Source organism: Pedobacter steynii, from assembly GCF_001721645.1.
GTDB lineage: Bacteria > Bacteroidota > Bacteroidia > Sphingobacteriales > Sphingobacteriaceae > Pedobacter > Pedobacter steynii_A.
On record NZ_CP017141.1, the window covers coordinates 3,748,644 to 3,806,314 of the forward strand.

42 protein-coding genes (2 of these 42 cut by a window edge) are annotated in these 57,671 nt (G+C 43.4%); 31 read left to right on the forward strand and 11 right to left on the reverse strand.

Going from position 1 to position 57,671, the window contains the following annotated elements; translation table 11 throughout:
* The 3 genes in view from BFS30_RS15675 to BFS30_RS15685 are tightly spaced (at most 27 nt apart) and all read left to right on the forward strand, a layout consistent with a single transcriptional unit that may run on beyond the window.
* Positions 1-1,445, forward strand: the 3' portion of a protein-coding gene (locus tag BFS30_RS15675; protein WP_069380154.1) for an arylsulfatase. 172 nt of this gene lie to the left of the window's left edge; only the last 1,445 of its 1,617 coding nucleotides appear in the window; its start codon lies beyond the left edge, outside the window; its stop codon occupies positions 1,443-1,445.
* 27 nt (positions 1,446-1,472) lie between these two features.
* The gene (locus BFS30_RS15680; protein ID WP_069380155.1) at positions 1,473-2,213 is read left to right on the forward strand and encodes a thioredoxin domain-containing protein; all 741 of its coding nucleotides are present in this window, start codon (positions 1,473-1,475) and stop codon (positions 2,211-2,213) included.
* Positions 2,214-2,226: 13 nt separating this feature from the next.
* Positions 2,227-4,059, forward strand: a complete 1,833-nt coding sequence (locus BFS30_RS15685; RefSeq protein WP_069380156.1) for an arylsulfatase — start codon at positions 2,227-2,229, stop codon at positions 4,057-4,059.
* Positions 4,060-4,101: 42 nt separating this feature from the next.
* Here the strand turns inward: BFS30_RS15685 and BFS30_RS15690 are convergent, their stop codons facing one another.
* Positions 4,102-4,668: a sugar O-acetyltransferase gene (locus tag BFS30_RS15690; RefSeq protein WP_069380157.1), complete on the reverse strand. Its 567-nt coding sequence runs from the start codon at positions 4,666-4,668 to the stop codon at positions 4,102-4,104.
* 131 nt (positions 4,669-4,799) lie between these two features.
* Between BFS30_RS15690 and BFS30_RS15695 the strand changes: the two genes are divergently transcribed.
* Positions 4,800-5,408 carry an alpha-ketoglutarate-dependent dioxygenase AlkB family protein gene (locus BFS30_RS15695; RefSeq protein ID WP_069380158.1) on the forward strand — a complete coding sequence of 203 codons (609 nt, stop codon included), beginning with the start codon at positions 4,800-4,802 and terminating at the stop codon, positions 5,406-5,408.
* Between the two features lie 27 nt (positions 5,409-5,435).
* On the opposite strand, the gene BFS30_RS15700 is transcribed toward BFS30_RS15695, so the two are convergent.
* From BFS30_RS15700 to BFS30_RS15720, 5 genes are all read right to left on the reverse strand, one after another.
* Positions 5,436-6,524, reverse strand: coding sequence for a metallophosphoesterase (locus BFS30_RS15700; RefSeq protein WP_069380159.1), 1,089 nt, complete (start codon positions 6,522-6,524; stop codon positions 5,436-5,438).
* Between the two features lie 52 nt (positions 6,525-6,576).
* Complete coding sequence (locus tag BFS30_RS15705; protein WP_069380160.1) at positions 6,577-7,395, reverse strand: helix-turn-helix domain-containing protein; 819 nt, start codon at positions 7,393-7,395, stop codon at positions 6,577-6,579.
* 42 nt (positions 7,396-7,437) lie between these two features.
* The gene (locus BFS30_RS15710; RefSeq protein ID WP_069380161.1) at positions 7,438-8,340 is read right to left on the reverse strand and encodes an oxidoreductase; all 903 of its coding nucleotides are present in this window, start codon (positions 8,338-8,340) and stop codon (positions 7,438-7,440) included.
* A gap of 121 nt (positions 8,341-8,461) precedes the next feature.
* On the reverse strand, positions 8,462-8,953 hold the full coding sequence (locus BFS30_RS15715; RefSeq protein ID WP_069380162.1) for a DUF6985 domain-containing protein: 492 nt from the start codon (positions 8,951-8,953) through the stop codon (positions 8,462-8,464).
* A 69-nt stretch (positions 8,954-9,022) separates the two neighbouring features.
* Positions 9,023-9,484: a DUF1579 family protein gene (locus BFS30_RS15720; RefSeq protein ID WP_069380163.1), complete on the reverse strand. Its 462-nt coding sequence runs from the start codon at positions 9,482-9,484 to the stop codon at positions 9,023-9,025.
* Between the two features lie 155 nt (positions 9,485-9,639).
* Between BFS30_RS15720 and BFS30_RS15725 the strand changes: the two genes are divergently transcribed.
* From BFS30_RS15725 to BFS30_RS15820, 20 genes are all read left to right on the forward strand, one after another.
* Positions 9,640-10,176, forward strand: coding sequence for a class I SAM-dependent methyltransferase (locus BFS30_RS15725; RefSeq protein WP_069380164.1), 537 nt, complete (start codon positions 9,640-9,642; stop codon positions 10,174-10,176).
* A gap of 33 nt (positions 10,177-10,209) precedes the next feature.
* Positions 10,210-10,968 carry a hypothetical protein gene (locus BFS30_RS15730; protein WP_157262935.1) on the forward strand — a complete coding sequence of 253 codons (759 nt, stop codon included), beginning with the start codon at positions 10,210-10,212 and terminating at the stop codon, positions 10,966-10,968.
* A gap of 31 nt (positions 10,969-10,999) precedes the next feature.
* Positions 11,000-11,797 (forward strand): formylglycine-generating enzyme family protein, encoded by a 798-nt coding sequence (locus BFS30_RS15735; RefSeq protein ID WP_069382467.1) that lies wholly within the window; start codon positions 11,000-11,002, stop codon positions 11,795-11,797.
* Between the two features lie 161 nt (positions 11,798-11,958).
* Positions 11,959-14,421 carry a TonB-dependent receptor gene (locus tag BFS30_RS15740; RefSeq protein ID WP_069382468.1) on the forward strand — a complete coding sequence of 821 codons (2,463 nt, stop codon included), beginning with the start codon at positions 11,959-11,961 and terminating at the stop codon, positions 14,419-14,421.
* Between the two features lie 88 nt (positions 14,422-14,509).
* Positions 14,510-15,496, forward strand: coding sequence for a glycoside hydrolase family 43 protein (locus BFS30_RS15745; protein WP_069380166.1), 987 nt, complete (start codon positions 14,510-14,512; stop codon positions 15,494-15,496).
* 244 nt (positions 15,497-15,740) lie between these two features.
* Positions 15,741-16,637, forward strand: coding sequence for a polysaccharide lyase (locus tag BFS30_RS15750; RefSeq protein ID WP_069380167.1), 897 nt, complete (start codon positions 15,741-15,743; stop codon positions 16,635-16,637).
* 484 nt (positions 16,638-17,121) lie between these two features.
* Positions 17,122-24,135: a type I polyketide synthase gene (locus BFS30_RS15755; RefSeq protein ID WP_069380168.1), complete on the forward strand. Its 7,014-nt coding sequence runs from the start codon at positions 17,122-17,124 to the stop codon at positions 24,133-24,135.
* A gap of 2 nt (positions 24,136-24,137) precedes the next feature.
* A complete protein-coding gene (locus BFS30_RS15760; protein ID WP_069380169.1) occupies positions 24,138-28,433 on the forward strand; it encodes a type I polyketide synthase in 4,296 nt (1,431 codons plus the stop codon).
* Positions 28,421-28,720, forward strand: coding sequence for an acyl carrier protein (locus tag BFS30_RS15765; protein WP_069380170.1), 300 nt, complete (start codon positions 28,421-28,423; stop codon positions 28,718-28,720). The genes BFS30_RS15760 and BFS30_RS15765 overlap by 13 nt, the downstream gene beginning before the upstream one ends.
* Entirely contained in the window at positions 28,711-29,472 is a 762-nt protein-coding gene (locus BFS30_RS15770; protein ID WP_069380171.1) for an alpha/beta fold hydrolase, read from the forward strand. The genes BFS30_RS15765 and BFS30_RS15770 overlap by 10 nt, the downstream gene beginning before the upstream one ends.
* 12 nt (positions 29,473-29,484) lie before the next feature.
* A complete protein-coding gene (locus BFS30_RS15775) occupies positions 29,485-30,684 on the forward strand; it encodes a glycosyltransferase (protein ID WP_069380172.1) in 1,200 nt (399 codons plus the stop codon).
* An 18-nt stretch (positions 30,685-30,702) separates the two neighbouring features.
* Positions 30,703-31,908: a glycosyltransferase gene (locus BFS30_RS15780; protein ID WP_069380173.1), complete on the forward strand. Its 1,206-nt coding sequence runs from the start codon at positions 30,703-30,705 to the stop codon at positions 31,906-31,908.
* Positions 31,909-31,924: 16 nt separating this feature from the next.
* Complete coding sequence (locus BFS30_RS15785) at positions 31,925-33,178, forward strand: condensation domain-containing protein (RefSeq protein WP_069380174.1); 1,254 nt, start codon at positions 31,925-31,927, stop codon at positions 33,176-33,178.
* Positions 33,175-34,446: a condensation domain-containing protein gene (locus tag BFS30_RS15790; RefSeq protein WP_069380175.1), complete on the forward strand. Its 1,272-nt coding sequence runs from the start codon at positions 33,175-33,177 to the stop codon at positions 34,444-34,446. Before BFS30_RS15785 ends, BFS30_RS15790 begins: the two co-directional genes overlap by 4 nt.
* On the forward strand, positions 34,439-34,942 hold the full coding sequence (locus BFS30_RS15795) for a hypothetical protein (RefSeq protein ID WP_069380176.1): 504 nt from the start codon (positions 34,439-34,441) through the stop codon (positions 34,940-34,942). The genes BFS30_RS15790 and BFS30_RS15795 overlap by 8 nt, the downstream gene beginning before the upstream one ends.
* A 104-nt stretch (positions 34,943-35,046) precedes the next feature.
* A complete protein-coding gene (locus BFS30_RS15800; protein WP_069380177.1) occupies positions 35,047-35,616 on the forward strand; it encodes an RNA polymerase sigma factor in 570 nt (189 codons plus the stop codon).
* Between the two features lie 73 nt (positions 35,617-35,689).
* Entirely contained in the window at positions 35,690-36,832 is a 1,143-nt protein-coding gene (locus tag BFS30_RS15805; RefSeq protein ID WP_069380178.1) for a FecR family protein, read from the forward strand.
* 287 nt (positions 36,833-37,119) lie between these two features.
* Positions 37,120-40,443, forward strand: a complete 3,324-nt coding sequence (locus BFS30_RS15810) for a TonB-dependent receptor (protein ID WP_237028762.1) — start codon at positions 37,120-37,122, stop codon at positions 40,441-40,443.
* 13 nt (positions 40,444-40,456) lie between these two features.
* Complete coding sequence (locus tag BFS30_RS15815) at positions 40,457-41,845, forward strand: RagB/SusD family nutrient uptake outer membrane protein (protein WP_167353155.1); 1,389 nt, start codon at positions 40,457-40,459, stop codon at positions 41,843-41,845.
* Between the two features lie 12 nt (positions 41,846-41,857).
* A complete protein-coding gene (locus tag BFS30_RS15820) occupies positions 41,858-42,940 on the forward strand; it encodes a TlpA disulfide reductase family protein (protein WP_069380181.1) in 1,083 nt (360 codons plus the stop codon).
* 63 nt (positions 42,941-43,003) lie between these two features.
* On the opposite strand, the gene BFS30_RS15825 is transcribed toward BFS30_RS15820, so the two are convergent.
* Positions 43,004-43,873 carry an ATP-grasp domain-containing protein gene (locus tag BFS30_RS15825; RefSeq protein WP_237028588.1) on the reverse strand — a complete coding sequence of 290 codons (870 nt, stop codon included), beginning with the start codon at positions 43,871-43,873 and terminating at the stop codon, positions 43,004-43,006.
* Between the two features lie 29 nt (positions 43,874-43,902).
* Positions 43,903-44,163, reverse strand: coding sequence for an Ada metal-binding domain-containing protein (locus tag BFS30_RS15830; protein ID WP_069380183.1), 261 nt, complete (start codon positions 44,161-44,163; stop codon positions 43,903-43,905).
* Between the two features lie 230 nt (positions 44,164-44,393).
* Here BFS30_RS15830 and BFS30_RS15835 point away from each other — a divergent pair, with 230 nt between their 5' ends.
* From BFS30_RS15835 to BFS30_RS15860, 6 genes are all read left to right on the forward strand, one after another.
* A complete protein-coding gene (locus tag BFS30_RS15835) occupies positions 44,394-44,981 on the forward strand; it encodes an RNA polymerase sigma factor (RefSeq protein ID WP_069380184.1) in 588 nt (195 codons plus the stop codon).
* 126 nt (positions 44,982-45,107) lie between these two features.
* Positions 45,108-46,262 (forward strand): FecR family protein, encoded by a 1,155-nt coding sequence (locus BFS30_RS15840; protein ID WP_069382469.1) that lies wholly within the window; start codon positions 45,108-45,110, stop codon positions 46,260-46,262.
* A 297-nt stretch (positions 46,263-46,559) separates the two neighbouring features.
* Positions 46,560-49,838, forward strand: a complete 3,279-nt coding sequence (locus tag BFS30_RS15845) for a SusC/RagA family TonB-linked outer membrane protein (protein WP_237028589.1) — start codon at positions 46,560-46,562, stop codon at positions 49,836-49,838.
* Positions 49,839-49,857: 19 nt separating this feature from the next.
* A complete protein-coding gene (locus BFS30_RS15850; RefSeq protein ID WP_069382470.1) occupies positions 49,858-51,306 on the forward strand; it encodes a RagB/SusD family nutrient uptake outer membrane protein in 1,449 nt (482 codons plus the stop codon).
* A gap of 23 nt (positions 51,307-51,329) precedes the next feature.
* A complete protein-coding gene (locus BFS30_RS15855) occupies positions 51,330-53,696 on the forward strand; it encodes a PDZ domain-containing protein (RefSeq protein WP_069380186.1) in 2,367 nt (788 codons plus the stop codon).
* Between the two features lie 123 nt (positions 53,697-53,819).
* Entirely contained in the window at positions 53,820-54,395 is a 576-nt protein-coding gene (locus BFS30_RS15860; protein WP_069380187.1) for an NAD(P)H-dependent oxidoreductase, read from the forward strand.
* An 80-nt stretch (positions 54,396-54,475) separates the two neighbouring features.
* Here BFS30_RS15860 and BFS30_RS15865 read toward each other — a convergent pair whose 3' ends face one another.
* Together BFS30_RS15865 and BFS30_RS15870 are read right to left on the reverse strand one after the other, a co-directional pair.
* Positions 54,476-55,633, reverse strand: coding sequence for a hypothetical protein (locus BFS30_RS15865; RefSeq protein ID WP_069380188.1), 1,158 nt, complete (start codon positions 55,631-55,633; stop codon positions 54,476-54,478).
* Positions 55,634-55,642: 9 nt separating this feature from the next.
* Positions 55,643-56,536, reverse strand: coding sequence for a TssN family type VI secretion system protein (locus tag BFS30_RS15870; RefSeq protein ID WP_069380189.1), 894 nt, complete (start codon positions 56,534-56,536; stop codon positions 55,643-55,645).
* A gap of 119 nt (positions 56,537-56,655) precedes the next feature.
* On the opposite strand from BFS30_RS15870, the gene BFS30_RS15875 reads away from it, so the two are divergent.
* Positions 56,656-57,594, forward strand: a complete 939-nt coding sequence (locus tag BFS30_RS15875) for a type VI secretion system baseplate subunit TssG (RefSeq protein WP_069380190.1) — start codon at positions 56,656-56,658, stop codon at positions 57,592-57,594.
* Here BFS30_RS15875 and BFS30_RS15880 read toward each other — a convergent pair.
* Positions 57,591-57,671: the final stretch of a type VI secretion system baseplate subunit TssF gene (locus BFS30_RS15880; protein WP_069380191.1), read on the reverse strand. The gene runs 1,773 nt beyond the window's last position; the window shows 81 of its 1,854 coding nt (coding positions 1,774-1,854); its start codon lies off the right edge, out of view; it ends in the stop codon at positions 57,591-57,593. The two genes, BFS30_RS15875 and BFS30_RS15880, sit on opposite strands and share 4 nt — an antisense overlap.

Genomic DNA, 57,671 nt, shown 5'->3' on the forward strand with positions numbered 1-57,671 from the left:
CATTTGGTTCAGAGATCCATACTCCTTCTTTAAACAAGCTGGCCAAAGAAGGAGTGATCTTAAACCAGTTTTATAATGCAGGAAGGTGCTGCCCTTCCCGGGCTTCGCTGTTAACAGGCTTATATCCGCATCAGGCGGGAATAGGAGATATGGTTCAGGACAAAGGAACCGAAGCTTATCAGGGGTATCTGAGTAAACATAGCGCGACAATTGCAGAGTTGTTAAAACCACAGGGTTACCAGACCATCGTTTCCGGAAAATGGCATGTGGGTTTGGTTCCTTCAGCCTTTGCAGTGAACAGGGGATTTGACAAATCCTTTACCCTGCAAAACAATGGCAGCAGCTATTTTAATTCGCAGCCCCTGTACAACGATGGAAGAACGGTTAGTTTTCAATTGAACGGACAGGAGCTGAAACGCCAGGATACTTCCCTTTATTTAACACAGGCGATCACTAATTTTGCCCTGAAATCACTGGATGAAATCAAGGATCAGCCCAATCCGTTTTTTCTATATGTAGCCTATAATGCTCCTCACTGGCCGATTCAGGCCTTGCCGGAAGATATAGCGAAATATAAAGGCCGTTATTTATCAGGCTGGGATGTGTTGAGGAAGGAACGTTATGAAAAACTTCTGGCTTCGGGTATCCTGAAAAAGGAATGGACATTATCACCACGCTTTGAAAATGCGAAAGAATGGAAATCCCTGTCGGCGGATGAAAAGGAGCTATGGGATACACGCATGGCGATTTATGCCGCTATGGTTGACCGTATGGATGCGGGAATAGGACAGATCCTGAATAAGCTCAGGGAGATCAAAAGAGATAAAAATACCCTGATCATCTTTCTTTCCGATAATGGGGGCAGTGCCGATGAAGTGAAAAACTGGAACTACGTCATTCAGAAAAATGGAACTCCGGGTAGCGTAAATTCGATAGACAGCTATGAGGCTCCCTGGGGAAATGTAAGTAATACCCCCTTCCGCCTTTTTAAGAAAAATACACATGAAGGAGGCATTGCCTCTCCCTTTATCGCCTGGTATCCTGGTTTAATTCCTTCGGGATCTTTAAACGGACAACCCGCTCACCTCATCGATATTTTACCCAGTATTCTGGAACTGACCGGAACAAGATATCCTTCACGGTTTAAAGGCAATACTTTAACCCCATTGCCGGGACGCAGCCTTCTGAGGGGTTTAAAGGGTAAAAAGGAAAGCGCTGGCAGGCCCCTTTTCTGGGAGCATGAAGGAAGCCGGGCGATCCGGGAAGAGGATTGGAAACTCGTTGCCGAACTTAATTCGCCATGGGAATTGTATCACCTGAAATCAGACCGTACAGAAACGCATGATCTTGCAGGGAAATATCCGGAGAAGGTTAGGCAGCTGGAAAAAAAATACCTGGAATGGGCCGCAGCAGTTGGGGTTCAGGACTGGAATACCATCAAATGATCATTGACCAATTAAAAATGAAAAAAAATGAAACAGTTAAAACAGCTTTTATTCCTCCTTTTGATTCCTCTGGGAGGAATCGTTAACGCACAATCTCCTGCAGCCGTCAAAGAATCATCAGGTTCACTGGCCTCAGTGGCAACTAAGGCAAAAGCAAGGGACGCACAGATTCTGGATGCAAGAACCAGCGAAGAGTTTGCACAGAACCACCTGGCAGGTGCGATCAATATTGACCCTGCATCTTTAACACTTGAAAAAGACATCGCCCGCTTATCTAAAGATAAACCCACTTTTGTGTATTCCATCGCGAATGGCCGGAGTGTGGCATTGGCAAAAAAACTTTCTGAACAAGGTTTCAGAGAAGTTATTGTCCTTCCGGGAGGTATTGCCAACTGGATTGGATCAGGATATCCGATTGTAAATAATGCGAAGAAAGGCGTTTCTCTTTCGCCGGCTCAATTTGAGACTTTGACGGCATCCTCAGATTTTGTTCTGGTAGACTTCGGCTCCAAATATTGCGGAGCCTGTAAAAAACTGATTCCTGTTCTGGATACTTTGGAAAAGAAAAGCGGATTTGCAGCGAAAATTGTGCGGATCGAGGCTTATGACCAGACGGAGCTGCTGAAAGCGCTTAAAATCAATCAGCTTCCAACACTGGTGCTTTATCATGGTAAAAAACAAGTCTGGAAGAAAGCAGGGCAATCGACTGCTGCGGAGATTGAAGCTGTTGTTGCACAACATCAGACAGAATTGGCAAAAGGAAATTAAAGAACGCTTAAAGATGAACAAAAGATCAATTATAGCCTGGCTGCTTCTGGGCAGCGGGCTCAGTTACTCAGAAGGGTACTCACAAAACATCATACAACAGCAACAGGCATTTCAGGGAGTGATCGGTAAAACGCTGGCCGATTCCAAAGAATCCTGGACGAAGCCGGTTAAGGCTCCTGCCGGAGCACCCAATGTTATTTGGATTCTGCTGGATGACGTAGGATTCGGGGCCACGAGCACCTTAGGAGGAGTGATCCGTACGCCTACATTTGATAGCCTGGCCAATCAGGGCCTTACTTATACTAATTTTCACACTACCGCAATCTGTGCGCCTACCAGATCCGCATTGCTGACCGGAAGGAATAGTCATTCGGTACACATGGGCGGATTTGCGCATGTCAGCTTATCTGCCGGTTTCCCCGGTTACGATGGCCGCATTCCTTCAGATAAAGGAACCGTAGCAGAAATACTCCGGGAAAGCGGATACAATACTTTTGCCGTAGGGAAATATGGATTGACACCAGATGAAGATGCTACGGATGCCGGTCCATTTGACCGCTGGCCATCAGGGAAGGGCTTTGATCATTTCTTTGGTTTTCTGGGTTCGGCAACGGATCAGTATAAACCTGATCTGGTGGAAGACAATGCCCATGTTCAGCCTGATGGCAGACACCTGAACGAGCAGATTACGGATAAGGCCATCAGCTTTATTGAAAGACAACAAAAGGCAAATTCAGGAAAACCTTTCTTTTTATACTATGCGCCAGGGGCGACACATTCCCCGCATCAGGTGGCTACCGAATGGAGTGACCTTTATAAAGGGAAATTTGATAAAGGCTGGGATGTTTTCAGAGAAGAAGTATTCAAAAGACAAAAGCAACGTGGAATCATTCCTGCCAATGCCGTATTGCCGGAACGTAATTCAAACATCAAAGCCTGGAATAAACTTCCGGAGGATGAGCGGAAGCTATATAGCCGTTTTATGGAGATTTATGCCGGTTATCTGAGTTATACTGATCATGAAGTCGGCCGGGTAATCAATTACCTGAAATCAACAAAACAACTGGAAAATACCCTGGTCTTTGTGATTATAGGAGATAATGGGGCCAGTAAGGAGGGAACCTTTAGCGGGACAATAGACCTGCCAAGAGGGGCAGTAAATAAGCTGAGTCAGCAGGAAATTATACAGCATAACCTGCAGGCTTCAGGAGAAATCGGTACTCCAAAATCTATTCAGGGAAATTACCCGTTAGGATGGGCACAAGCCTTGAATACGCCTTTTAAACAATGGAAGCAGGATGCAAATTCGGAAGGAGGAACAAGAAACCCACTGATTGTTTATTATCCTAAAGGAATAAAAGATAAGGGAACGATCAGGACTCAATATAGTCATGTGATCGATTTACTACCGACTACATTGGAGTATACGGGAATTAAAGCACCGGAATACATCAGGGGGATTAAGCAGGATTCCATTCAGGGCACCTCTCTGGTTTATTCTTTTGATGATGCAAAAGCAGCTTCTCAACATCGCATTCAGCACTATTATATTTTCGGGGCAAGATCCATCTATAAAGATGGCTGGAAGGCGGCACTTTCCTATCATCCTGATTTGCTGGATTTATCAAATGATAAAGAAGGACTTCCAAAGAACTATGTTCAGAACGTATGGGAATTGTATAACCTGAATGAAGATTTCAATGAGCGGACCGACCTGGCGAAGAAGAATCCGGCAAAGCTGGAAGAGCTGAAAGCACTGTTTGAAGTTCAGGCAAAGAAATTTAACCTCTATCCGTACATCACCTGGGACGATGTATACAATACCAGGATCCACAAGAACTACTAAACCACCTAAACTAAGAAAGGTTGTCATCTGACAGCCTCTTCTTTATTTATTTTCGGGAATGATTTTTCTGATGACTTTTGCCGGATTGCCCACAGCAAGGGAATCGTCAGGAATATCTTTCGTAACTACAGAACCTGCTCCGATCACACACCTGCTTCCGATGGTTACCCCGGGACAAACAATTGTTCCGCCGCCTATCCAGCAGTCGTCACCGATGATAATCGGCTTAGAAAATTCTACACTTTTTCTTAGTTCCGGATCCAATGGGTGCGAAGCGGTATAGAGCTGTACGCCCGGGGCGAAAAACACACTGCTGCCAATCTTAACCGGCATGCCATCCAATACCACACAGTTGACATTAAAATATACATTCTCCCCGCAAAAGATATTGTATCCGTAATCACAAAAAAACGGGGGCTCTATATATAAGCTTTTAGGCGCATTAGGAATCAGCTTAGCTAAAATGGCTTTCCCTTTTTCATTCAGAATATATTCTTTGATATTCAGTTCATATAAGAGCTGCTTACAATACAGGCGCTCTTTTACAAGGGTTTCATCTCCGGCGAGGTAAGGTTCACCTGCAATCATTTTCTCTTTCTCTGTTCTCATGAGATTAAGATAGGAGATTTTTCCTAAATATCCATTCTGACCTTGCAGCTCGGTTGAATATAACTAAGCCAGGTTTTGGTTATGCTAATATTTTTAGTAAATTGCAGGGTTGAATTTTATTGCAGCATCAAATGGAACAGCTGAGCTTTTTTAAAGAAGAAGGACATACGCCCGGACTCCCAGTATCCTTATTGGATTATCGTCCTGAATTGTTTGGAGCAGCAGAGGGTGGAGCACTGATGGAGCGGTTGATCAAAGAATCGGCCTGGAAACAGCGGATAGTGAAAATGTACGATAAAGAGGTGGTTACGCCGAGGCTAACGGCCTGGTATGGGGATCCTGAAGCTTACAACTATACTGTGCAGGGGAAATCGGCCCCTTTACCATGGACTGATGATTTACTCCTGATCCGTGAGAAAGTGGAGCCCATTGCCGGTATTTCCTTTAATAGTGTGCTTTTGAATTATTACCGGGATGGCAATGACTCGGTGGCCTGGCATAGCGACAATGAAAAGGCGCTGGGTACGCATCCTGTAATTGCTTCGGTCACTTTTGGCCAGGTACGTAATTTTGATATCCGGAATAAGGCAGATCATGGCCTGAAATACTCCATCAGACTGGAACATGGCTCGTTGATGATCATGAAGGGCGATCTGCAGGTCAACTGGGACCACCGGATTGCAAAGTCTGTCAGGCCAATGAAAGAAAGGCTGAACCTGACTTTCAGGGTGGTGATCTAAAAGCGTATTGATTTAGAATTTATGGAATCAGGCCTCGAGCAGATGCTCCAGTTCCGCTTCTTCCAGGACAATTCGGATAGGGCCTGATTCCGGATTGAATTTCCATTTGATCAGCTTGATTTTTCCTCCTTCCAGTTCTATTCCCGTAATGTCCCCGTCGTTAAAACAACAGCAGCCGGTATTAAAATAGGTGTTTTTAGAATAGTTCAATCTGGGCGAAGTATCCCCACTGATTTTTCCAGCGGCCAGCTCTGCTTCTATCTTTTGGATTTGTGCCTGATCTCCCTTTTCCTTTGCAGCTTCCAGCCGTATATAAGTCCGTTCCAGGTGGGTCAGGGAATTGAATACCGGTTGGTGGGTATGCCCGGTAATCAGGGCAAGTCCGGATTGTTTTGCCGTCCATTCGTACATGATGGCATTGTGTGCAGATTTCAGCTGACTGTCGTAAGCCGGGGTATTGGGGTTGATGCGAAGATAGGCCTGGAGTGGGCCCCAAATATTGGAAACAAACCATTTGCTAAACCAGTTGCCATCGCTTTGCAAATCTCCCTGATGGCCATGGGTCATGAATACCGACAACAATTGGTCTTTCAGCGGGATCTGAAGGATGACCCCTTCATAAATCCTTATCTTTTGCCCGTAGACCTTTTCGAGTGTAAAAGCGGCAAGCGGATCATTGTCCCAATATAGGTCATGGTTACCGAAGATTTTAATGAAAGCGTTCCTTTCCAGGAAAAGCTTTTCATGCTCGAAGGTTTCTTTGTTGTTTTTAACCACCCCAATCAGGGTGTTTTTCCAAAGCTCTTCACTATCTCCTAAGCTGCAAAACAGGTAGTCCTGTTCATTATAATACCGGAGTGCGGCCAGGTAATTTTTCTCCGACAGGGCGAAATCATCGCTATAATTTCTATTGCCTTTGTGCTGATCCGAAAAGATGATCAGTTTGGAGGATGGATCAAATTCAATCAGCTGTCCTCGTTTACCGGGTTCTTTCCTGATTTTATTAAATAAAGTAGTCAGGGCTTCATGCACACGCTGCTCATCCGGTCTGGAGGAATATTTATTGGCCAGTCTGATGATTGGTCCGGTAAGCAGCTTTTGTAAAAGTTTGCGCATATATATAGGTGGAACAGGAAATAAGGACTATTGTTTTAAGAAGGATAAGACATCAGATCTGTAAGCTAAGTTTAGAAGGGGTGATGCCATAAGTCTTCTTAAATGCAAAAGAAAAATGGGAGAGGTCTTTAAAGCCAACATCCAGGTAAACATCGGATACTTTCACCCCCTTTTCTTTGATTAAAAAATAGGCATCCTTTAAGCGTTGTTGCTGAAGCCACCTGTTCGGCGAGGTATTAAAAATCCTTTCGAAATCTCTTTTGAAAGTAGCGAGGCTTCTTCCGGTCAGGTAAGCATACCGGTTCAGGTCTACATTGAACTTGTAATGCTCTGTCATATAGGCTTCCAGATCAATTTTACCAGGCTCATTGAAATCAAACAGCACATCCTGTAATGCCGGATTGGTTTCCATCAAAATCATAACGGCCTCTTTCACCTTCAAACTTGTCAGCGCTTTATTTAGCGGTCTGGTCTCATCCAGGTAGGGGGTCAGTGAATTCATGTAATTCCTGAACAAAGGGTTCGGTTTTAAGAGCAGTGCATTTTCCCCGCAATACAGTCCGCCCGACTGGAGCTGGTGTTCTGCACTGATGCTTCGCAACAGCTGTTGATCTAAAAAGATGCTAACTGCCCGAAAGGCACCACCCGGAGGAGGTTCTTTCGAAAATCTGGCCAAGCGGTTTCTTCTGAAAAAACGGAGATCACCTTCTTTAAAAAGATGTGTTTTTCCATCAATGAAGACCTCCATGGTCCCGGAAATATTATAGCCCAGGCTATGCTCTGCAATAAATTGCTCTCCTGATCTGCTTTTGTGTAAATAACAGGAAAACAGGATATCCGGACGTTTCTTTTTTTCTTCTTGTTGAGGCATTTGAATGAATCCTAATATAAATGTAAACAGAATCGCCTGATTCTAACTGGTTGCGGCCTGATAATTCTTTAGTTCGGAAATTACTTTCCCTTCAGGAGTGTCCAGGAAATTTACCGCCTCCTCATGATCGGTAGAAATGCTGATGCTTTCCCATTTTTCAAGCTCTGCCTTTTTCAGGGTATCCGAAGTTTTTACAATGGAGATGGCTTCGCTGCCAAGAACCAGGTGTATGGGCGGTTTCGGGTGATCTGTCAGGTTGATCATCACCTTTGCTGCTTTATCCGGATCTCCCATTGGGACATAACCGCCACTTTTTATAAAATCCGACATCCGGCCAACGGTACTTTCATATCCTTCGATTTCACGTGCAAAGCTCATGGATTCTCCAGCCCAATCTGTGCGAAAGCCGCCGGGTTCTACGCAGGTGACATAAATACCGAGAGGGGCAACCTCTTTAGCAAGGGCCTCTGAAAAACCTCCCAATCCAAATTTTGCAGCCTGATACATCGTGAGTCCGGGGCCACCAACCCGTCCGCCGACCGAGCTGATCTGAAGGATTCTTCCTGAACCCTGATTGCGCATGTAAGGCAGTACCGCACGCGTGATTTCTATGGGTGCATAGAGGTTTGTTTCTATCTGACAGCGCACCTGCTGATCGCTGAAAGCTTCTGCTGCACCTGTGATTCCGAATCCTGCATTGTTCACCAGGACATCAATTCTTCCGAAACGGGCGATGGCTGCAACGACAGACTGATAGACCTCATCATAGTCTGTCACATCCAGCTGTATAGGATAAATCTGACCTGGATATTTTTCGAGCAGGTCATTTAATTGTTCTGGTTTCCTGGCTGTGGCGGCTACACAATCGCCATTAGCCAGTACTGCTGCTGTGAGGCTTCGTCCAAGCCCTCTGGAACTACCTGTAATAAACCAAACTTTTGTCATTGCTTCTGAATTTAAGTAAAGCAAAGATATGGCTTAAGGGAGGGGAGCGCTTTGTTAAAAAGCTCAATGTGTTTTGTTGAAAAGCTCAGCCTCTTTTCTGCTCTTGCCTCTTTAGCCCTGATCAGGTTTCAGCTATTCCTGCCATTGCCGTAATGCTGTTGTTTTCTAGCCTTATTTCCAATCCATGTTCCGTATCGATACCATATCTGATGGGGATCTGGATGGTCTGGTTGGGAAGGACCCGGATGTAATTGATTTCTTTCAGATGCTGGAAATGTTTACCGGGGGTATTGATATTTAAGGGAGGCTGTCCGGATTTGGTCTCGTCCTCATAGTAATGCGCATATAATTTCTGATACCTGCGGAACGACTGCTCCTTAATCTCTATAATAATGTGGTCCAGCTGATCAATAAAGCTGGAAAAGGTGGCCTCGTAGGCGTCAAGTTCTTCCGCATCCGGTGGCGTATCTATTTCATCTCCCTCTTCATCAAATTCTTCTCCCAGAAATACGGTGACCTGCTGCTGTTCAAAATGAGGGATGCTAAAAGTATTTACTGATGAGAAGCCTGCCCAGTCTTCCTCTACTTCTCCCCAAAATTTATGTGCTTTCATTTCTTTATGCTAAAGTTCCTGATTTACCTGGATACAATATAGGATTTCCGCAGAAGAGCAGCTCTGGATTTAAGAAAAATGACCAACTTTGGTTAATTTTATCTCCATATAAGGCTGCCAGGTGGAATCCGCTATCAGGCGTTCCCAGCTTCCGCTGATGATGTTCCCCTGGGTATTAATTGTCCCGCTGAAACGTTCATTTGCTCCTTTAATTTCCAGTATTCCATGATTCAGGTTCATCCTGGACCGTTCAGTTTTGCCTTTATGATCATAGGTTTGAATGAAGAAAGACTTTTCTAAGGCATCATATCCAATGATCTCGGTAAATTGAAGCCGGTCTTCCCCAAGTCTGGCATCCACCCTGTGCATCAGAAAAAAACCTCCCGGGAGCCATTCGTAAATATCCGTGGCTACACATTCAAGCGAAGGCTGATCTGTATTTGCTATGGTATGGCCTGTAGTATTCCATTTGCCGGCAAGTACATTTAAACGTTGCTGCATGATACCTGGTTTGGTTATTGGTGTTTTCATTAGCGTAGGCGTTTTGCTTTGTGGGAATTTTCCCAATAAAAATAAAGATAATTGCTTTCAGATTTAGAGATAAGATGCGGATTCATCAAAATATAAAGGAATATTTCATAAAGCCGGATAAATCTGTAAATTGAAATTTCTTATACCTGTGATTCATGTTTGTATTTGTAAAAGAAGCGTATCGGAATATTGTGCAGACTGGATCTATCATAGAGAGCTCCCCTTATCTGGCCCGTAAAATGATGCAGTTTATTGATTTCGAAAAACCGCTGCAGCTTGTTGAGCTGGGAGCGGGGAAGGGAAGCATTACCGGACACCTGCTGGATAAAATGAATTTTCAGTCCAAATTGTCGGGCTTTGAAATGAACCCTGTACTTTTTGAAGAACTGAAGAAAGAAAGCGATCCGCGTTTTGTTCCGATTCAGGACGATGTGATGAATATTGCCCGGTATTTCAAAGAAGGGAGTGTGGATTATATTATTTCCGGACTTCCACTGGCCAATATGGGTGGATTAAAAAAAGGAAGGCTGCTGAATGATTGTTATCAATTGTTGAAACCTGGCGGATGTTATATTCAGTTTCAGTATTGTAAGACAGACCTTGCCCTGATCAAAAGAAATTTTGAAAATGTACATTGTGAGTTTACCTTACTGAATCTTCCTCCGGCTTTTATTTATTACGCTGAGAAATAAGAATTACCTTTATATCACCATTAACGTGATACGATGATTTTAAATTTTAAGAAAACGCGCTATAGCATTTTATTGACTTCCCTTGTAGTCTTGTTGTTCCCTTTTATGACTTCCGCTCAGGAGGAACTTCCCTGGAAAGAAGCCAGTCCCAGTAGTCAGGCTTATCATAAATACAGACAAAAGAACACCGTACCTCCATATGGTTTAGCCAGGGTGAAAACACTGATCGCGGCTATAAAGCCTGCGGAAGATGAAACCTGGAAGCTGAGTAATAAAACTTATATGGCGCTATCGCTAAGGGAGAAGTTTACTTATCACATGATTCATGCAGAAGTATCCAGTCAGAATTGCGATGTGAGTCCTCCGATTCTGGATGAGGATAAGAAAATATTTGGAAACCTTCCCGATGCTTTTGATGAAGCGGCCTGGAGTGAAAGACAGGACAACTTTCTGCTGAGTCACCGGGATTCAGTCATGGCATTGATCAGCGCTTCTGTTAAGCGGACAAATCGCGTTGGCCTGAACTATAAAGCTGCTATTGTTGCCGTTAACGGAAAGGAAATGATTCCTTTTTTAATTGAAACCTATAAACTGGAGCGGAAAGATTACGACCTGCTTACGGTGCTGATGTTATTGATGAAAAAGGGGGAATATAAACCGTTTATGACCTCTGCGTCTTTTGTTAAATTATATGGCTCGAAAAGTACTTATCTCAGTTTTATCGACTTTAATAAGGCCAATGAAGAGCTAATCATCAACAGGGCTATGGCATTTTACAATGGGCTCCGTTAAATTCCTACTTTTTTTGCTGCTGAATTGCGGAATGTTTTTCCTGCCGGCCGGATTAAAGGCCCAGAATTCCGGTTTTGTGAAAATCCCTGCTGGTGAATACTGGATTGGAGGACGTACCCATCAGCTTAATCCTTTAAGAAAAATCCGTGTTGCTGCTTTTTATATAGGGCAGACGGAAATTACCAATCTGGATTTTGAAGCGTTCGTGAAGGCTACTTCTTATCAGACAGATGCAGAACGACTGGGGAATGCGATGGTTTTTGAGCCCGGGCTGGAAGAGTTTAAATGGCTCAGGGATAGTACCGCTTTCTGGCGTTTCCCTAATGGAATCAGCCGGGGAGGAATTGAGGATAAAATGGACCATCCGGTAACCAGCATCAGTTATGCAGATGCTGAAGCTTATTGCAAATGGGCAAAAGTCAGGCTGCCGACTTTAGATGAGTGGGAGATTGCTTCCCGTGCCGGTGCTAAAAGCACTTATTTCTGGGGGGAAGATCAGGACAAAATCAATATTTATGCGAATATCTGGAATGGGAGGGACCACCTGAGTGCCGATACCTCAGATGGTTATCTCTATACTTCGCCGGTAGGAAGTTTTAAACCCAATGCTTTAGGTTTGTATGATCTGTACGGAAATGTGTTTGAGTTTTGCGAAGGCAGTTTAAAGAATGATTCCAAAACGCGGAAAGTCGTGCATGCCCGGGGAGGCTCCTGGTGGTGCAGCAGGAATTCCTGTAGCTTTTTCAACTCTGTAGATATCGGAAGGGTAAGTCCTCACGCTTCTTTTAGCAACCAGGGATTTAGAACCGTCGAAATGACGCTTGAGTAGGCTGATAAGCCCGTTTTTACAAAAACTTCAAAATATTTCCGGATTTAGTGTAACCTTTTACCAGGGGAGTCCGTCTTATATCCAGACAAATTAATCACCAAAAACCCATTCACATATGTTCAGGATATGCTTAAAAGCGTATGTGGAAAAACTATGCCCATATGAAAACGAAACTATATACTTCTTTCTTCTTTAGTTTAGCCATGGTGTTTTTACTTTTTATGAGGGTGAATGCACAAAGTACAACGCTGACAGGGGAGATAACCGGTAAAGTACTGGATGAAGACCAGAAAGCATTTCCTTATGCCACCATCAGTTTATTGAATGCCAAAGACTCTACGGCAATAAAAGGTACCCTCACAGGAGATAATGGAACCTATACATTTAAAGACCTGAATGCCGGCAAGTATTTAATAGCTATTTATGTGGTGGGCTATAAGAAAACCTTTAAAGGCCCCTATGCCATTGGCGCAGATAAACGGCTTTTTCAGGTGGAGCAGGTCCAATTGGCTACCGATGCCAAACAGCTGAAAGGAGTGGAAATTGTTAAACAAAAGCCCCTGATCGAGCGACAGATCGACAAAACGGTACTGAACATAGAAAATAGCGTGCTCGCTTCGGGAAATACAGCGCTGGAAATTTTACAGAAAGCACCTGGTGTAACAGTAGATAAAGATGGTAAAATCAGCCTGAGGGGAAAACAAGGGGTAAATGTGATGTTAGATGGAAAACCTACTTATTTGTCTGCGGAGCAATTGGCCAATTTACTCCGCTCTACCGAAGGAAGCGCGATTCAGTCTATCGAATTAATTACTAATCCTTCCTCAAAATATGATGCAGCAGGAAATTCCGGAATCATCAATATCAAATTAAAGAAAAATAAAAACTTCGGAACCAATGGCTCTCTGTCTGCCGGCGCCGGTTACGGGGCCAATTATAAATTAAACAGCGGTTTGAACATGAACCACAGGGCGAAAAAGTTTAATATTTTTGGGAACGGGGATTATGGCGTAAATAAGCGTTTTCAGGAAACGGATATTGTAAGGGTAAATGGTACGGCTGCAGATCAGACCTATTTTGATCAGACCAGCCATAGTGACGCGAAAAGGATAAACCGGAATTATAAAGCGGGTATCGATTATTTTATAAATGACAACCATACGCTTGGTTTCCTGCTGAATGGCTATCATGGCAATGGAAATGATGCGGCCAATGTTCTGACCCTGATTGGAGACCGGCCTGGAAAAACAGATTCCTCGGTAGTTGCTCCAAACACGAACGAAAGAAAATATACCGGGATTACCTATAACCTGAATTATAAAGGAACACTCGATACCCTTGGTCAGGAGATCAGTGCAGATGTGGATTATTCCCGCTACACGGCGAAGCAGAACAGTGTATTCAACAACATGTACAAGGATGCTACCGGACAGCCATTGAAACCAGCTTATATTTTCAGAAACGCTTCGCCTTCTGTTGTGAAAATCCAGGCGGCCAAGGTAGACTATACTTTACCGATTAATAAGGAAATGAAATTAGACCTTGGTTTGAAAACAAGTTTTGTGCAGACAGACAATAACTTCCTCTTCGAAAACTTCAACAATAACCAATGGGTTAATGATGCCGGAAAAAGCAACCAGTTCCTGTACGATGAAAATATCAATGCTGCTTATGCCAATATAAACAGGAAATTTAAAAGCACAACCGTACAGCTAGGACTGAGGTTGGAGCAAACGAATTCCAAAGGAAATTCGGTAACGGAACAAAAGGTAGTGAAAAGGGATTATCTGAATTTGTTTCCAACCCTTTTTATCAACCAGGAGTTGTCTAAAGATCATGAAGTAGGATTCTCCTACAGCCGCAGGATTGATCGTCCGGACTATGGTTCTTTAAACCCTTTTATTTATTATGTTGACCTGTACTCTTTCCGGCAGGGAAATCCATTCTTAAAGCCACAGTACACCAATTCATTTGAATTCTCTTATTCCTTTAAAAAGAGTTTGAACGTGACTTTCGGATACAGCCATACCAATGATGTAATGACTGAGGTGTTGCTAACGGATACCGCTAAAAAAACTATTTTTATATCTGTTCAAAACCTGGCCAAACAGGATTCCTATAATATGAACATGAGTTATCCGGTTCAGATTACCAAGTGGTGGAGCAGCAATAACAACCTGACCGTATATTATAACAAGTTTCAAACCCCTAATCTGCTTGGCCTTCCTTATAAAAGTGGACGGACTTCATTTAACCTGAATACGAGTCAGACCATTACTTTAAATTCGTCTACGAAATTTGAATGGTCGGGATATTACCAGTCGAAACAGGTTTATGGAACTTTGCTGATCGCCCCGCAGTATGGAATTGATCTGGGAGCAAGCAAGTCTTTTATGGACAATAAACTGAGCATTAAGTTTGCTGCCAATGATATCTTTAAATTACAAAAGAGCCAGATCACCAGTGCAATTCCTTCACAAAATTACGTGGTAAATGAAAGATGGGAAAGTCAGGTGTTCAGGTTAACCTGTACTTATCGGTTTGGAAGCAAAGATATTAAGGCCGCCCGTCAGCGTTCAGGCAGTTCAGAATCAGAAGGCAGACGTGTAAAATCAGGTAAGTAATGTAATTTATATGTTTCAGGGGCCTCAGTATAAAAGTTTGCTGTCTAAAAAGATTACTTTAGTAGGGTAACTTATAAATACCCTATTGATGAAACGAATCCTGACTGTTACTCTTCTTTGTTTTTCTGCGATTTCAGGTTATGGCCAATCCACTGCTCCATCTGCAAAAAGTTCAGGAAATCCTGTTTTTCCCGGATGGTATGCCGATCCTGAGGGGGCGGTGTTTGAGAATACCTTCTGGATTTATCCTACTTTTTCAGACAAATATGAAAAGCAGGTTTTTATGGATGCTTTTTCTTCTAAAGACCTGCTGACCTGGAAGAAACACCCCTCAATACTGGATACTGCCGGATTTAAATGGGCAAAGAAAGCAGTCTGGGCACCTTCCATTATTAAAAAAGAAAAGAAGTATTATCTTTTATTCGGCGCCAATGATATTCAAAGTGATCAGGAAACCGGGGGTATAGGTGTGGGTGTTGCGGACCGGCCTGAGGGACCTTTTAAAGATCATCTTGGTAAACCACTGGTCGATAAGTTTCACAACGGTGCCCAACCCATTGATCAGTTTGTCTTTAAGGATAAAGACGGACAATATTACCTGATTTATGGAGGATGGAAGCATTGCAACATCGCAAAGCTGAATGCTGATTTTTCAGGATTTGTACCTTTTCCCGATGGGCAAGTGTTTAGAGAAATTACACCAGAGAACTATGTCGAAGGTCCATATATGTTCATGAGAAATGGTAAGTACTATTTTATGTGGTCTGAAGGCGGATGGACAGGTCCTGATTATTCAGTTGCCTATGCCATTGCCGATTCCCCTTTGGGACCATTTAAAAGAATTGCTAAAGTGCTGCAGCAGGATCCGGAGGTGGCTACCGGTGCCGGGCATCATTCCGTGATCAAACATCCTCAGAGAAACGATTATTATATGGTGTACCACCGACGACCGCTTGGTGAAAAGGATGGAAATCATCGGGTCACCTGTATTGACCGGATGGAATTTGACGAAAATGGATACATTAAGCCAGTCAAAATCACCTTTGAAGGGGTAAAGGGGAATCCCATAAAATAAATTAAAAAAATATTTCTTGTCCGGTAAGCGTATTGCCCTGAATTTTAAATGACAGGGCCTGCTTTCCCGGGGAAGGGTTTGCGGCATTTTTCCTTAAAATAGCTTCGTGCTTAAAGCGTATTGCTTTGTTTTTAAGTGTCTGTTTTACAGATATTTGTATTTGTTTTTTTAGATATAACTGTGTTAAATTTACTTAACCAGTTTCTTATTTATCAACCAAATCATAAACCCTAAAAACGAAGCAATGAAAAACCAAACCAAACCAAGACGATTTACTGCAGGTATTTTACTTCTTGCCGCACTGGCTGTTACTGCCTGTAAAAAGGAGAGCGGATCCCAGGGAGAGGGCCAGATTCCTATAAACCAGAAAAGCGCGGCCATCAGCGCTGCCGCTATTTCATCTGCGATTAACCTGAACTGGGAGAACAGGACTAATGGCTCTACTTATACTTCTTCACAAGCTTCTTCCGATTTCGGAAATGTTTCCGGCTGGCAGGAATCCCGTGCATTCATCACCAATGGTAAAGACGGAACAAATGGACTTAGGGTCACTTTGTTGCCAAACCAGTTGTCTGGTGCCGGAGGCATGGTTACTAATGTCGACATTACCGATGGCAGCGCTTATGAACTGGACTTTGACGTGAAATTTCACAGCCAGTTTAACTTTAGCCGGGGAGGAAAGATTGGCTTTGGGTTTTCTGTTGGTGAAGGGAATACCGGAGGAGACCCGGGATGGGATGGCAATGGCGGCAGCTTAAGGTTAATGTGGTATTCTCCGGATAGCAATCCAAACCGGGTATTTTTCCAGCCTTATGTTTATCATAAAGACCAGCCTACTCAATATGGCGACACCTATACCCAGCGTTTCCCTGCCTCAGGTGCACTGCAGAAAGGCGTATGGTACCATGTGCACATGTATATAAAAAGTAATACCGGATCTAGTACAAATGGTCGTGCGCAAATCATCATTAACGGAACTACCATACTGGATACGGATATCCGCTGGACTACCAACGATAGTAAAAGGCTGATCAATAACCTGACCTTCCACACGTTTAGAGGAGGCAGCCAGGATTACTGGAAAACCAGCACTACAGATTACATCTATTACGACAATTTAGCAGTTAGTAAGATCAATTAATCCTCCCCCAAGGATAAATTTCAATAACCAATGACCTGTTGACTCTATGAAGTTAACAGGTTTTTTGTTTTACAGTAACTGTTTGCAATAGCGGAATGTATTTATAAAAGCTGGCGAACGAATTTCAGTGCACTTTATTACTTCATTTAAGCTTTGCGTTAACTACTTATTAAGTTATTGCGCTTTTTCTATTGTTTTCAGGCTTTTTCAGTCTGTTCTTTTTGTTCATTTTTGATGATTTCATGGCTCTGCGTTATTATAGTAGTAATTTTGCTATCACAAAAGCGTAGGATTATTGCTTTTCATTAAGTTTTCGGATTCCCTATTGAATTATTGTCCGAAAATTAATGATTTTATTGATATAGAGCTACTTTGAATAAAAATCAAGGTGTTTTCTCTTTAAAAATCCTGTTTCTATAGGTTATTATTTTCAATAGCTATGGAATCGCTCGAAAGTTGAATCCCTAATCATCCCTCAACCCATATGAAAACTCCCTTAATTATTGGAATAACTCCATTTGAAAGGCCCGATGTAAATCTCGCACTCTCTCTATCAAATGCAAAGGCTTTTCCTGTACTCCATCTCGGCAGAGATCGGACCAGGGCTGCTGAAGCACTTGAACAGTTCACACAAAAATCCGCTGCGGAATTTGGCGTTTGCCTTGTTTCGGATGATTTGAACAACATCATTTTGCCGGCACAGGTTACTATGGTGATTTTGCCATACGGCATGAAATGGATCAGATCGGAACCGGTGAAGCTGTTTTATCAGGTTCATGATGTCGAAGAAGCCCGGAAAGCTGCGGCTGAAGGTGCTGCTGGTATCATTGTAAAAGGTAATGAAGGCGCTGGAAAGGTCGCATATGAATCTTCGTATGTTCTCTTTCAGCGAATTATTAAAGAAATAAAAAACATAGCCATATATGTACAGGGAGGTGTAGGTATACACACCGCAGCTGCCTTAATTGCCTCTGGTGCAAAAGGAGTGGTTCTGGATAGCCAGTTGGCCTTGTTTCCCGAAAGTACCGTTCCGAAGGCCATCAAACAGGTCTGCGAAAAGCTGAGTGGCAATGAAGCCCGTCTAATTGGTGATTTCAGGATATTACAGCGGCCTAATTCTCCTTCACTGGAGCTGAATGCCACAGCAAAAGATCTGGAAAAGTATTTTGCAGACTTTGACCTCGAAAAGAGTTTCCTTCCAATGGGGCAGGATATTGCCCTGGCTACAGACCTGGAAGCACGCTATAAGAAACTGAATAAACTGGTCTTTGGTATCGAAGAAGCTGTTTATGGTCACCTGAACCAGGCCAAATCCATAAATGTGATCCGTGCAGGTAATGATTTAGCTACTGAGCTGAACATTACTTATCCGATTGCGCAGGGTCCGATGACCAGGGTTAGTGATGTTGCCCCTTTTGCCAATGCTGTTGCAGAGGCCGGTGCACTTCCTTTCATCGCCCTTTCTTTATTAAAAGGAGAAACTGCAAAAAATCTGATTGCGGAAACAAAAAGGCTGGCAGGAGATAAAACCTGGGGTGTCGGAATTCTAGGTTTTGCCCCGCAGGAATTACGTGATGAACAGATCGAATACATTAAAGAGCAGATGCCCCCGGTCGTACTCATTGCGGGTGGCAGGCCATCTCAGGCCAAACCTTTAGAGAAATTAGGCATTAAAACTTTCCTGCATGTTCCTTCCGCATCCTTATTGGATATGTTCTTAAAAGAAGGTGCTAAAAGGTTTGTATTTGAAGGAAGAGAATGTGGCGGCCATGTCGGCCCGCTGTCGAGTATGGTACTTTGGGAAAAACAAATTGAACGCCTGCTTAAGGAAGACCATCCCGAGCAGATCAGTGTGTTTTTTGCAGGCGGGATCCACGATAGCCTCTCTACCGCATTTATTGCCATTATGGCTGCGCCATTAGCCGCAAAAGGAGTAAAAGTTGGGGTATTGATGGGAACATCCTATCTCTATACCAAAGAAGCGGTAAGTACCGGTGCAATAGGAGGTCAGTTTCAGGAGCAGGCCAGGCTATCAGCCGATACGATTTTGCTGGAAACTGCACCAGGGCATGAAACCAGGTGTCTGAACTCTCCATTTGCCACTTTCTTTAATGAGGAAAAGGAAAAACTTCAAAAAGAAGGAGTAGATAAAAAAGAGATCTGGGCAAAGCTGGAAACGCTGAACGTAGGTCGTTTACGTATTGCTGCGAAAGGAATTGAACGCAGGGGAGATCATCTGGTCACTATCGATGAAAAGGAACAACTGACACTTGGCATGTATATGATCGGACAGGTGGCTTCGATGTGTAACCAGATCGTATCCGTTCTGGACCTGCATAAAGAGGTGGCCGACGGGAATTTCCGGCACATTGAGGAAGCCGTTTTATCAAGCCCTCCGGAATCAAAAGAAAAATCATTGAATGTCGCTATTGTCGGGATGGCCTGTATCTTCCCCGGAGCGAAAAATATAGAAGAATATTGGCGCAACATCATTCTTGGAACAGACGCAGTAACTGAAGTTCCTGATGAGCGCTGGAATAAAGCATTATATTATGACCCTGCATCTACCGCCGCAGATATGTCCCATTCTAAATGGGGCGGCTTTATTCCTAAAATTGATTTCGATCCACTCGAGTATGGAATCCCTCCGCAGTCGCTGGCCGCAATTGAGCCTACTCAGCTGTTGAGTCTTATGGTGGCCAGACAGGCCATGGAACATGCCGGCTATAAAGACGGAAGCTTCAATGCCGAAAACGTATCCGTAATTATTGGTGCTGAAGGTGGAAATGACCTGGCAAACAGTTATAGTTTCAGGTGTTTCTTTAAACAGGTATTTGGTGAAATGCCAGAGGAACTGGATGCTGCATTACCAAAGATGACTGAGGATTCTTTCCCCGGCATCCTTGCAAATGTCATCTCAGGAAGAATTACCAACCGTTTGAATCTTGGCGGGCGTAATTTTACGGTAGATGCTGCCTGTGCCTCTTCGCTTGCTGCAATTGACCTGGCTTGTCAGGAACTGTTTTTAGAGAAATCGGATATGGTGCTTGCCGGAGGAGCAGACCTGCACAATGGAATTAATGATTACCTGATGTTTTCCAGCACGCACGCATTGTCACGTAAAGGACGGTGCGCCACTTTTGATGCAGAAGCTGATGGCATTGCCCTTGGTGAAGGGGTGGCAATGCTGGTCTTGAAAAGACATGAAGACGCGTTAAGAGACGGTGACACCGTCTATGCAGTGATTCAGGGAATTGGCGGATCAAGCGATGGCAAAAGCCTGGGCTTAACTGCTCCCCGAAAATCAGGACAGGTAAAGGCGCTGGAACGTGCTTATGAACAGGCAGGGATCTCTCCATCTCTTCTGGGATTGGTAGAAGCCCATGGTACCGGTACGGTCGTTGGCGACAGGACGGAGCTGACTGCACTCACCGAAATGCTGAATCAGTCTGGTGCCATTGCCAATCAGACCCATCTTGGTTCGGTAAAAACACAGATCGGACATACCAAATGCGCTGCCGGCCTGGCTGGGTTGATCAAAGCAACTTTAGCAACCTATTATGGAATTAAGCCACCTACCATAAATCTGAAAACTCCAAATAGCTATTATAATGGGGCAACGAGTCCTTTTGCATTCCATACCGAAGCCGGATTATGGATGGAAGAGAAAAGATATGCAGGAATCAGTGCTTTTGGATTTGGTGGAACCAACTTCCATGCGGTTATTGAGAGTGATCATCAGGTTTCGGATGTGATTCCTGCCTTAAAATCATGGCCATCAGAGTTATTTGTGTTCAGGGGTAATACCTATGAAGAAGCCAAATCAAGGCTTACGGTGGTGAAAAACCTGTTGGACGACAATGACAGTATCGACCTTAAAGATATTGCCTATAGTCTGGCACTGGAGAATAAGAAACCGGTGCAACTTAGTATTGTGGCCGACAGACCTGAAGACCTGATCATGAAAATTGACCTGGCCCTTTCCGGCGTGGAAAGTAAGGATACTTACATCACGAAAAAGAAAGAAGGAAAAGTTGCGTTTATGTTCCCCGGACAGGGAAGCCAGCGGATCAATATGGCAAGAGATCTTTTTGTCATCTTTCCGGCAATGCGTAAACTGCTGAAAGGCAAACCAGAATATGAAAAAGTGCTCTTCCCCAATACCGTTTTTGATGAAGCATCGCTGAAAGCACAGAAAGACCGGATTAAGGATACCCGTATGGCACAGCCGCTTCTCGGGATTGTTGACCTTGCATTGGCCAACTTCCTGAAAGAGCTGGGAATGGAACCGGATATGGTTGCCGGACATAGCTATGGCGAGTTGCCTGCATTGTGTTTTGCAGGTGCTTTTGATGAAGACCAGCTCGTGTTCTTAAGTGAGCAGCGTGCGAAATCCATATTGGAGGCTGTAGAAGGTGAAGATACTGGAGCCATGATTGCCGTAAACGGTCGTCAGGAAGACCTGTCCAAATGGATAGATGGCCTGGCAGATGTATATGCGGTTAACTTCAATTCCCCGACTCAACAGGTGCTTGCCGGAACAACTCCTGCTATCAGAAAACTATCGGAGACCTTAAAAAAAGAAAAAGTTTCTTTCCGGCCGCTGGAAGTGGCCTGTGCGTTCCATAGTCCATTGGTAGAGAAATCAAAAGAGAATTACAAATCGGTATTGAGCCTGGTTAACTTTAAGGACCTGAGCTTGCCGGTATGGTCAAATACCACTGCCGAAACCTATCCGGTAAATGCCGGTGCCATTAAACAAAGGCTAACGGAACACCTGGTGAAACCGGTAAGGTTTGTAGAGCAGGTGCAGCAGATGTATGTCGATGGTGCAAGAATCTTTATCGAAGTAGGCCCTGGAAAAGTACTAACCTCACTGGTAAAAGCCTGTCTGTCCAAAGATGAATTGCTTTTGTATGCCGAAGACAACGGGCACAATAAAATCACCCATCTCCTGTGCACTATTGCTACCTATATGGCTACAGGCAGAGCTGTGAAAGTGGAGAAACTCTTTGAAGGACGGGAAGCCACACTGCTGAACCTGGATGAACCCGGGCAATATAAGAAAAGTCCGACAGTATGGTCTGTTAACGGACAGCATGCCATTCCTACGGTAGGAAAACTTCCTGCGTATGGGGCATTACCAATCATAGAACCACTCAAAATGAAAAATATAGAAGGAAGAACCGAAATCATAAATACCCCATCCAATGGAGCTGAACTGATGATGCAGGAATACCTGAACAGCATGAAGATGATGATTCAGGCACAGCGCGATGTCATGTTAACTTTCCTTGGACAACATGTTACACAAGGGAACCCAGTTGCCTTTCAACCTGTGGTAAACAAAGCAGAACCTATTGCCCAACACGTTATTCCGGCAACGGTAATTGCAGCACCTCAGGCGGCAGTGGCAAAGCCAGTGCGGGTACAGATCGATGTGAAAATGGTATTGATGCAGATTGTGAGTGATAAAACCGGATATCCGCAGGAGATGCTGGGGATGGAAATGGACCTGGAAGCAGATCTGAGTATTGATTCGATTAAGCGCATGGAAATTATCGGTGCTTTACGGACAGAACTGGGCGGTTTTAGTCAGGCGGATAAAAACGAAGATACTTTTATGGAGCAGCTGGCTGCCATCAAAACTTTAAATGGCCTGGTCAACTGGATCAAAGAAAATACACCGGTAGCGGAAGCTGTTTCTGAGCCTGAAAAGCCAGTAGCTGCGGTAGCAGCAACTCCGGTTAAATTCAGTGCTGCAGACATCAAATCGGCAATTCTGCTGGTCGTGAGTGAAAAGACAGGTTATCCTCAGGATATGCTGGGTATGGATCTTGATCTGGAAGCTGATTTAAGTATCGATTCGATCAAACGGATGGAGATCATCGGGGAGTTGAAAATCAAAATCGGATTCAGCAAGGGCGAAGATGCCGGAGATGACCTGATGGAGAAACTGGCTGCCATTAAAACCTTAAATGGCCTGGTCAACTGGATTTCAGAAATTGAAACCGAAAGCCTGGAAACCGTGGCTTCTGCACAGAAGATTCTTGAAGAAAGTGCGCAGATACCGGCCGAAAGTTTATCGCGCCTTCGCTTTGAACTGACACCGTCTGAATTGCAGAATACAGAACCTGTTGCCCTTAAAGGACAGCGTTTTGCCATAACTGACGATAAGGGACCTCAATCCCTCGCCATCAGACATGCTTTTGAAAAGCAGGGCGCCATTGTAGATATTGTATCTGTAAATGATCAGCTTAAGGGGTATCAGGGCTTAGTGATCCTCAATATGTTTGATTCTCCTAACCAGACTGAGATCATTGACAACATCGCACTGATCAAACAACTGGATCTGGAAGAAGTGAAATGGGTATATTTTATTTCTGATACCAAAGGCCATCTGACAGAACAGGCCGATGCGACTACGCTAAGGCGTTTTCAAGGATACTCAGGGCTGTTTAAAAGTCTGGACAAGGAATATGAACAAACCAAATTCAGGATCGTCAGTCTGGCTACAAAACAAAGTCCTATAGCGATTGCCGAGATTACGCTAAATGAAATATTAAATCCGGATGATCCTTCTGAAGTGATTTACAATGGGGACGGCCGACAAACACTGGAGCTGATTCCTTCTGAACTGATTACCGGATTGGAAGATTCCCATATCCAGCTGGATAAAGAGGCAGTCGTATTGGTATTGGGCGGTGCACAGGGGATCACCTCAGAACTCATGATGCGCTTTGCTAAAGATTACCCTTGCCGTTACATCCTCGTTGGGCGTTCTCCGGATCCGAGAACAAACGGACTGGAGCAGTTTTCTTTCCTGAAAACCAAAGAAGAAATCAGGGCCTACCTGGTTAAACTGGGTGTACTTAAGACGCCGGCAGAAATTGAACAGGAAACCTCAAGAATCTATAAAAATAACCAGATTCTTCAAACCATTGCTTCCCTGGAACTGACCGGGTCTATCGTGTCTTATGAGGCATTAGATCTTCGGGATGAGCAGGGTTTAAGTGCCTTGATCAGCAATGTTTACGAGGAATTTGGAAGGATTGATGGTGTAGTTCATGGTGCAGGTTTGCTGGAAGACAAGCTTTTCCACGCGAAAACGCTGGATTCTTTTAAGCGGGTTTTTGAAACCAAGGTAACCCCATTAAGAGTGCTTGCAGAACAATTGAGGGCAGATACACAATTTGTTATCCTGTTCTCCAGCATTGCTTCTGTTTATGGAAACCGCGGACAAACGGACTATGCTGCTGCAAACAGTGTGATGGACAGGTATGCCTGGGCATTGAAAGAAAAGATCAAAGGAAAAGTGCTCTCCATTAACTGGGGCCCCTGGAAAGGCGCCGGTATGGTATCGCCTTCTTTAGAGAAAGAATATGAAAGGAGAGGAATTTCCATGATTCCCCTTGATGAAGGAATGGAGACTTTCCTTAACGAAATGAAATATGGAAATGAGAGTCAGGTGCTGATCATGGCAGGAAACAACTGGTAGTCATGAAAAAGACCGACGTAGCCGTTATTGGAATGTCCTGCATTTTTCCTGGTGCGGAAGATGTAGCTGCTTTCTGGCAAAATATCATTAATAAGGTAGATTCTACCCAGGTTGTACCTGCTGATAGAATTGATCCTGTACATTTTGATTCAGGTTCTACAGGGGTAGATCGGTTCTATTGCAACAGGGGAGGCTTTATTCCGGAATTTGTGTTTAATCCTGCGAATTTTGGAATTCTCCCCCTTGCCGTAGAGGGAACAGAACCCGATCATCTGCTCACGCTGAGCCTGGTGCATAAAGCACTGAATGACGCGGGTGTTTTGGAAAAGGACCCTATCCTTGAAAAGACCGGGATTATCATCGGAAAAGGTAATTATTCAGGGCCCGGCGCTACGCGGGCCATTGAGATTGTCAGAACCGGCGAGCAGATTGTCAATATCCTGACGGAGCTGATGCCTGATTTATCAGCAGCAGAAAAGGAAAAGATAAAAAAAGAATATCAGTTGCGTAAAGGGCGTTTCGGGCCGGACACTGCGATGGGGCTGATTCCAAATCTTGTGGCCTCACTGGTGGCCAACAGGCTCAACCTTGGCGGAGCTGCTTATACCCTGGATGCTGCCTGTGCCAGTTCCTTAATAGCCATTGACCATGCCTTGCAGGAGCTCAACAGCGGTCGCTGTGACCTGGTGATTGTAGGAGGAGTCCATGTTGGACAAAACGCCGCTTTCTGGAGTATTTTTAGTCAGCTTGGCGCTTTATCCAAAAGAGGAAAAATAAGCCCTTTTGATGCACATGCTGACGGTTTACTGATCGGTGAAGGATGTGGTTTTGTGGTGCTTAAACGGCTGGAAGATGCCATCAGCAATGGAGATAAGATTTATTCCGTATTAAAAGGAGTCGGGGTCAGCAGTGATGGCAGCGGAACAAGTGTCATGAGCCCCTCTGTTAAAGGACAGGTGAAAGCCATTACCCAGGCCTGGAAAAATGCCGGACTGGAAGCTGATCAGATCGGTTATATTGAGGCGCATGGCACAGGAACTCCCTTGGGGGATAAGACCGAGATAGAAACCCTGGCTCAGTTTTTTGGTAAAGATCCCTCTTTATTAAAAGCAGGGATCGGCTCTGTAAAATCAAATATTGGCCATGCCATGCCTGCAGCAGGGATTGCCGGGCTGATAAAAACTTCCCTGGCCCTGTATCATGGCATCATTCCACCTACGCTTCATTGCGAGGAACCACTTGCGCTGTTGAAAGACAGCCGTTTTCAGGCGGTTCAGGAAGCACAGGACTGGGATGCTTCAGGATTACCAAAGGTTGCCGGAGTAAATGCATTTGGCTTTGGAGGGATCAATGCACATGTGGTGCTGGAAGGATACCGGCCTCCCGGAGCTGATCCGGTTAAGGTGCCGGAATTCAAACCGGCGATTACTGATGAGGTCTTGTTACTTGCCCGTGAAAGTCATGAGGCATTGATGCTTGCATTGGAAAACAAGGATCGGAACCCGGGAAAGGGCACTTACCGGATTGCTGTATTTGACCCCAGTCCGGAACGCTTAAAAAAAGCAATCAAGATTGCCGGGAAAAACCTTCCATGGCGGAATAAACAAGACATCTGGTATAGCAATGAGCCCCTGTTAAGCAAAGGAGGTAAAATAGCCTTTGTTTTCCCCGGACTGGATGGTCTTGCCGGTGGAGAAATCAGCAGCGTGGCCAGCCATTTTAACATTCCCCAGGACAACAATACCAAAGCCGAAGGACTGTTAAATGAGGCCCTTAAGATATTAAATAAAAGCAGCGTACTGGATACTGCGCTGAAGCAGTTGGGGGTTCTGCCGGAAATGAATGCCGGACACAGCTTAGGCGAATGGCTGGCAGCAAGATCATCAGGACTGGCAGAGGAATCCTCTGTATTAGAATTACTCAATTACCTGAATCCGGAAACTTTCGAGCTGAAAGATTCCCGGTTTATTGCGGTGGGTTGCGGTTTGGAGCAGTTGCAGCCCATCCTGCAGGATATCGAACATTTATACCTTTCCAACGACAATTGTCCGCAGCAGGTGATTCTTTGCGGAAGCAATGCCGCTTTGGACAAACTGGTTCCGGTTTTAAAGGCCAGGCAGATTTTTCATCAGGTACTTCCTTTTCAGTCCGGTTTTCATTCTCCTTTTGTGGCAGATAAACTGGACGTCATGCTGGAAGGAATGAGCAAGATGCAATTCAGGAAAACAAAGTTTCCGTTGTGGTCTGCTACTACACTTGAATTGTATCCCGAAGGATTTGAAGCCATCAGGCAGCTCAGTGTGGAACACCTCATTAAGCCTGTACGCTTTCGTGAGTTGACCGAGAAGCTGTATGAAGAAGGTGCCCGTCTGTTTATTCAGGTAGGATCCGGAGGATTAATCGGATTTATCGATGATACTTTAAAAGGCCGTAATTTCAGTACCGTATCCTCAAATACGGCATTAAGATCCGGTATAGCCCAGTTACAAAGGGTTCTGGCTGCCTTATTTGTGGAAGGCAAAGAAGCCGGAATGAAATTTATGGGGTATGACCAGCAGGAGCCCCTGCTTCCTAAAGGGCTGAAACTGCAACTTGGATTACCCCTGATCAGTAAGCTGAACGGACTTAAAAATCTGGCGCTTCAACAGGAAAATAAAGCTCCCCGAAAAGAAGCAGTCCTGCAAGATGTCGCACATCCTCTGATGAGGGCCTTTAATGAAAACGTAGAAGAAATGATCGGCATTCAATCCGAATTGCTGCTGCTTTTTCAAAATAAGCCATTCACGCTCAATGCGTACGCTCCGACAACCGGGACTTCACCAGCGGTACAGCCGCTGGTGGTTACCCCGGTAAGGGTGCCTTTTACCAAAACGATCGACATTACTTTGGAAAACTGCCCTTACCTGGTTGATCATTCCCTTTTAAGACAACCCAAAGGCTGGCATTGTGTGGATGATATGGATCCGGTAATTCCTATGACGATGATTTTTGAAATGTTCGGGGAGATCGCAGCAGAACAGGCACCGGCAGAACGGGTTCAAAAAATCCTGAATATCAAGGTTTTTCAATGGATGAACGTAGCCAAGCCTTTTCGGGAAACGATTACCGGCGAATGGAAAGCAGAGCATTTGGTTTATTTAAACCTGGAACGTTTTGCAAATGCAGAGGTATTGCTCAACAGTATTGCTACAGCACCGCCTAAGCGGAATTTTGACATCGGGGCGTCCTTAAATATTGACCGTACAGCGGCACAGATTTATGAAGAACATATGTTTCATGGCCCGGGGTATCAGGGCATCAGGAAGCTGGTTAATGTAGGAGAGAAGGGCATCACCGGAATTATTGAAGGAGGGGCCGGTAAGGGTTCACTACTGGATAATGCCGGACAATTATTTGGCTTGTGGTTACAACTGACGCTTACTAAGGACCGGATTGCCTTTCCTGTTAAAATTCAGGAAATAGAATTCTTCGGGGAAATGATGGACCAGAAAGGAACATTTGAATGTACCTGTGTGCTGACTGAACTCAATGAAGAATTTGCAACCGCAGATTTTGTCATAAAAAGAGATAACCAGGTATGGGCTGTGGTTACCGGTTGGCAAAACAGAAGGCTGGAAATCGATGAAGCCCTGTGGAAAGTATCTATGTCGCCCTTGCACAACCGCTTATCGGAAGAAGTGGCACCGGGTGTTTTTATGTTTCATAATGCCTATACCCGGGTCGTTTCCTGGGATTTTATCCTGAAACGCTATTTCAATCAGGAGGAGAAAAAACACCACCTGTCGCTATTACCTAACAAAAGAAAAGAATGGATCATCAGTCGCGTAGCCGTAAAGGATGCCGTCAGAAATCTATTGAATCAGGAGAACGGAGAAGCCTATTATCCGATTTCATTTGAAATCAGGTCTGATGAAGTGCATAAACCTTACCTGTATGGACCGATGACTGATGGAATTCAGATTTCCATTGCGCATAAAGGAACCGATGCGGTAGGTATTGCCCGTTTTGATCGCCCGGTAGGGATAGATATTGAACGGATGGAGGACCGGAGTGAAGGTTTTTACGAACTCGTTTTTTCGGCCGGAGAACAAGCGTTGCTGGCTGGTAAAGACAAAGCCGAATGGGCTACCCGATTCTGGGTAGCAAAGGAAGCTTACGGCAAATTCCTCGGAAAAGGTTTACAGGGAAATCCAAGAGCCTATGTGATCGAAGAGATCAATGGCGAAGAATTAAGAATTAAAGACATCATCATTAAAACTATTAAACATAAAAACTATATCATCGGATGGACACTATAATATCAACAGCGAAACTAAATAGCAGCGAGATCTTTGATCTAATGAAACAATTTATCACCGAAGTGATTGGTGAAGAGTTTGTGGAAGAAATGGACATCACGATGGAAAGTTCTTTCACTAAAGATCTGGAAATGGACAGCATAGAGATTGTGTCTTTCTCAGAAAAAATAAAGAATCATTTCGGAGAACAGATTGATTTTACCGGCTGGTTATCTGCAATGGATCTGGACGAGCTGATCAACCTGAACCTGGGCACCATTGTTAATTACATTGAAGAATGCCAATAATTGACGTGAAAAGCCGGGCAGTACATGTTCAGGAACTGAATAAGGGGGCTGCCGAAACGGTGCTTCTGGTTCATGGCATGTTCAGCAACCTTTCTATTTACTATTTTAACATTGCGCCGATTCTGGCCAGGCATTTTCATGTGGTGATGTATGACCTGAAAAGTCATGGCATGAGCGAAAAGATTGCAGATGGTTATGACCTGAACAGCATGACAGATGATTTGTCTGAACTGCTGGAAAGATTGGGCTTATCGTCGGTATACCTGGCAGGTTATAGTTTCGGTGGGCTGATTTCTCTGAAAATGGCTGCCCGGTTCCCCGACAAAATCCGGAAACTGGCCATCATTGAAGCACCCGATCCTAATGACGACAAAACCCGGGACATCATTGACGAATACAGCCGGGAATTTCTGGAATATTATGTCCAGAATTTTGCCGATACCACCAAATCGAAAATGGGTAAAAGGCAAATGGAGAAAAATCACCGGATGTATGAATACCTGTTTCATGAAACGAGTATCAAAAGCGATATGATCCGGGAACGGGATTTCTTTAGCGCTGCAGAGATTGAGGAGATCCCACAGGAAACGCTGCTGTTATATGGTGCAGATTCCAACTGTCTGGAAGCCGGTAGAAAGTTGAAAAAGAAAATAAAAAGAGTAGAGATGCTGGAAGTTGAGGGCGATCACAATGTGCCTATCCAGCAACCGGTAAATATTGGAAACCTAATGGAATCGTTTTTTAGAAATTAAATAAATCCCCCTATGGCAAGATTTGTATTTGTAGTTCCACCCTTAACAGGACATATTAATCCAACCTTAAGCATCGGAGCCGTATTGCTAAAACGGGGACATCAGGTCGGTTGGATTAGCCTGGATGCTGCTTTAGCATCAAAACTTCCCGAAGGAGGAGAATTGCTGCTGATCCAGTATGCAGAAGACGACCTGCAAAAACAGGAAAGCGAAAAATACCTGGATATCATCACCAAGAAGATCGTTTACGGAATAGACAGCATTAAGTTTTTATATGAAGAAGTGCTGATCCCTTTGAACAGGCATAGTTATGAAGGCATTGCCGGCTGGCTGGACCGCTTCAAACCGGATCTGGTGATTACCGACCATCAGATGTTTGCTGGAGCAATTGCAGCGAGCAATAAAGGATATTCCTATGCGACTTCAGTAACTGCACCTGCTGCGATTAAGGTGATGGATGAGCTGCCTAAAGTTCATGAATGGGAGATGAACCAGGTGATTGCCCTGCAGAAAGAATTTGGTATAGAGCGGGAGACTGCCATTGCCTGTTCAGAAGAGCTGACCATGGTCCTGACCTCCAGTGAATTCTTTGGAGAGATGGAACTTCCGGAGCACTATCGTTTTGTTGGCCCGGTTATTCATCAGAGAACCGAGCAGCCAGACTTCGACTGGCAGAAGCTGGAACGTATCCCCGGGAATAAAAAAATATTAGTGAGTATCGGGACTACTTTCGATCATGAGCATAAAAAAAGCTTTTTTGCAAAAGTAATTGAGGCCTTTGAAAATGAACTTTTAACAGTCGTGGTGGTTTCTGATCCTTCCTTGTTTGAGCAATGGCCCGATAATTTTATCGTGCAGCGCAGTGTTCCGCAATTGGAGTTGCTGCCTTGTCTGGATGCCGTCGTTTGTCATGGGGGACACAATACCGTATGTGAAACCTTAACTCATGGTTTACCGATGGTGGTGGTACCTATTGCCTACGACCAGTCGCATGTGGCGGGAAGGGTAGTCCGTGTAGGCGCCGGTTTAAGGTTAAATTTTAACCGCTTCAAAGCGAGACACCTGAAAGAGGCGGTTGTTGAAATATTAGGTAACGCCGGATTCAGGGATGCTGCAAGGGAGATCAGTGGCTCTTTCAACAGGGCAGGGGGAACAGAAAAAGCGGCCGATCTATTGGTTGAACTGGCTCAGGAACCCGTGATAGATTGTTAAATAATTAAAGAAAAAATTATGTCAAAGTTTTTATTCGTTGTACCTCCGTTTTTTGGTCATCTCAGTCCTACGTTAAGCATTGGCGCTAGTTTAATCGCCCGTGGGCATGAAGTAAAATGGCTGGGGATTGTACCCGTTGCGGCCTCACATCTCCCTGCCGGAGGTGAATATATTTATCCTGAAGCTGACCTGGAAGAATACCAGGAGGAGCTTCAAAAAATTCTGAAACTTCAGGATGACGGTCCTTCCTGCTCTGGTCCTGAAGTGATGAAACTGGCGCTGGAAGAAACCTATGTTCCGGTAGCGCGAATCATGATGAAAGGGTTGGGAAAGTTTGTAGATGTCTGGCAGCCGGATGTGATTGTGAATGATTGTATCACTTTTGCAGGTGCTTTGCTGGCTCATATCAGAGGGATTCCGAGTGTAACCACCACCCCCGTACCACCAGATGTGATGGGCGATACCGCAAACAGTGCCCCTAAAATATTTGAATGGCAGGAAAACCTGGTGAAGGGGCTGCAAAGAGAGTTCAAGGTTTATGGTGACGACATTGTGATCCATTCACGTAAGCTCAACCTGGTGTTCACTTCTGCCGAATTTGCAGGAATTGAAAACCCTGAACCACATATGAAATTTGTGGGGCCGGTTAAGGGCAGGCCAAATCACGCTGATTTTGACTGGGCGCGGTTAGAGAAAGCGACTACTCCTAAAGTATTTGTTTCTCTGGGAACCTTATTGGTTGACATCAGGGCGGCTTTCTTTCAGAAACTGATCGATGCCTTTGCAGATGCCCCGGTGACGATTGTAGCGGCAACAAATCCGGATATTTTCGAGAAATGGCCTGATAATTTTATTGTGAATGGTTTTGTCCCGCAGGCAGAATTGATGCCGATGATGGATGCCGTGATTTGCCATGGCGGGTTCAATACCGTAAATGATACTTTTATGAACGGTTTGCCGATGCTGATTACTCCTATCGCCTACGATCATTTTCATACGGCTAAGCTTATTGAAAATGCAGGTTGTGGCATCAAGATCCGCTACAAGCGTCTGCGTATTGAAGACCTGAAAAATGCAGTGTTTGAATTGCTGGAAAACCCGCAGTATAGAAATGCCGCTTTACGGATTAAAGAGACGTTTACTGCTGCCGGCGGAAATGACAAAGCCGTTCAGCTGCTGGAAGAGTTTGCCGCTGCTGAACAGGTATTACAAGCTGTTAACTGAGCATAAGGAGACCAATATGAGAAGAAAACTGCTATTTGCCGAGCGCATGCTTCATGGAAACGGAGAGCTGCCTTTTAATGCGGTAATTCCGATAAAGATCAAAGGAACTTTCCCAGAGGAAAACCTGTATCAGGCCTTAAGAAAGCTTCAGGAGAAACATCCTTTATTGAATGCATGTGTAGAAAATGATGCGCGGGGAATGCCCTGGTTTGTGGTTGATGAAGCTGTTACCGCTTCGATTCCAGTCCGCATTACGGAGCGAACAGGAGAGGAAGATTGGAAAAACGAATCTATGCAGGAATGGTCAGGCGTTTTTAATACCCGGAAAGGACCTTTAATGCGGGTAGTATGGATCCGGGGTGTTGAATTTTCAGAGCTGATCCTGGTGATCCACCATTGCCTTTGCGATGGGGGTTCTGCGATGGCCATCTTAGCAGAATTATTGCTCCTCATGGACGATGGCACTGCGAATATCGGCAAGGAAGATCCGATCATGAGCATACAGGACATCATCCCTGCAGAGATTTTGAAGAGCAGAAAAAAAATGATCAAGGCCAAGTTAATTGGTGGCGTTGCGACTTTTGCACTGTGGATTGTTCCGTTAAAAAAACACCTGGTTGCGCGTAAGAAAGACTATATGCTGCATTGGAAGCTGGAAAAGGAACTCAGCGACCGCCTGATGCTCAAATGTAAATCTGAAAAGGTAACTGTAAATACGGTGCTTTGTGCAGCGGTATTACAGGCTTTTCAGGAGGTTAGAAAAGCAGGGTTTCACAATAAGATTTCCTGTCCGGTAGACATCCGCAGGTTTGCGCCAAGAATCAAAAGAGACCACATCTTTGCTTTTGGATTGATGTTCGTTGTTTCTGCAGACCAGCAACTGGATTTTTTTGGCAATGCCAGAAAGATGCAGGCAGATATAGACCGGAAAACAGCTAAACTGGATGCTTATGATACGATCATGATGATGGAAGAATCTCATGCTTCTTTAAACCGGTTTACTGAGTTTTTAAAATATGGAAAGTCAAGTAATGACTGTATGTTTTCTAATCTTGGGAAAATAGACATTCCCCATCAGTACAAAAACTTTGAGCTGGAAACCATATTCAGTCCTTCTGTGATTGGCCCTTTGGGAAATACCACCACCCTGGTTACCTCTACTTACCGTGGACAAATGGATTTTACTTTCATTGCCAGCGAAGGTTTTATTCCTTATACAGAGGCAGTGGAGATACAAAATAAAATAATGGAAATCATCAATAGATTATGAGAAGAAAGCTGATCATTGGCGAAAGAATCATGTATGTAGATGCGGAGACCCCGCTTAATTGTGTTTTTCCGGTTAAAATCCGTGGAGCGGTACGTGCTGAAAACCTACGGATTGCCCTGGCTAAAATCCAGCAGAAACATCCATTATTACGTACCCGGATAAAAGAAGATGCTGCAGGCTATCCTCATTTTGTATCGGGCAATAATCTGGAAGAAATTCCGGTGAGGATTGTAGAAAGGCTGGGGGAAGAGGATTGGCAACAACAATCTAAAATAGAGTGGAAAAAGCTGTTTGATGGTGAAAACCTGCCGCTGGCGAGGGTGGTTTGGATTAAAGGAACGGAAGTTTCTGATCTGTTATTGGTATGTCCGCATTGCATTTGCGACGGGACTACCTTTGTGGCACTGATGTCGGAAATGCTTCAGTTAATGGACCGTCCGGAACGGGAATTGATTCCTTATCCCTCCTTTAATTCGATCGAAGAATTATTGTCGCCTTCTTTTAGGAGTACCCCGGCGAAGGTGTTAAAAACAAGGGTGTTTGCGGTGCTGGCGAAGTTGTTCTTTTTGCTCAAGTCTGCAAAGAACAAACATCCGAAAGGAGAGGGTTATCTTTTACACTGGAGTTTAACCGAGGCAGAAACATCCAGTCTGGCCGGAGCCTGTAAAGATGCGGGTGTAACCTTACATGCTGCATTATGTGTGGCCTTTATGGAAGCATTCCTGCTGGTAAGAGGAAATAAAGCCCAGGGCAAAGTGATTTGCCCGGTGGATGTAAGACACTTTGTGACGGAGATCAGGAAAGATGCGATGTTTGCTTTTGCACCAATAGCGGAACTCTCTCTTTCTAAAGAGAAAGGCCTTGGCTTCTGGGCGAAAGCGAAACTGTTAAAAGGAGATCTAGTGAAAAAGATTGCTGCGATGAAAGTACATGAACTCCTGGTGATGAGTGAATATTTTCATGCTTCTGTAGATAAGATGGTGAAACACCTGAAGGCAACTGACGGAGGGCATGACATTACCCTTTCCAATATGGGGAGGCTTAGAATTCCGGATAAGTATGATTCTTTTGAGGTGGAGGCTCTGCATAGCCCTAATGTTGGTTTTCCATGGAGAAATGCAAATACATTGGTGGTCAGTACTTTTAGAAAGAAAATGGACTTTGCCTTTCTTTCTAATGATACTTTTTTACCGGAAGATGAAGCGGGAGCAATCCGGGATAAAGCAATGGAATTATTGATGGCAGAAGTGATGGCAGAATATGTTTAAGATAAAAAAGCAAGGAGATACGGCATTGAAGAAGTTTGTACAAAAGAAGCTGCTGTTGTATATCATTCCGAATGTTATTTTCAATACCACCATCCCATATCTGACCCTTCGGAACCTGGGGCCGGTTTATTTATTTCAGGGTGAATATTGCTTTGCCCGTTTTCTATTACCTATGGCTTTGTTTCTTCCTTTTATCATCACTTTTGATATGCTGAGGAAGACTATTATTTTATCCGAAGAAGGGAAGGCTGGTTTTGTACTCCCGGACAATTTTACCAAGAATAAATTCATGTTTAAAATGGCAGGGGCCAATGGCGCTGCCTCCCTGGTAGTGATGTTAGCGGCGATGCTTTTTGTGCAGCTGACGGTACCCGAAGGGTATGGCTTTGATGCTGCTGTTCTTTCCCTGATTCTGGGTGCGGTGGCAGGTACATTAACGATTATCTCTACACTCTGGCCGGTTAAAAAGGTTAAGGAGTTGAGTGTTGCCCATTGAATCGGACATAGAAACGCCGCATTTCAAAAATAATTCACTATAATTGAAAGGGGGAAATTGTATTCTGAAGCATTTTGTGCCAGAGATGCATCCGTGTTCAATTGATGAAAATTTACCATACTTTTTCTGATCAGGAATTGACCGTCATGTTAAGACATGGGGAAAAAGGAGCGCTTACAGAAATTTACAAACGTTATCAACCTCTTCTTTATAGCCATGCTTACCGGCGATTGCCCGATCAGGAAGAGATCAGGGATATTATCCAGGAGTTGTTTATTAACCTTTGGGATAACCACAGTTCATTTCAATTGAGCGGGAGCCTGGCCTCATATTTATATACCGCGGTGCGCAACAGGATATTGAACCTGTATAGAAATCAGAAGGTGCGGGATAATTACAGCCTTTCCTTAAAGAATTTTATGGAGCGGGGAAGCAATATTACAGAAGATACACTTCGGGAAAAAGAGCTGATTCAGCTCGTAGAACAAGAGGTTGCTGCTTTGCCCCCACAAATGCGTCTGATTTTTGAAATGAGCCGTAACCTGGAGATGAGCCATAATGAGATTGCCCTGGAGCTTGACCTGAGTCCGCATACGGTACGTACCCAGGTTAGAAATGCACTTCGTATTTTAAGAGAAAAGTTGGGGGTAAATATCTTTTTAATCTTTTTTTAAAAATCATCTACTCTATAGCCCGGTCTTAGGTGTCATTTGTTTATGGCCCGTAATATTTGCAGGGAGCAACTCAATGAAAAAAGCAACAGATTTATTAGATAAGTACAACTCAGGAATGGCTACGGATGAAGAAAAAGTCATTGTAGAAAGCTGGTATCTTAAATATGAGGCTGGAGCTACAGATCTTAGTCCGCAGAAAATAGAGCAGGAATACCTGCTTGGACTGGAGGGATTGACCAGACATATGGACCGTTCATCTTCAATGAGATTATGGCCCCGAATGGTTGCTGCGGCAGTATTGTTTCTGGTCTTGGGCATTGGCATCTTTTTTATTTTCCGTCCGGTTCAAAAACAGGATATGATTTCCTATCGGCATAACGATATTGGTATTGGAGGAAACCGGGCAGTGCTTACCCTTACAGATGGCCGGAAGATTTCATTAACAGATGCGGCCAACGGAACTATTGCTGAAGAATCGGGGATAAAGGTGACGAAAACCCGGGATGGTCAGCTGTTATATATATTGAGCGGTAAACAGTCTGCACAAAAACAGTCCGGCAATAATACCATAACCACCCCCAAAGGTGGACAATATCAGGTTATTCTTCCTGATGGGACTAAGGTTTGGCTTAACGCCGCTTCTTCATTGGTATATCCCAATACATTTTCGGCAACAGAACGGAAAGTGGTATTGAAAGGTGAAGCCTATTTTGAAGTTGCGAAACAGTTTCCAAAGAAAACGCCTTTTATTGTGCTGACCGACAGAGCGAAGGTAGAAGTACTGGGCACTCATTTCAATGTCAATGCTTACGACAATGAGCCCTTTACTAAAACCACCTTACTGGAAGGTAAAGTGTGTGTCAGTTATCCTGAAACACCACATGCTATGGTGCTTAACCCCAATCAACAGGCCTGGAACGATAAAAAAACAAACCTGAATACCCCCATCAGGGTAATCAGGGTAGATCCGGAATATGACGTTGCCTGGAAAAAGGGCTGGTTTATGTTTAATGATGAAAGTATTGAAAGCATTATGAGAAAGATCGCCAGATGGTATGATGTAGAAGTGGTATACGAAGGGAGGACGACAGCTCAGCAGGTATTTGGAGGAACAGTGAACAGATTTGAAAATGTCTCCAAGGTATTGGAGATGCTTGAACTGACAAATGCAGTTCATTTTAAAATTGAAGGAAGGAAAATTACGGTGATGCCCTGAAACCACCAGGTATCGTAAGTTCAAATAAATATCAACAAACCATAAACAAATCAACAATGAAAAAACAACTACAGGGTCAGACTTAAGTATCGCGGGTAACTTGAAAAAGCACACCCCGATTGGCCTCGGGATGCGCTATAATTTTGAGTTAACCCCTCCGGTAATACCGGAAAAAAGTTTTAGAGAACTATTCATGTATTAACCCAAAACAAACCAAAAGTATGAAAATAAATGCTTTTAACCTTGGTATGCCCAAACTATGGCTACCCCCTAAACTTCTTTTAGTGATGAAGTTAGTTATCATTTTAATGACGAGTCTGCTGTTACAGGTCAATGCCAGTGGATTTGCACAGCGGATTACGATAAATAAGAAAGGTGCATCCCTTAAATATATCTTTAATGAAATCAGAAAACAGACTGGTTATGATGTCTTATGGCAATCCATTCAAATTCAGCAAGTTAAAAATGTAGATGTTTCTTTTCAAAACGAAACATTGGAAAAAGTATTAAAACAGGCCCTTGCTGCCAGCGATTTATCCTATTCTATTAAGGATAAGACCATTGTTATTCAGACCATAGATAAAACATTCCTTGATCGCCTGGTAGGCTATCTTAAGGCAATTGACATTCATGGGCTTGTATTGGATGAAAAAGGCCTTCCTTTACCGGGTGCAAGTGTAAAAGTTAAAGGTACTGGTAAGGTAACAAAGACAAATGGCCGTGGTGAGTTTAATCTGGAGCAGGTAGAAGAAAATGCTGTATTGTCAGTTTCCTATTTGGGTTACCAGACTAAAGATGTTGCCGTTAAGGGTGAGAATAATATCCGGATTACACTTGCCGAGAGTCAGGAAAGGCTGGAGGCGGTTGTTGTTGTTGGTTATGGAACAACCAAAAGAAAAGACCTTGTTGGTACAGTCGCCACTATTGGCGGAGATGAAATGAGAAAGCAGGTAGCCACTAATTTCACGCAGGCCCTTGCAGGAAGAGCTGCAGGTGTTCAGGTGAGCAGACCTAATGGAAATCCTGGTGCCGGAGCTTCGATCAGAATAAGGGGGCTGTCGACTGCAAGTGGAGTGAATGATCCGCTGTTTGTGATTGATGGAATTCCGGTCCAACTGTTTAATGGGGGTGGAACAGATGCAGCGCGTTTTGTTCCTGCAAACGGACTAATGGACCCATTGGCAGGAATAGACATGAATGATGTGGAGAATATAGAAGTCTTAAAAGATGCTACTGCAACTGCTATTTATGGCTCCAGGGCTGCAAATGGGGTGGTTATTGTGACCACCAAACGCGGAAGGGCAGGGGAACAGCCGGTTTTTAGTTTTAATTATGATGTTTCCACAGATCGTCAGTATAAATTTCTGGACGCGCTGTCTGGTCCGGAATATATAAAATTCATGACAGAAACCTATGAAAAAGCCGGAGTTCCAATTGAGGGAAAAGATTTTCCCGGAACGGCAAATACAGATTGGCAAAGAGCAGTGATACAGAAGGGGCTTATTCAGAACCTCAACCTGAGCGTAATGGGTGCATCCAGGGATGGGCAGACTAATTATGGCTTTTCTTCAGGCTTAACTGACCAGAAAGGAGTGCTGATCAATACCGGTTTTAAGCGCTACTCGCTACGGGCGAATGTGGAATCCAGGTTCTTTAATCTTTTAAAAATAGGAACAAACCTGAATTACAGTTTCAGTAAGCAGACTGGTGGTTCCTCGCCTAGTTATATGAATTATGGGGCAGCGAATTACCGGCCTGATATTCCGGTTTACAATCCGGACGGGTCTTATGCTAATGATGGTTTTAATGATAATCCTGTTGCCTCCAGAATGGTTACAGATATCAATGAAAGTCAAAGGCTACTGGCTTCTGTGTTTGCTGAGCTGGAAATCATTCCGGGTTTAAAAGCGAGGTCTTCGCTTTCCTATGATGTAAACCACAATACGGGGTTTTCTTATACCCCAAGCTGGATGCTCTCTGTAATTAATCAGAACCAAAAAGGGTCGAGGACGGATAAAAATTTTCAATATACCAACAGGATATTTGACAACACGCTCAGTTTTACCAAAGCTTATGATAAACATCATATAGATGCTGTAGCAGGCGCTTCCTGGACTTTGAACAGAAGTAATTTCAATAACGTAAACAGCATCAATTTTCCTAATGATGATGTACTGAATAACCTCGGTTCTGCGGGCACAATAAATGGTTACAGCAGCGGGGGAGAAAGCAGTGGTCTGGAATCTTTTTTTCTTCGTGCCAATTACAATTACGATGGAAAGTATTACCTGACGGTAAGTGGGCGTGCAGATAATTCTACCAAATTCGGACCTGAAAATCAATGGGGATATTTTCCTTCAGTAGGTCTGGCCTGGAGATTTTCACAGGAAAATTTTATGAAAGGCTTAAGCTTTATTGATGATGCGAAGTTAAGGTTAACCAGAGGAAAAACGGGAACTTCAGCATTTGGAAGTTTTGGGTTCCTGACTTTGTTTAACACCGGTTATTTCTATAATGGCGTGAACGGGCTTAGGGCAAATCCTGATGATGGGCAGCCGAATCCGGACATCAGATGGGAAGGAACGACGCAGACCGATGCGGCATTGGAGCTTAGTTTCTTAAAGTCACGGCTGAAAACCACCATCAATTATTATCGGAAATATACCGAGGGCATGATAACCGGGCCCAGTATTCCTTCATCCAATGGTTATAGTTTTCAAAACAAGAATATTGGAGATGTAAGCAACCAGGGATGGGAGTTTACCATATCGGCTATTCCGGTAAACAATGACAAGTTTACCTGGATCTCTGATTTTAACATCAGCTTTAATAAGAACAAAGTAGAAAAGACCTATGGAACAGCATTGTACGGTACTATTCTTCTGACCGAAGGACTTCCTTTGAATGGAATCCGGGGATACCGGACAAATGGGCTTTACCAGAATCAGGGAGAAATAGATGCGTTAAATGCCATTGCCAGACAAGCAACAGGAAATCCAGGTGCATTTTATCAGACTTCACAGACGGCTCCCGGAGATGTCAGGTTTGTTGACCTCAATGGAGATGGCAGGATAGATACCAAAGACAGGTCAATTCTTGGCTATTCTCAAAATCCCAAATATTTTGGGGGCTGGAATAATACTTTCCGATATGGACAATTGGAATTGAGCACACTTTTTCAGTTTGATGTAGGAAGTAAAGTTTCAAGAGAACAGAATAATGATGTTTTTAATGGCTACCGCTACAATGTCTCTTCATTGGTACTTACCGGATGGACTCCTGAAAATACAAATACACAGCAACCGAGAAATGTGGTTAACGGGCCTGGACAGAATATTGATACGAATACAGACCGTTTTATTGAAGATACATCTTTTCTAAGGTTAAAGAATGTACAACTGAGCTACCTTTTTAACAGTGCGTTATTAAAAAAGATGCACATTCAACAGGTAAGGTTATTTACAGGAATGACGAATTTATTTACCTGGACAAAATATAGAGGGCTGGACCCGGAAGTGAACAGTGAAAACACATTCACGGATCACGGAAGGGATACTGCTACTTATCCAACTACTCAAAGTATAACGTTTGGTGTTAATCTTAAATTTTAAAAAGATGATGAAAATGAAATCTATATCAATCGTTTTAAGCTGTATGCTGTTTATTAGTTTGCAGGCTTGTAAATTAACGGATGTAACAGACCTTAAGCCGGAAAACAAGCTGGATGAAAGTACTGTGGTTGTCGATATTCCTTCTGCTGAGAAATTGTTGGCAGGCGCATATTATAGCTTAAGAGATGAACCGCTGGCTAACCAGACCCCAATTTATGTTGGACTAATGGGACTGAACGTGACGGCCGCCGGTGCATCCAGCAATCCTTATCTTAACAATAATGTGCCTCCAAATAACAGCAGCTTAAATAGTTATTTATACGGAGGGCCATATCAACTTATTCAGACGGCTAACTTTGTAATTCTGAAAACCGGCGCTTTAACCCTTACAGATCCACGTAAAGCCCAGATCATTTCAGAAGCAAAATTTCTCCGTGCGTTGGGACATTTTTACATCCTGCGTCTCTTCGGTCAGTTCTGGGATATGGGGTCCAGTTACGGAATTGAAATCAAGGATATTCCGAATTCACCTGTTGCTGCAAGGGCAAGCGTTAAGCTCTCTTATGAATTTATCCTTTCGGATCTGGATGCAGCAATCAGTGATTGCCCGGAGTATAAAACCGGAGTCATGAAGGGATATGCGACCAAACTTGCTGCAAAAGCTTTAAAGGCAAGGGTGTTGTTGTATAAAAAAGATTATGCTGCGGCAGCCATATTGGCTAAAGAGGTGATGTCTGGTCCGGCACTACTGTCAGGAGACTTTGTTCGTCTTTTTACAAATGAAAAGTACAATGCTGATGAAGTGCTGTTGGCCTCTATTACTTTTGCCAATAACAACAATATCTATTTTGAGAATGGAAAATCCTATTATTGGACTGATGGGGGATATAAATTTACAGACCGGTATACTGAATTATTAAGGCAGGATGCCAGAAAATCGATTATTGTGAGAACTCCTTCAGATCCGGCAGATTTGTTGAAATGGCACGGTAACGGGAAGTTCAGTACAGGTGTACAAGGCAGCAGAAACGATACCGAATATTATCTGCGTTTGGCGGAAGTTTATCTGATTTACGCAGAGGCAGAAGCCAGAAGACCAGGTGGAAACTTAGACGATGCCCTTAAAGCATTGAATATCCTGCACACCAAACGAGGCAATCCGGAAGTGACTGCCTCCGGACAGAAAGACTTACTTCAGCTGGTCAGGAAAGAGAAAGAACTGGAACTGGGTGGAGAATCAGGAGAAGACTGGTATGATCTTGTTCGTTATATCAAAAACGGAGACCTGCAGGCTACAGCTGTAAAACAAAGCCTTACAGACGAAAACAAGCTGATTCTTCCCATACCACAAGTGAGTGTTGATGCCTCAAATCATTTAATTAAACAAAACCCCGGATACTAAAACCCCCTAAATATGAAAAAGAATATCATTTTATTAAGCTTAAGCAGCATTTGCCTGTTTGCCACTGCACAGGTAAAGAAAGATGGTTATACCATCAACGGAAAAATTGAAGGACTAAAAAGTCCATATATGTACATTTACGGTTTGGGAGGAAGTGATTCCGTTTCCGTAAAAAATGGTGTTTTCAGCTATAAGGGTAGTGTTAAGGAACCTACCCGGATTTACCTGACTGACCGGAAGGGATTGCAATTTGGATTGTATGTTGAAAATGCGCCTGTAAGTATTAAGGGCAATGTAAACGCAATTGAAGATATGCTGATCTCGGGAGGGAAGACGCAACAAGAGTCGAATGTCCTAAGTGTGAGCAAAAAAGACCTGGAAAAAAGGCAGAAGCAACTTTACAGCGAGTACGAGAAAGCAGAGAAGGCGAAAGACGCCGCTGCGATCGCAAAGATAGAAAGTGAATTTTTTAAAAGCTATAAGGAATCTGATGCTTTGAATAAAGCATTTATTACTAAGCATCCTAAAAGCTATGTGAGCCTGGTCAATATAAAAGATCTTGGTTCCAGTACAGATTATGCTGAATTACAAAGTCTTTTTCAGTCGCTTGATGCAGGGTTGAAAGCAACAGAGACCGGGAAAAAGATGGAAGCTATGTTAGCCGTATTGAAAAAAGGAAGTAATGGTCAGAAGATGATCGATTTTACCCAGAATGATATGGAAGGCAAGCCCGTTAGTTTTTCTTCTTTTAAAGGGAAGTATGTGTTGGTAGATTTTTGGGCAAGCTGGTGTGGGCCATGCAGAGGCGAGAACCCTAATGTATTGAAAGCATATGACCAGTTTAAAGATAAAGGCTTTACCGTTTTGGGTGTTTCTCTGGACGACAATGCGGATAAATGGAAGAAGGCAGTGGTCGAGGATAAAATGCCCTGGACTCAATTGTCTGACTTGAAAGGATGGAAGAATGAAGTTTCTACTTATTATGGTATCCAGGGAATTCCTGCCAATTATCTTGTAGACCCTGATGGGGTTATTATTGCCAGAAATTTAAGAGGTGAAGCGTTGCATGAGAAGTTGAAAGAATTGATGAAATAGTAAAAGCAAATGTTCTAAAAAAAGCTATCTGATTTGCTCAGATAGCTTTTTTATGTAGGTTGTTTATAGGTTGGCGGACAGGGCCTTGTAGTAATTTTCTGAAGCTTCCTGATGGGTATCTAAGAAAAGATAGGGCTCGATCAGTTCCAGTTCCATCAGGTTTAATTCCCCGTTTACAATTAAGCCATCAACTCTCGCATACAAACAACCCTGTGCATATTGTTCAACATAAGCTGCGGCACTTTTAATATGTTTGTCGAGGCCTTGCTGAACATTCACGCTACCACCGTGATAAGTTTGCACCCTGAAATCACCATCTTTTGGTATTTTCAATAAAGAATGGCTATACTTTCCTTCAAAGAAGAGAAACGACCATTCTCCATCATGGATCTCCGGCATAAAAGGCTGGGCTACAAAAGCTTCTTCCTGTAATAATCCGTTAATTTCAGCTTCATGACCGGAAAGGTTCTGAGCTGTTAAAATATAAGTGTTTTTAGCTCCTGCACTGATGCAAGGCTTGATGATTAGCTTTTCGGTCTTGAAATGGGCCATAAGTGCATTCAGGTCCAGACGCTCTCCCTTTTCAAGGAATAAAGAAGGGATTACGGCTAAGCCCGAGTCTGCAATTTCGCCGAGGTAATGTTTGTCCATATTCCACCTTACCCGTTCGTAAGGGTTCAGTAGTTTTACGTTTAAAGCTTCCAGATGATCGAGCCATTGTTTAAATTCTGCGATGTGTTCATGGTAATCCCATGGGGATTTAATAATGGCTACCTCATAGTTTTTCCAATCTGCCGCAGGATCATTCCATATGACACGTTCTATGGAAAGGCCTTTGCCTATTAAAAACTCTAGTAAGGTTTTATCCTCATCTACAGTGGTTGAGGTATATTTTTCCTGGATCTGGTAAGAAACATAAGCGATCTTCATCATTCAAAAAGGGTTAGGGGGTAAAGATATCATTAATGGGTTAATTTCCATATGTTATAGGCTTGAGGAAGGCAATGGCCGCAAGGTCTGTAGCCTGCCTGCAGGGCCTCCTGCTCATCCTTAAAAAAGACCCGGTTTTCTACTTTCATGCGTTTCCCCGAGGAGCAGTTCAGCAGGCCATATATTTTGTTTTTTTTATACCCTCCAAACTTGATTTTTCCCGCTTTTATCAAAGAGGCAAGTTGCTTTTTTCGTTCATCGGGATGGAGGCCAAGGCTTAAATGAGAGATCATATTTTTAATGGGTTGTCACAAGATTTGGACAGGCAGGCAAGGTAGGAAGTAAATATAATCGTGTCAACCCGGATCTTGCGAAAACCCATTTCATTCTACCTTTAGAAGCCATCGTCAGCACACCAATGGAATAGAATTATTTTAGCTTCCAAATCTATAAAATAACTGAATGGTTCCTGCTGCTTAAGTAATAGTGCTTTTTCCTATATTCGTTGGGGGATAAATAACGAATGACAATTCAAAACAGGCTTTCTGATCAGGAACTGGTGGCTCTTTTAAAAGAGAGAAATCAAGCTGCATTCACGGAAATCTACGACAGGTATTGGCGGATCATGTATGGTCATGTTTATAAGATGCTATTGGACGAAGAGGAGTCAAAAGATGTCATTCAGGAACTATTTAGCAATTTATGGATCAATTCTGATCGTATTCCGGATCAGTTAAACCTTCCGGGGTACCTGTATATAATGGCAAAAAATAAGGTACTAAACTTGATCCGCAGGAATAAGTTTCAGACTGCCTACCTCAATTCTTTGTCAGATTTTATCACGGAGGCCAGTACGGCTACCATAGATCAGTTGAATGAACGTGATTTGGCTATGGCCATAGAAAGAGAAATTCAAAGTCTTCCGCCAAGGATGAAACAGGTTTTTGAATTAAGCAGGAAAGAGAACCTTTCCTATAAAGAGATTGCAGACCGGCTGGGAACGTCAGAAGAAACCGTTAAAAAGCAGGTGCACAATTCTATCAAATCTATCAAACATCACCTGAAGGAATCAGGCGGAGCTGCAGTGTTATTGCTGACTTTTCTACGCTGATTTTTGAACCCGGGATTTATCTCATTCTGTAGAGCAATATTTTTTTTAATGCCGGATACCCCCTGAGTCTTTTTCATGTGTTTTATTTTAAAGGGAGCGGAAAACTCAGCCTTAAATCCTAACACTATGAACCATCAGGAAGTACAGAAACTCATCGAAAGCTACAACCAGGGGACTGCAAGCCCGGAAGAACGGGCATGGATAGACCATTGGTATCTGAAAGAGGCTGCCAAAAGAAGTCTGACTGAAGATCAGGATTTTGATCACCTGAATGGAGAAATATGGGACGGTGTACTGAGCAGGGCCGGCCTTTCGCAAAAGAAACAAGCTAAGATCTGGTATCGGATCATGGCTGCTGCAGCAGTTCTGCTGATTGTAGGAGCAGGAATCTGGTTTTATAAAAATAACCATCTGGCTGATCCCTTACCAAAAGAGAAACAGTATGTTCAGGATCTTCCTGCCGGAGGAAATAAAGCGGTATTGACCCTTGGGAACGGTGAAAAAGTAGTACTGACGGATGTAGCCGAGGGAAAAATTGCCGAGCAGGCCGGAATCAATATCAGCAAAACTGCAGATGGACAACTGATTTATACAATAGATCCTTCGGCAGCTCAAAATGAAAATACTTCGATGACTTATAATACCATCGAAACGCCTAAGGGGGGGCAGTATCAGATCAATTTGCCCGATGGGACCAGAGTCTGGCTGAATGCTTCTTCCTCCCTGAAGTATCCCACCCGGTTTATTGCAAACGAAAGAAAAGTTGAACTGAAAGGCGAAGGCTATTTTGAGGTTGCCCGGGATCCGGGAAAACCTTTTCGCGTGATGAGCAGCAAGCAGGAGGTAGAGGTATTGGGAACGCATTTTAACATCAACGCCTATGCAGATGAAAATGGCATCCGGACCACTTTACTGGAAGGAAGCGTAAAAGTAAAAGAATCGGGGCATGATGCCCTGCTCAAACCAGGGGAACAATCTTTGCTGAGCGGGAATAGAATGGAGATTAAACCGGTGGATACGGAAATGGCAGTGGCCTGGAAAGATGGATACTTCCTATTTAAAAAAGCAAGTATTCAAACCCTGATGCGGCAATTGTCGAGGTGGTATGATGTAGAAGTCATTTATTCAGGGAACATTCCGGCAACTTCATTTACAGGGAAAGTACACCGCAATACGAGTCTTGCACAAACATTGGAGCTTCTCAGTTTTTCAAAAGTTAATTTCAGGATCGAAGGAAAAAGAATGAGCATTATATATCCTTCCTCTGGAATACCAAAATAACCACGAACCAAATAAACCAAACAATCAATAACCAAATCTAAACCAAATTTAAACATGAAAAGAGCACTCAGGATGCGGTGATTCACCGTTGGGGAGACGACATAAAAAACCGCAGAAGTAGGTCGAAGTACTTCTACGGTAAGTATTTGAGTCAACCCGGATTTCTGATGAAATCAGGAATAAAAAATCAATTGGAAACGAATTCTTGTATTAACCCAAACATTCAAAAGTATGAAAATAAATGCTTTTAACCTAGCTATGCCCAAAACATGGCGCCCTAGTAAAATACTTATAGTCATGAAATTAACCACTTTCCTGATGATGATCAGCCTGATGTATGCAAGTGCAAAAGGCTATAGCCAAATCAATCTGAATGAACGGAATACCACATTGGATAAGGTATTCCAGCTCATTGAAAAACAAACAGATTATGTTTTCATAATCAGGAATTACGATGCCAGTCGGGCGAACATTTCGGTGAAACTTAGAAATGTGTCCATTAATGAGGCTTTGACACAATGTCTTAAAGACCTGCCTTTAACGTTTAAGATCATTGGTAAAAATATCGCCATCGTTGAAAAAGAAATGGCTCGGGAGCAGTTAAATACTCCCGTCATTCTCCCTGTAGACGTCAGAGGGAGGGTGTTAGATGCGAAAGGTCAGCCACTTCCTGGTGTAAATGTGATGGTAAAAGGAATAGCCGGAAAAGGAACCAGTACAGATATAGAGGGTAGGTTTTCCCTTAATGCCAATCCCGGCGACCTGCTGGTATTTAGTTTCATTGGTTTTAAAAAGAAAGAGATAAGGGTAGAGACTGCCCTGGTTCCGGATATCATGCTCGAAGAAGAGCCTGCGCAGCTGGAGTCTGTTGTGGTAGTGGGATACGGTGCGGTAAAAAAGACCGACCTTACCGGTTCCGTATCATCCATAGGTGCAGAAAAGATTACCCAGGTAAAAGGGGTCTCCAATGTTGCGCAGACGCTGCAGGGACAAATGGCAGGTGTACAGGTAAATCAGGGCTCCGGACAGCCAGGTGAGGGGATGAAGATTTCGATCAGGGGAACTAACTCCATCAGTGGCGACAATGCCCCTTTATATGTGATTGATGGAATTCTTTCCCAGGGGATATCTGCCCAGCTCAATGTAGATGACATTGCTACAATTGATGTTTTAAAGGATGCTTCTTCAACGGCTATTTATGGTTCCAGAGGTGCAAATGGCGTCATCATGATCACTACAAAAAGTGGGAAAACCGGAAAGCTTCAGGTGAATTATGACGGATATTACGGATTTCAGGACCTCAGAAAAAGAAAAGACCTGATTGACGCTTCGGAATATGGACAACTTCAAAATGAAGTGGCTGCAAATGATGGTCAGCCTTTACCTTTCACTGCAGAAGAAATTAAAGCCCTTGGAAAAGGAACCGACTGGCAATCTCTGGTTTATAAGACTGCTCCGGTTCAAAACCATACTTTATCATTCTCGGGAGGGTCGGATCATACGAAATACTATACTTCTCTGGGCTATTTCGATCAGAATGGTATTATTGAAAATTCAAACTACAGGCGGTTTTCCTCCCGAATTAACCTGGATCAGAAACTAAACGAGAAAATAAAATTCAATACCAATTTATCCGTGGTTCAGGACCGTTACAGACAGGCAAATTATGCCGGTGCTGATTTTGGCGGTGTCCCTTTCCAGACTATGGTGATGCCACCAACCCAGGGCGTATACGATGCAGATGGAAAATATACTGTATTTACTGGTGTGAGCTGGGGCCAAACCAACCCAATAGGAGTAGCAAAGGAGCAGTACAATCCGAGTAATACCCTGAGAATCCTAGGAAGTGCCGCTTTTACTTATGAGGTCATTAAAGACCTGAAATTAAAAAGTAGTGTCAGCATCGATGCCAATAACAATAAAACAGATCTATATAACCCGCCAAGCATTACTTTTGGCCAGCCTGCAGGAAAGGCCTCCAAGAGCTATAGCAACAATTCTTCTTTTGTAAATGAGAATACTTTGAACTACAACCGTGCCTTTGGACAACATCATTTGGATGTACTGGCGGGGTTTAGTTACCAGTATGATAAAAATGAAGGATTGAATAGTAATGAAGCTTCCGGATTTGTGACAGATGATTATTTAAATCATAACATTCAGGGCGCTACCAATAAAGCCCTGCCCAGCACTTCTTTTGGAGAACGAAACCTGATCTCCTATTTAGGTAGGGTCAATTACAATTATATGGGCAGGTATTTTGCCACTTTTACAGGGAGGTATGATGGCTCTTCTGTATTCGGGGAAAATAATAAATATGCTTTTTTCCCCTCTGCGGCGCTGGCATGGATCTTATCAGAAGAAGATTTTTTGAAAAACAATGCCACGATATCCAATCTGAAACTAAGGGCAAGTTACGGTGCTTCGGGCAGTCAGGCCATTAGCCCGTATCAAACATTGGCAAGGGTATCAGCAGTAAACCCTATTTTCAACAATCAGCCTGTATTGGGTTACGTACTGGGGTCATTACCCAATAGAAACCTGAAATGGGAAACCACCAAGGAACTTGATTTTGGTCTGGATCTGGGACTATTACAGAATAGAATTCAATTTACAGCCGACTACTATGATAAAAAGACGAATGATCTGCTGCTGAGTGTAGATCTGCCACAATCTTCAGGTTTTAGTGCGGTACTGCAAAATCTGGGCTCTGTACAGAACCGGGGTTTTGAGTTCCAGTTGAATACCAGAAACATTGAGGGGCAGGATTTTAAATGGTCCTCTTCCCTGACTTTTTCTCATAATACGAATAAGGTGACCGATCTGGGTAAAGCCGCTGACGGCAGTCCGATTGTATATAAGGAGGTGAGGGCAGGAGGAAACTGGTTTCCGATGATTCTAGGGCAACCTATGCATTCCTTCTATGGGCAAACGGTTGCAGGGGTGTATCAAAGCGATGCCGAAGCGCTCGCAAATGGAGAGCCTCAAAAGCGTGCCGGTGAGTATAAATTTCTGGATTATAATGGGGATGGCAGGGTAGATGACGCTGATAAACATGTCCTGGCCAATATGACCCCTAAATTTACCTTTGGTTTTAACAATAGTTTCAATTATAAAAACTTCGACCTGAGCTTGCTGTTTGTGGGTTCTTTCGGGAATAAAATCGTCAATGAATTCAGAAAATATAACCTGACCTTGAATGGTTTGTGGACACCGACCCAGGAAGCCTTTGATGCCCGATGGAGAGGTCCGGGTACCAGTGAGACCGGTGATAAGCCTTCTAAAGGAAGCATGCAATATACCCGGGATTATGCCAATAGCCTTTGGGTGGAAAACGGTTCTTATCTGAAACTCCGTGATGTTACCCTGGGATATACCTTCTCTCCAAAATTGCTTAAAGCGCTGAATATCGCTTCCATTCGTTTTTATGCCAGCGCCCAGAACTACTTTACCATCACCAAATATTCTGGTTATGATCCGGAAGTTTCCTGGTCTGTGTCGACTGTAAACGGATGGGATAGGGGGAATTATCCTGCTGCAAAATCGATTACCACAGGTGTTAAAGTTAATTTTTAATCATTTAGAAGAACAGGTTATGAAACGATATATTACATTTTCTCTGCTTACTTTAATGCTGTTGACAACAGTTATTTCCGGATGTAAAAAAGCATTGAATGAAGATCCTAAAACATTTATTTCACCGGAGAATTTTTTCAAAAACCCAGAAAGCTATGAGCTCGCCGTATTGGGAATTTATTCCGGATTACCACTCTATTCAGGGAACAGAGCGATGATGCTGGAGATGTGCACCGATATTTATGGGGCTCCTGCATCCGCATTTGAACAGGCACTTCCCATGTATCAGAATGCTCCGGCCTCTTTTTATTACAATACCAGGGAGGCCTGGGGAGGGGCGTATGCCATTATAAAAAATGCAAACTTTATCCTTGAAGAATTGCCAAAGGGACCTCTGGTTGAGCTGAAGAAAAATCAATTAATGGCTGAGGCTCGTTTTCTAAGGGCTTATGCCTATTTTTATCTGGTGCAGCTGTATGGTGATGTGCCTATGCCAGTTAAGCCAATTACCGATTATAGTAAATTACAAATGCCACGAACCGCACAGACTGAAGTCTATAAATTAATCCTGGAAGACCTTAACTATGCAGAAGCAAACCTTCCTGAATCGACTGCTGCTCAGGGAAGGGTTTATAAACTGGTTTCCACCGCGCTACTGGCCAAGGTTTACCTGACAATGGCAGGAAATCCGCTAAAACAGACTCAGCATTTTGCCCATGCGAAAGAAAAAGCTATCGCAGTGATCAATTCGGGAAAGTTTCAGCTGGTAAATGATTTCGCTTCGGTATTTCATCAAACGGCATACACTTCCGAATCAATTTGGGAGAAACTATATGTGACCGGACTGGGAGGCAATCCGGTACATGGGATCACTTTAACTGCGGCAACCTATAACCCTATCCTGGTCCCTGCCGATTGGTTTATCAATAGTTTTGCGACCGGCGACCGGCGAAAACAATGGGGAATTGTTCAGAATTACGCGGGCCCGAAAGGAACGGTATTGAGTCCCTTTTTCCAGAAATTTGCAGATGTATCCGGAGTGGCCGGTGGTACCACCTCTTCGGGGGCAATCGTGAGCTATACCTTTCCATACCTTCGGTTGGCAGAAATGTATTTAATTGCAGCCGAAGCCGAAAATGAGGTAAACGGACCTGCCGGTGCCTATGTTTACATCAATGAGATCCGAAAACGTGCGAGAGTAAATAAGGCAGATGTAACGAATGTGCCCGACTTAACAGGGCTGTCCCAGCAACAGTTCCGGGAAGCAGCATGGATGGAACGTAAATGGGAACTTTGCCTGGAAGGAAGCACCTGGTTTGATTTGAAAAGAACGAATACGATGCAGAATATCCAGAATAGAAGAGGTGCAGGGTTGGTGAATCCAATCGGTGCTTACAATCAAACCTGGCTGATCCCTGATAATGAGGTAGTCAACAATAATATTGCTCAGAACCCAGTATATAAATAATTATAAAATAATCCCGTTGATTTATGAAATTTACAACAATGCCCTGGATCAATCTACCCGGCTTCCTGCTCTGCCTGTTGTTAAGTAGTAATGGTTTTGCCAAGGATATTTATGTTTCCATTAAAGGAAATGACAAAAATCCCGGTACAAAAGAAAAACCTTTCGCTACATTTAAAAGAGCACAACTGGCGCTCAGGACCATCAGAGGAGCGACAACAGTATATGTTCGCGGTGGAACCTATTACTTCACCTCTGCTGTGGTTTTTACTGCACAGGACTCCCGAAGTCCTATGGAGGGAGTGACTTATAAGTCCTACTCCGGAGAAAAGGTAAACCTGAGTGGTGCCCGTGAGTTGCAGTTGAAATGGGAAAATGCTAAGGGTGGGATAAAACGGGCTAAGGTATCAGAAGAGATCGCTTTTGATCAGCTGTTTATCAATGGCAAGCAACAGCGCATGGCGAGATACCCCAATTACAACCCTGACATCCGGTTTTTTGGTGGTGGTTCTGCCGATGCCATTAGTCCGGAAAGGGTAAAAGGATGGAATCATCCCGAAGGAGGTTTCATTCATGCCCTGCATAAACACGAATGGGGCGGGTATCAATACCTGATTTCCGGAAAAGACCAGGAAGGGAAGCTGACCCTTGAAGGTGGTTTCCAGAATAACCGGCAAATGGGGATGCATGATAAATACCGTTTTGTAGAAAACATCTTCGAAGAGCTGGATACTGCAGGAGAATGGTATTTTGATAAAAGAGAAAAGATGCTGTATTTCTATCCTCAGCAGGGAACCGATTTGAGGAAAGCGCGTGTTGAAATCCCGCAATTGAAATCGCTTTTTGAGTTTCGGGGGACAGCAGAACAGCCGGTAAAGAACATCCGGATTGAAGGCATGGAACTTCGTCATACGCTTCGGACTTTCATGGAAACCAAGGAACCCTTGTTGCGCAGTGACTGGACGATTTATCGTGGAGGCGCGGTAGTGATGGAAGGCGCAGAGCATTGTGTGATCAAAGATTGCTTTTTCAATACCGTTGGCGGAAACGCCGTGTTCATGAGTAATTACAACAGGAATAACCTGGTCTCGGGCTGTCATATTGCTTTTGCCGGAGCGAGTGGCGTTTGCTTCGTCGGCGATCCCAAAGCCGTTCGCTCCCCTAGTTTTGAATACGGAGAGTTTGTTCCATTAAACGAAATAGACCGGGTACCGGGACCAAAAACAAATAACTATCCTGCAAACTGCAGTGTAGAAAATACCCTGATGTATGGCCTGGGTAGTGTAGAGAAGCAGGTTGCGGGTGTGGAAATATCGATGTCTATGGACATTAAGGTGAGCCATAACACCATTTACGATGTACCCAGAGCAGGTATAAATATCAGTGAAGGAACCTGGGGCGGTCACCTGATTGAATATAATGATGTTTACAATACCGTGCTGGAATCCGGAGATCATGGGGCTTTTAATTCCTGGGGCCGCGACCGTTACTGGCATCCGGATTATCAGGTGATGGCCGGTATTGCGAAGGATAATCCTGCATTGATCACTGCAGATGTGATTAAGCCGATTGTCATCCATGATAACCGTTTTCGTTGTGATCATGGATGGGATATCGATCTGGATGACGGTTCCTCGAACTACCACATTTACAATAATGTTTGTCTGAATGGAGGTTTGAAACTTCGCGAAGGATTCTTCAGAACAGTAGAAAACAATGTGATTTTAAACAATTCTTTTCATCCTCATGTATGGTTTGATCGAAGTGGAGATGTATTCAGACACAATATTGTGACCCGCAATTATTTTCCGATCCGTGTAAATGACTGGGGCAAGGAAGTTGATAGGAATCTTTTTCCGGATCAACAGGCACTTGAAGCTGCCCAAAAAGTGGGTACAGATGCTCATTCCGCGTATGGGGACCCATTATTTGTTCATGCGGGGATTGGTGATTATCGGGTAAAACCAGGCTCTCCTGCGCTTAAGCTGGGCTTTAAGAATTTCCCTATGAATGAATTCGGAGTCAAATCTCCCGCTTTGAAAGCTTTGGTCAGTCCGGTAAAATTGCCGGTATTAATTTCAGAAATGAAAAGCGAAGGTCAGGACAATTATGAGTTTTTGGGGGCAAAGGTTAAAAACCTGAATACCCTGGGGGAGCGTTCCGCTACGGGAATGTCTACAGAAACCGGGGTACTGGTACTGGAAGTTCCGAAGAAAAGCATTCTTTATGGGAAGTTACAGGCCAATGATGTGGTTTTGAAATTTAACGATGCTCCGGTGAAAAACATGAAAGACCTGATGACGATTCAGATGGGTTTACAGTTAAGCCAGAAAGCGATGGTTGAGGTCTTTAGAAATCAGGCTTTGAAAAAGATTGAAATATCCTTAAAATAAAAATATCAGCCCCTTTTCTCTGACGCAATTATCTTTCGAGTCTGCAGAAGGGGCTGATTTCGTTTTCTTACAATACCCGCCTTTTTGGGCTCCCTAAGTTTGTCTTAACAAATTTAAGGAACCATGAAACATTTGATTATTTATTGTCACCCAAATCCAGCCAGCTTTAATCACGCCATTAAAGAGTCGGTGGTTCAATATGCGGCAGCAGCAGGACACGAGATCCGAATCCGTGATGTCTATGCTTTGAACTTTGATCCGGTGCTTACCCCCGCAGATATTTTGTCATTTAAATCAGGTGCTGTACCGGAAGAGATTTTTGCAGAACAGGAACATCTCCGTTGGGCCGAGCTGGTTACGATTATTCATCCGGTATGGTGGACCGGTATGCCTGCTCTTTTAAAAGGATATTTTGACAGGGTATTGAGTTATGGTTTTGCATACCGTTACGGAGAGCAGGGGCTGGAGCAATTGTTAAAAGGCAAGGATCTTTTGATCATCAATACCGTCGGATCAGAAGAACAGAACTATATAGATAAAGGCATCTTCGATGCCATGAGAACCGTAGCTGAAAATACATTTTGTTTTACCGGTATGCGGATGATCGGACACCATTTTTTTCCGGCTGTGATGACCTGTGATGAAAGGACGAGGAAGGGTTACCTGGAATCATTGGAGCTAACGGTTAAAGCAGCATGAGGAAATTGCAGAAAAAATCCCGTTGAATAAGTTTCAACGGGATTAAATATGAAGTAAAATCAAGTTTTTCTAATTGGATTTTAGTCCAGTAAAGTCCAGCTTCTTTTGGTTTGAACCTGTTGTACTACCTGCTGTTCTGCAACCACAATATTCTCTTTGCGCTGACCAATATACTCCAGTGTACCTAGTTTGTTCCAAAGGGCAACCATGACTTTCAGGAATTCTTCGGTCATGTTCATCGCAGCATAAATATTCTGATGATCATATACCATCTCAATCATTTTCGCAAGTATTTCTTCGAAATTTCCTGGTGTAACGTCTCTCCATTCATAGAAATATTTCAACATTTCCTCTCTTTCTCTGGATTCTACCAGTTTTATTCCGGTAAAGAAGACGTGGGCAAGATTTGAACAATAGCCAACGATATATACCGGGGATTGCTGATAGCCAAAATTTCTGTAGTTGAAAAAGATCTGGGCGATATAGTCCAGCAATTTTTCGGAAAGAAGCCTGATGTTTCTTCCTAATGGGGTAATGGAATCCTTTCCGGTAGTTTTATCGATGATTTTGAAGGCCGCCAGCTGCAGGTCATTGATGAGACTGCTAAACAGTTCATAATACCTTGTTAGGCTGGGATGGCTGATTACGCTGCTACTTGGCGGGATATAATTGTGGTTAATGGATATCCGGCCACTTTCCATGATCAGTTGTCCGATAGTCAGGTGGTAACTGTCGGCTGCCTTTGGTGCCATTTCTGTAGCGGGCAATATCGTAATGCTGTAATTTTTGGAGATATCAGGATACCTTGGCGGATTGTCTTCCGGATCCGGATTTCCTGAGGGTACCCTTTCAAAGGGGTTCACCATTAGCAGAATGTTGAAAAGTGTTACCCTGGAATGGTCTATATTTTCACTACTGAAATACTGGCTGTAAGTCAGCTGATCTTCAAAATTAGAGGAGCTTGCAATATCGATCCTGCACCCTTCAGCAGTGATTGCGTTGCAGTGTCTCACTTTGATCTCAATATGGTTGGTTGCTTTTTCCATGATTTCAATATCATGTGAAAGGCGTTGTCCTGCAAAAGGGGGAAGCAAGCCATAATTGAAATGGTTAATAAATACAGAACTCGCATCTCTGACAAAGTCCTGGTTAAACTGATCTGTAGCAATAAAATGATTGCTGGAAAGCTTCATGCCGTCCACCCAGTTAACGGGCTTATATTTTAATGGTGAAATCATAGTCTTTGGTTATATAAAAATAGATTCATCACCTATTTTCTCTGGTTTATTAACGTTTTCAGAAACTCTTTTTGCGTAAATGGTCATTTTCTCTGTAATGCCATTGTTGATGATATCGAGGTCAGGATCAATAAAAATGTTCTTCTTAAAGAAAGATGTTTTAATAAAAAAGATCCATTTAAAGGATTCAAAATCCTCTCCCATATATTTAACCGGGGCTTTGGGGAATTTCAGGTTATAATCCTCAATGAATTTATAAAACCATTCTCCGAACACCATATTCTCGGGTGCTTTGGCTTTCACTTTCAGGGGTTCAGGATCATTGGTGTTTTTATACAATTCCAGTTCAAGAACGAGCATGCGGTCAAAATCAAGATGATCTAAATTGATGTTCAGCGGGCTTGAAGGGTATTGCCAGATTTTGTAGATTTCTGTCGGAATGCTGATAAGGGCTACATAGGCCCACCAGAATAAAACCGGAATAAAGAAAGTGAGCAGACTGGTTGCAGCCCAGATGCCAAAATGAATATCGCTAAGCCAGTTGAAGGCAAGCTGAAAAAGGTAAAAGCTGAGCAGGCAGCTAATTAATATCGCAAATATTACAAAGAACTTTCTCTCCAGTAATTCAGTAGGATAGTATTTTGTAAAAAGGTATACAAAAAGGATCCCCAGTCCTATAAAATAAATCTGGCAGATGATATATCCCCAGGGCATAAAATCAAAGCTTAAAAAACCTAAAAATCCTGGAAGAGCGAGTGAAATGCTGAGTACTAAAATGCTTACTATCAGTTTTTTGTTATTTAGAAATTGATTTTTCTTATTGACAATAGATAATAGGGCAGCAGATACGATGAAAATTAAAGGAAAGAGTAAATAACGCAGGAAAAATGATTGAACGTCCATTAAATAGTATTTGATGTTTTATGCTTAATCTGTTAACAAATATAGTACCTTAAATTTTTAAATATAAAAATGGTATAATTATTAGGGTATGTTGGTTTAAGTATGCGGTAAATAAATATATGAAACAGAGTCTACATTTAAAAAATGATCTCCAAACAGATTTTAAGGCAGTTGCTTTGGCTGCGGAACTGATTGAAGCCGGGGATTTTGAAGCCGACCAGATTGCCGTCCTTCCTGTTGGTCCAAGAAAACGGGCTTTTGCAAAAGAAATAGGGGATCATACTTTTTATTATTCAGACAGTAAACGTAAAGATTGTATCAGTATTGAAAGCAATCAGGAAGGTTTATATGACATGTTGCCGGAAGGCCTGTTTCACAACCCGCCTACCGGAAGTTCAGGGATGTCTGAAGAGCAAATGGTTGAAGATGTTCAGCTTAGACGAGCAGAGGAAAAGGATTCCAGAAAGTTCTTTATGCCTTTTGAAGCGGAGCTTAATCAGCTGAGGACCATTCTGGAACTTTATGAAAACAGACTGGATAAAAAAACCACTTACAGTGACCTGACCAGAATCTTTGCCGCAGAATGGAACGAGTTTGAATTGTTCGATAGAGAACAAAGCATTATATGGATGCATCTGTTGCCGGTAATTCATCAGAAACGGAATGATGTTGTTTTCCTGGGGCAACTGCTTTCCGTTCTTTTTAAGACTCCGGTGGAGGTGTTGATGAAACAATCCAATATTAAGCCTAAGTTAATAGACGAACATATGCAGTTTAAACTCGGTTTTGGCGCGCTTGGAATTAACTCGATTATAGGAAATAGCTTTGAGACCGATGAAGAGGAGATCGTTATTAATATCGGGCCTACAGACACCCACCGTTTGCTGAACTTTATGCCCGGGACAGCTCATTCCCGTATTATAGACCTCGCGGTATCTTATCTGGTCCCGGTAGAGACTGAAGTAAAGGTAAACCTTCTTGCCAGTTCCTCTAACCGGGTAGGATCTTTAGGTGCAGAGAGTGAGCATTCTTACCTGGGTTTTACGGTTTACCTTTAGTCAAGGATTAACCGGTAGTGAATGTTCATGGTACTGCGGATTTCAAGTTTTGATTTGGTCAGTTCCAGCATGGACTT

What these genes read in the sequence shown, in the direction of transcription:
- BFS30_RS15830 (WP_069380183.1), bottom strand. Translation starts at nt 44,163, where the DNA reads ATGATCTCTCATTTAAGCCTTGGCCTCCATCCCGATGAACGAAAAAAG.
- BFS30_RS15700 (WP_069380159.1), bottom strand. Translation starts at nt 6,524, where the DNA reads ATGCGCAAACTTTTACAAAAGCTGCTTACCGGACCAATCATCAGACTG.
- BFS30_RS15710 (WP_069380161.1), bottom strand. Translation starts at nt 8,340, where the DNA reads ATGACAAAAGTTTGGTTTATTACAGGTAGTTCCAGAGGGCTTGGACGA.
- BFS30_RS15705 (WP_069380160.1), bottom strand. Translation starts at nt 7,395, where the DNA reads ATGCCTCAACAAGAAGAAAAAAAGAAACGTCCGGATATCCTGTTTTCC.
- BFS30_RS15785 (WP_069380174.1), top strand. Translation starts at nt 31,925, where the DNA reads ATGAGAAGAAAACTGCTATTTGCCGAGCGCATGCTTCATGGAAACGGA.
- BFS30_RS15795 (WP_069380176.1), top strand. Translation starts at nt 34,439, where the DNA reads ATGTTTAAGATAAAAAAGCAAGGAGATACGGCATTGAAGAAGTTTGTA.
- BFS30_RS15755 (WP_069380168.1), top strand. Translation starts at nt 17,122, where the DNA reads ATGAAAACTCCCTTAATTATTGGAATAACTCCATTTGAAAGGCCCGAT.
- BFS30_RS15735 (WP_069382467.1), top strand. Translation starts at nt 11,000, where the DNA reads ATGTTTTTCCTGCCGGCCGGATTAAAGGCCCAGAATTCCGGTTTTGTG.
- BFS30_RS15730 (WP_157262935.1), top strand. Translation starts at nt 10,210, where the DNA reads ATGATTTTAAATTTTAAGAAAACGCGCTATAGCATTTTATTGACTTCC.
- BFS30_RS15770 (WP_069380171.1), top strand. Translation starts at nt 28,711, where the DNA reads ATGCCAATAATTGACGTGAAAAGCCGGGCAGTACATGTTCAGGAACTG.
- BFS30_RS15850 (WP_069382470.1), top strand. Translation starts at nt 49,858, where the DNA reads ATGAAACGATATATTACATTTTCTCTGCTTACTTTAATGCTGTTGACA.
- BFS30_RS15750 (WP_069380167.1), top strand. Translation starts at nt 15,741, where the DNA reads ATGAAAAACCAAACCAAACCAAGACGATTTACTGCAGGTATTTTACTT.
- BFS30_RS15835 (WP_069380184.1), top strand. Translation starts at nt 44,394, where the DNA reads ATGACAATTCAAAACAGGCTTTCTGATCAGGAACTGGTGGCTCTTTTA.
- BFS30_RS15775 (WP_069380172.1), top strand. Translation starts at nt 29,485, where the DNA reads ATGGCAAGATTTGTATTTGTAGTTCCACCCTTAACAGGACATATTAAT.
- BFS30_RS15695 (WP_069380158.1), top strand. Translation starts at nt 4,800, where the DNA reads ATGGAACAGCTGAGCTTTTTTAAAGAAGAAGGACATACGCCCGGACTC.
- BFS30_RS15790 (WP_069380175.1), top strand. Translation starts at nt 33,175, where the DNA reads ATGAGAAGAAAGCTGATCATTGGCGAAAGAATCATGTATGTAGATGCG.
- BFS30_RS15680 (WP_069380155.1), top strand. Translation starts at nt 1,473, where the DNA reads ATGAAACAGTTAAAACAGCTTTTATTCCTCCTTTTGATTCCTCTGGGA.
- BFS30_RS15745 (WP_069380166.1), top strand. Translation starts at nt 14,510, where the DNA reads ATGAAACGAATCCTGACTGTTACTCTTCTTTGTTTTTCTGCGATTTCA.
- BFS30_RS15800 (WP_069380177.1), top strand. Translation starts at nt 35,047, where the DNA reads ATGAAAATTTACCATACTTTTTCTGATCAGGAATTGACCGTCATGTTA.
- BFS30_RS15780 (WP_069380173.1), top strand. Translation starts at nt 30,703, where the DNA reads ATGTCAAAGTTTTTATTCGTTGTACCTCCGTTTTTTGGTCATCTCAGT.
- BFS30_RS15865 (WP_069380188.1), bottom strand. Translation starts at nt 55,633, where the DNA reads ATGATTTCACCATTAAAATATAAGCCCGTTAACTGGGTGGACGGCATG.
- BFS30_RS15725 (WP_069380164.1), top strand. Translation starts at nt 9,640, where the DNA reads ATGTTTGTATTTGTAAAAGAAGCGTATCGGAATATTGTGCAGACTGGA.
- BFS30_RS15760 (WP_069380169.1), top strand. Translation starts at nt 24,138, where the DNA reads ATGAAAAAGACCGACGTAGCCGTTATTGGAATGTCCTGCATTTTTCCT.
- BFS30_RS15825 (WP_237028588.1), bottom strand. Translation starts at nt 43,873, where the DNA reads ATGATGAAGATCGCTTATGTTTCTTACCAGATCCAGGAAAAATATACC.
- BFS30_RS15765 (WP_069380170.1), top strand. Translation starts at nt 28,421, where the DNA reads ATGGACACTATAATATCAACAGCGAAACTAAATAGCAGCGAGATCTTT.
- BFS30_RS15840 (WP_069382469.1), top strand. Translation starts at nt 45,108, where the DNA reads ATGAACCATCAGGAAGTACAGAAACTCATCGAAAGCTACAACCAGGGG.
- BFS30_RS15820 (WP_069380181.1), top strand. Translation starts at nt 41,858, where the DNA reads ATGAAAAAGAATATCATTTTATTAAGCTTAAGCAGCATTTGCCTGTTT.
- BFS30_RS15845 (WP_237028589.1), top strand. Translation starts at nt 46,560, where the DNA reads ATGAAATTAACCACTTTCCTGATGATGATCAGCCTGATGTATGCAAGT.
- BFS30_RS15855 (WP_069380186.1), top strand. Translation starts at nt 51,330, where the DNA reads ATGAAATTTACAACAATGCCCTGGATCAATCTACCCGGCTTCCTGCTC.
- BFS30_RS15685 (WP_069380156.1), top strand. Translation starts at nt 2,227, where the DNA reads ATGAACAAAAGATCAATTATAGCCTGGCTGCTTCTGGGCAGCGGGCTC.
- BFS30_RS15805 (WP_069380178.1), top strand. Translation starts at nt 35,690, where the DNA reads ATGAAAAAAGCAACAGATTTATTAGATAAGTACAACTCAGGAATGGCT.
- BFS30_RS15875 (WP_069380190.1), top strand. Translation starts at nt 56,656, where the DNA reads ATGAAACAGAGTCTACATTTAAAAAATGATCTCCAAACAGATTTTAAG.
- BFS30_RS15715 (WP_069380162.1), bottom strand. Translation starts at nt 8,953, where the DNA reads ATGAAAGCACATAAATTTTGGGGAGAAGTAGAGGAAGACTGGGCAGGC.
- BFS30_RS15815 (WP_167353155.1), top strand. Translation starts at nt 40,457, where the DNA reads ATGAAATCTATATCAATCGTTTTAAGCTGTATGCTGTTTATTAGTTTG.
- BFS30_RS15740 (WP_069382468.1), top strand. Translation starts at nt 11,959, where the DNA reads ATGAAAACGAAACTATATACTTCTTTCTTCTTTAGTTTAGCCATGGTG.
- BFS30_RS15870 (WP_069380189.1), bottom strand. Translation starts at nt 56,536, where the DNA reads ATGGACGTTCAATCATTTTTCCTGCGTTATTTACTCTTTCCTTTAATT.
- BFS30_RS15860 (WP_069380187.1), top strand. Translation starts at nt 53,820, where the DNA reads ATGAAACATTTGATTATTTATTGTCACCCAAATCCAGCCAGCTTTAAT.
- BFS30_RS15810 (WP_237028762.1), top strand. Translation starts at nt 37,120, where the DNA reads ATGAAGTTAGTTATCATTTTAATGACGAGTCTGCTGTTACAGGTCAAT.
- BFS30_RS15720 (WP_069380163.1), bottom strand. Translation starts at nt 9,484, where the DNA reads ATGAAAACACCAATAACCAAACCAGGTATCATGCAGCAACGTTTAAAT.
- BFS30_RS15690 (WP_069380157.1), bottom strand. Translation starts at nt 4,668, where the DNA reads ATGAGAACAGAGAAAGAGAAAATGATTGCAGGTGAACCTTACCTCGCC.